Annotated in this window: 55 protein-coding genes and 1 pseudogene (1 of these 56 only partly in view); 36 read left to right on the top strand and 20 right to left on the bottom strand. The window is 65.8% G+C overall.

From position 1 onward, the window contains the following. Positions 1 to 174 precede the first annotated feature (174 nt). From ACR65J_RS06635 to ACR65J_RS06625, 3 genes are all read left to right on the top strand, one after another. Complete coding sequence (locus ACR65J_RS06635) at positions 175 to 327, top strand: hypothetical protein (RefSeq protein WP_440167186.1); 153 nt, start codon at positions 175 to 177, stop codon at positions 325 to 327. A gap of 275 nt (positions 328 to 602) precedes the next feature. After that, on the top strand, positions 603 to 1,334 hold the full coding sequence (locus ACR65J_RS06630) for a polysaccharide deacetylase family protein (protein ID WP_440167185.1): 732 nt from the start codon (positions 603 to 605) through the stop codon (positions 1,332 to 1,334). A 139-nt stretch (positions 1,335 to 1,473) separates the two neighbouring features. Further along, on the top strand, positions 1,474 to 2,442 hold the full coding sequence (locus ACR65J_RS06625; protein ID WP_440167183.1) for an SRPBCC family protein: 969 nt from the start codon (positions 1,474 to 1,476) through the stop codon (positions 2,440 to 2,442). Positions 2,443 to 2,509: 67 nt separating this feature from the next. On the opposite strand, the gene ACR65J_RS06620 is transcribed toward ACR65J_RS06625, so the two are convergent. Continuing rightward, positions 2,510 to 3,805: an MFS transporter gene (locus tag ACR65J_RS06620; RefSeq protein ID WP_440167182.1), complete on the bottom strand. Its 1,296-nt coding sequence runs from the start codon at positions 3,803 to 3,805 to the stop codon at positions 2,510 to 2,512. 16 nt (positions 3,806 to 3,821) lie between these two features. Beyond that, on the bottom strand, positions 3,822 to 5,252 hold the full coding sequence (locus ACR65J_RS06615; protein WP_440167180.1) for a M20 family metallopeptidase: 1,431 nt from the start codon (positions 5,250 to 5,252) through the stop codon (positions 3,822 to 3,824). 130 nt (positions 5,253 to 5,382) lie between these two features. On the opposite strand from ACR65J_RS06615, the gene ACR65J_RS06610 reads away from it, so the two are divergent. Further along, on the top strand, positions 5,383 to 6,279 hold the full coding sequence (locus ACR65J_RS06610; protein WP_440167419.1) for a LysR family transcriptional regulator: 897 nt from the start codon (positions 5,383 to 5,385) through the stop codon (positions 6,277 to 6,279). An 11-nt stretch (positions 6,280 to 6,290) separates the two neighbouring features. Here ACR65J_RS06610 and ACR65J_RS06605 read toward each other — a convergent pair whose 3' ends face one another. Further along, positions 6,291 to 6,770, bottom strand: coding sequence for an Lrp/AsnC family transcriptional regulator (locus tag ACR65J_RS06605; protein WP_440167178.1), 480 nt, complete (start codon positions 6,768 to 6,770; stop codon positions 6,291 to 6,293). 83 nt (positions 6,771 to 6,853) lie between these two features. Between ACR65J_RS06605 and hisC the strand changes: the two genes are divergently transcribed. The 3 genes from hisC (at position 6,854) to ACR65J_RS06590 (ending at position 9,384) form a co-directional block, all read left to right on the top strand. Then, positions 6,854 to 7,957 carry a histidinol-phosphate transaminase gene (gene hisC, locus ACR65J_RS06600; RefSeq protein WP_440167176.1) on the top strand — a complete coding sequence of 368 codons (1,104 nt, stop codon included), beginning with the start codon at positions 6,854 to 6,856 and terminating at the stop codon, positions 7,955 to 7,957. Beyond that, the gene (locus tag ACR65J_RS06595; RefSeq protein WP_440167175.1) at positions 7,954 to 8,658 is read left to right on the top strand and encodes a YitT family protein; all 705 of its coding nucleotides are present in this window, start codon (positions 7,954 to 7,956) and stop codon (positions 8,656 to 8,658) included. Before hisC ends, ACR65J_RS06595 begins: the two co-directional genes overlap by 4 nt. A gap of 84 nt (positions 8,659 to 8,742) precedes the next feature. Beyond that, a complete protein-coding gene (locus ACR65J_RS06590; protein ID WP_440167173.1) occupies positions 8,743 to 9,384 on the top strand; it encodes an NADPH-dependent F420 reductase in 642 nt (213 codons plus the stop codon). Positions 9,385 to 9,441: 57 nt separating this feature from the next. On the opposite strand, the gene ACR65J_RS06585 is transcribed toward ACR65J_RS06590, so the two are convergent. After that, entirely contained in the window at positions 9,442 to 10,356 is a 915-nt protein-coding gene (locus ACR65J_RS06585) for an NHL repeat-containing protein (RefSeq protein WP_440167171.1), read from the bottom strand. Between the two features lie 155 nt (positions 10,357 to 10,511). Here ACR65J_RS06585 and ACR65J_RS06580 point away from each other — a divergent pair, with 155 nt between their 5' ends. Next, positions 10,512 to 10,865, top strand: a complete 354-nt coding sequence (locus ACR65J_RS06580) for a hypothetical protein (protein WP_324643235.1) — start codon at positions 10,512 to 10,514, stop codon at positions 10,863 to 10,865. Positions 10,866 to 10,912: 47 nt separating this feature from the next. On the opposite strand, the gene ACR65J_RS06575 is transcribed toward ACR65J_RS06580, so the two are convergent. The 3 genes from ACR65J_RS06575 to ACR65J_RS06565 form a co-directional block, all read right to left on the bottom strand. Further along, on the bottom strand, positions 10,913 to 11,845 hold the full coding sequence (locus ACR65J_RS06575; RefSeq protein WP_440167170.1) for a threonine/serine dehydratase: 933 nt from the start codon (positions 11,843 to 11,845) through the stop codon (positions 10,913 to 10,915). A gap of 2 nt (positions 11,846 to 11,847) precedes the next feature. Next, a complete protein-coding gene (locus ACR65J_RS06570) occupies positions 11,848 to 12,111 on the bottom strand; it encodes a hypothetical protein (protein ID WP_440167168.1) in 264 nt (87 codons plus the stop codon). An 89-nt stretch (positions 12,112 to 12,200) separates the two neighbouring features. Further along, entirely contained in the window at positions 12,201 to 13,139 is a 939-nt protein-coding gene (locus tag ACR65J_RS06565) for a LysR family transcriptional regulator (RefSeq protein ID WP_440167167.1), read from the bottom strand. 238 nt (positions 13,140 to 13,377) lie between these two features. Between ACR65J_RS06565 and ACR65J_RS06560 the strand changes: the two genes are divergently transcribed. From ACR65J_RS06560 to ACR65J_RS06550, 3 genes are all read left to right on the top strand, one after another. Then, positions 13,378 to 14,496, top strand: coding sequence for a PrpF domain-containing protein (locus ACR65J_RS06560; protein WP_440167166.1), 1,119 nt, complete (start codon positions 13,378 to 13,380; stop codon positions 14,494 to 14,496). 10 nt (positions 14,497 to 14,506) lie between these two features. Next, positions 14,507 to 15,979: an SLC13 family permease gene (locus tag ACR65J_RS06555; RefSeq protein ID WP_440167165.1), complete on the top strand. Its 1,473-nt coding sequence runs from the start codon at positions 14,507 to 14,509 to the stop codon at positions 15,977 to 15,979. A gap of 169 nt (positions 15,980 to 16,148) precedes the next feature. Continuing rightward, complete coding sequence (locus tag ACR65J_RS06550) at positions 16,149 to 16,724, top strand: AAA family ATPase (RefSeq protein WP_440167164.1); 576 nt, start codon at positions 16,149 to 16,151, stop codon at positions 16,722 to 16,724. Between the two features lie 68 nt (positions 16,725 to 16,792). Here the strand turns inward: ACR65J_RS06550 and ACR65J_RS06545 are convergent, their stop codons facing one another. Together ACR65J_RS06545 and ACR65J_RS06540 are read right to left on the bottom strand one after the other, a co-directional pair. Continuing rightward, complete coding sequence (locus ACR65J_RS06545) at positions 16,793 to 17,668, bottom strand: hypothetical protein (RefSeq protein WP_440167162.1); 876 nt, start codon at positions 17,666 to 17,668, stop codon at positions 16,793 to 16,795. A gap of 110 nt (positions 17,669 to 17,778) precedes the next feature. Then, positions 17,779 to 18,630 (bottom strand): IclR family transcriptional regulator, encoded by an 852-nt coding sequence (locus ACR65J_RS06540; protein ID WP_440167160.1) that lies wholly within the window; start codon positions 18,628 to 18,630, stop codon positions 17,779 to 17,781. 159 nt (positions 18,631 to 18,789) lie between these two features. Here ACR65J_RS06540 and ACR65J_RS06535 point away from each other — a divergent pair, with 159 nt between their 5' ends. The 3 genes from ACR65J_RS06535 (at position 18,790) to ACR65J_RS06525 (ending at position 23,058) form a co-directional block, all read left to right on the top strand. Beyond that, on the top strand, positions 18,790 to 20,085 hold the full coding sequence (locus tag ACR65J_RS06535; RefSeq protein WP_440167158.1) for an MFS transporter: 1,296 nt from the start codon (positions 18,790 to 18,792) through the stop codon (positions 20,083 to 20,085). Between the two features lie 58 nt (positions 20,086 to 20,143). Beyond that, complete coding sequence (locus ACR65J_RS06530) at positions 20,144 to 21,343, top strand: N-acetylglucosamine-6-phosphate deacetylase (RefSeq protein WP_440167157.1); 1,200 nt, start codon at positions 20,144 to 20,146, stop codon at positions 21,341 to 21,343. A 74-nt stretch (positions 21,344 to 21,417) separates the two neighbouring features. Continuing rightward, a complete protein-coding gene (locus ACR65J_RS06525) occupies positions 21,418 to 23,058 on the top strand; it encodes an HNH endonuclease signature motif containing protein (protein ID WP_440167155.1) in 1,641 nt (546 codons plus the stop codon). A 13-nt stretch (positions 23,059 to 23,071) separates the two neighbouring features. Here the strand turns inward: ACR65J_RS06525 and ACR65J_RS06520 are convergent. The 4 genes and pseudogenes from ACR65J_RS06520 to ACR65J_RS06505 form a co-directional block, all read right to left on the bottom strand. Then, positions 23,072 to 23,614 (bottom strand): annotated as a pseudogene (locus ACR65J_RS06520) (MBL fold metallo-hydrolase); the annotation flags it as partial. A gap of 121 nt (positions 23,615 to 23,735) precedes the next feature. Then, positions 23,736 to 24,371, bottom strand: a complete 636-nt coding sequence (locus ACR65J_RS06515; protein WP_440167154.1) for a GyrI-like domain-containing protein — start codon at positions 24,369 to 24,371, stop codon at positions 23,736 to 23,738. Between the two features lie 95 nt (positions 24,372 to 24,466). After that, positions 24,467 to 25,345: a Rieske (2Fe-2S) protein gene (locus tag ACR65J_RS06510; RefSeq protein ID WP_440167152.1), complete on the bottom strand. Its 879-nt coding sequence runs from the start codon at positions 25,343 to 25,345 to the stop codon at positions 24,467 to 24,469. A gap of 88 nt (positions 25,346 to 25,433) precedes the next feature. Beyond that, positions 25,434 to 25,733 carry a putative quinol monooxygenase gene (locus tag ACR65J_RS06505; RefSeq protein WP_440167150.1) on the bottom strand — a complete coding sequence of 100 codons (300 nt, stop codon included), beginning with the start codon at positions 25,731 to 25,733 and terminating at the stop codon, positions 25,434 to 25,436. Positions 25,734 to 26,136: 403 nt separating this feature from the next. Between ACR65J_RS06505 and ACR65J_RS06500 the strand changes: the two genes are divergently transcribed. Next, complete coding sequence (locus ACR65J_RS06500; RefSeq protein ID WP_440167149.1) at positions 26,137 to 26,580, top strand: hypothetical protein; 444 nt, start codon at positions 26,137 to 26,139, stop codon at positions 26,578 to 26,580. Between the two features lie 132 nt (positions 26,581 to 26,712). On the opposite strand, the gene ACR65J_RS06495 is transcribed toward ACR65J_RS06500, so the two are convergent. Continuing rightward, entirely contained in the window at positions 26,713 to 27,735 is a 1,023-nt protein-coding gene (locus ACR65J_RS06495; RefSeq protein WP_440167147.1) for an Lrp/AsnC family transcriptional regulator, read from the bottom strand. Between the two features lie 136 nt (positions 27,736 to 27,871). Between ACR65J_RS06495 and ACR65J_RS06490 the strand changes: the two genes are divergently transcribed. Together ACR65J_RS06490 and ACR65J_RS06485 are read left to right on the top strand one after the other, a co-directional pair. Beyond that, positions 27,872 to 29,089: a M20 metallopeptidase family protein gene (locus ACR65J_RS06490; RefSeq protein ID WP_440167146.1), complete on the top strand. Its 1,218-nt coding sequence runs from the start codon at positions 27,872 to 27,874 to the stop codon at positions 29,087 to 29,089. A 70-nt stretch (positions 29,090 to 29,159) separates the two neighbouring features. Further along, the gene (locus ACR65J_RS06485; RefSeq protein ID WP_440167145.1) at positions 29,160 to 30,449 is read left to right on the top strand and encodes an MFS transporter; all 1,290 of its coding nucleotides are present in this window, start codon (positions 29,160 to 29,162) and stop codon (positions 30,447 to 30,449) included. Positions 30,450 to 30,520: 71 nt separating this feature from the next. On the opposite strand, the gene ACR65J_RS06480 is transcribed toward ACR65J_RS06485, so the two are convergent. Together ACR65J_RS06480 and ACR65J_RS06475 are read right to left on the bottom strand one after the other, a co-directional pair. Beyond that, entirely contained in the window at positions 30,521 to 31,264 is a 744-nt protein-coding gene (locus tag ACR65J_RS06480) for an MBL fold metallo-hydrolase (protein WP_440167143.1), read from the bottom strand. Positions 31,265 to 31,366: 102 nt separating this feature from the next. Then, positions 31,367 to 32,176, bottom strand: coding sequence for a hypothetical protein (locus ACR65J_RS06475; protein ID WP_440167142.1), 810 nt, complete (start codon positions 32,174 to 32,176; stop codon positions 31,367 to 31,369). 193 nt (positions 32,177 to 32,369) lie between these two features. Between ACR65J_RS06475 and ACR65J_RS06470 the strand changes: the two genes are divergently transcribed. The 7 genes from ACR65J_RS06470 to bcp all read left to right on the top strand — a co-directional run bounded on the left by ACR65J_RS06470 (position 32,370) and on the right by bcp (position 39,846). Next, entirely contained in the window at positions 32,370 to 33,170 is an 801-nt protein-coding gene (locus ACR65J_RS06470) for a hydroxypyruvate isomerase family protein (protein ID WP_440167140.1), read from the top strand. Between the two features lie 71 nt (positions 33,171 to 33,241). Next, a complete protein-coding gene (locus ACR65J_RS06465) occupies positions 33,242 to 34,159 on the top strand; it encodes a 2-hydroxy-3-oxopropionate reductase (protein WP_440167139.1) in 918 nt (305 codons plus the stop codon). Between the two features lie 143 nt (positions 34,160 to 34,302). Beyond that, positions 34,303 to 36,093, top strand: a complete 1,791-nt coding sequence (gene gcl, locus ACR65J_RS06460; RefSeq protein WP_440167137.1) for a glyoxylate carboligase — start codon at positions 34,303 to 34,305, stop codon at positions 36,091 to 36,093. Positions 36,094 to 36,095: 2 nt separating this feature from the next. Then, positions 36,096 to 37,289, top strand: coding sequence for a glycerate kinase (locus ACR65J_RS06455; RefSeq protein WP_440167135.1), 1,194 nt, complete (start codon positions 36,096 to 36,098; stop codon positions 37,287 to 37,289). Continuing rightward, positions 37,282 to 38,625 (top strand): allantoinase AllB, encoded by a 1,344-nt coding sequence (gene allB / locus ACR65J_RS06450; RefSeq protein ID WP_440167134.1) that lies wholly within the window; start codon positions 37,282 to 37,284, stop codon positions 38,623 to 38,625. The genes ACR65J_RS06455 and allB overlap by 8 nt, the downstream gene beginning before the upstream one ends. A 9-nt stretch (positions 38,626 to 38,634) precedes the next feature. Further along, complete coding sequence (locus ACR65J_RS06445) at positions 38,635 to 39,285, top strand: winged helix-turn-helix transcriptional regulator (protein WP_440167133.1); 651 nt, start codon at positions 38,635 to 38,637, stop codon at positions 39,283 to 39,285. A gap of 81 nt (positions 39,286 to 39,366) precedes the next feature. Continuing rightward, on the top strand, positions 39,367 to 39,846 hold the full coding sequence (gene bcp, locus ACR65J_RS06440) for a thioredoxin-dependent thiol peroxidase (RefSeq protein ID WP_440167131.1): 480 nt from the start codon (positions 39,367 to 39,369) through the stop codon (positions 39,844 to 39,846). 66 nt (positions 39,847 to 39,912) lie between these two features. On the opposite strand, the gene ACR65J_RS06435 is transcribed toward bcp, so the two are convergent. After that, on the bottom strand, positions 39,913 to 41,301 hold the full coding sequence (locus ACR65J_RS06435) for an MFS transporter (RefSeq protein ID WP_440167129.1): 1,389 nt from the start codon (positions 41,299 to 41,301) through the stop codon (positions 39,913 to 39,915). Between the two features lie 91 nt (positions 41,302 to 41,392). Between ACR65J_RS06435 and ACR65J_RS06430 the strand changes: the two genes are divergently transcribed. Together ACR65J_RS06430 and ACR65J_RS06425 are read left to right on the top strand one after the other, a co-directional pair. Next, entirely contained in the window at positions 41,393 to 41,770 is a 378-nt protein-coding gene (locus ACR65J_RS06430; RefSeq protein ID WP_440167126.1) for a hypothetical protein, read from the top strand. A 26-nt stretch (positions 41,771 to 41,796) separates the two neighbouring features. After that, positions 41,797 to 42,369 (top strand): GNAT family N-acetyltransferase, encoded by a 573-nt coding sequence (locus tag ACR65J_RS06425; RefSeq protein ID WP_440167124.1) that lies wholly within the window; start codon positions 41,797 to 41,799, stop codon positions 42,367 to 42,369. Between the two features lie 216 nt (positions 42,370 to 42,585). On the opposite strand, the gene ACR65J_RS06420 is transcribed toward ACR65J_RS06425, so the two are convergent. Further along, on the bottom strand, positions 42,586 to 42,867 hold the full coding sequence (locus ACR65J_RS06420) for a hypothetical protein (RefSeq protein WP_440167122.1): 282 nt from the start codon (positions 42,865 to 42,867) through the stop codon (positions 42,586 to 42,588). Between the two features lie 325 nt (positions 42,868 to 43,192). On the opposite strand from ACR65J_RS06420, the gene uraD reads away from it, so the two are divergent. The 4 genes from uraD to ACR65J_RS06400 all read left to right on the top strand — a co-directional run bounded on the left by uraD (position 43,193) and on the right by ACR65J_RS06400 (position 47,116). Then, entirely contained in the window at positions 43,193 to 43,690 is a 498-nt protein-coding gene (gene uraD, locus ACR65J_RS06415; RefSeq protein WP_440167118.1) for a 2-oxo-4-hydroxy-4-carboxy-5-ureidoimidazoline decarboxylase, read from the top strand. Further along, positions 43,687 to 44,025, top strand: a complete 339-nt coding sequence (uraH, locus tag ACR65J_RS06410; RefSeq protein ID WP_214943066.1) for a hydroxyisourate hydrolase — start codon at positions 43,687 to 43,689, stop codon at positions 44,023 to 44,025. Before uraD ends, uraH begins: the two co-directional genes overlap by 4 nt. Before the next feature lie 82 nt (positions 44,026 to 44,107). Beyond that, a complete protein-coding gene (locus ACR65J_RS06405; RefSeq protein WP_440167116.1) occupies positions 44,108 to 44,917 on the top strand; it encodes an IclR family transcriptional regulator in 810 nt (269 codons plus the stop codon). 264 nt (positions 44,918 to 45,181) lie between these two features. Further along, positions 45,182 to 47,116, top strand: coding sequence for a BCCT family transporter (locus ACR65J_RS06400; RefSeq protein WP_440167113.1), 1,935 nt, complete (start codon positions 45,182 to 45,184; stop codon positions 47,114 to 47,116). Positions 47,117 to 47,213: 97 nt separating this feature from the next. Here the strand turns inward: ACR65J_RS06400 and ACR65J_RS06395 are convergent, their stop codons facing one another. Both ACR65J_RS06395 and ACR65J_RS06390 read right to left on the bottom strand, forming a co-directional pair. Next, on the bottom strand, positions 47,214 to 47,495 hold the full coding sequence (locus ACR65J_RS06395; protein ID WP_440167110.1) for a hypothetical protein: 282 nt from the start codon (positions 47,493 to 47,495) through the stop codon (positions 47,214 to 47,216). 127 nt (positions 47,496 to 47,622) lie between these two features. Next, entirely contained in the window at positions 47,623 to 48,303 is a 681-nt protein-coding gene (locus ACR65J_RS06390; RefSeq protein WP_440167108.1) for a GntR family transcriptional regulator, read from the bottom strand. A 120-nt stretch (positions 48,304 to 48,423) separates the two neighbouring features. Between ACR65J_RS06390 and purU the strand changes: the two genes are divergently transcribed. The 6 genes from purU to ACR65J_RS06360 all read left to right on the top strand — a co-directional run. Next, entirely contained in the window at positions 48,424 to 49,329 is a 906-nt protein-coding gene (gene purU / locus ACR65J_RS06385) for a formyltetrahydrofolate deformylase (RefSeq protein ID WP_440167106.1), read from the top strand. A gap of 48 nt (positions 49,330 to 49,377) precedes the next feature. After that, positions 49,378 to 51,870, top strand: a complete 2,493-nt coding sequence (locus ACR65J_RS06380; RefSeq protein WP_440167105.1) for a GcvT family protein — start codon at positions 49,378 to 49,380, stop codon at positions 51,868 to 51,870. A 4-nt stretch (positions 51,871 to 51,874) separates the two neighbouring features. Continuing rightward, positions 51,875 to 52,501: a cyclodeaminase/cyclohydrolase family protein gene (locus ACR65J_RS06375; protein WP_440167103.1), complete on the top strand. Its 627-nt coding sequence runs from the start codon at positions 51,875 to 51,877 to the stop codon at positions 52,499 to 52,501. Next, the gene (locus tag ACR65J_RS06370) at positions 52,498 to 53,403 is read left to right on the top strand and encodes a bifunctional 5,10-methylenetetrahydrofolate dehydrogenase/5,10-methenyltetrahydrofolate cyclohydrolase (protein WP_440167101.1); all 906 of its coding nucleotides are present in this window, start codon (positions 52,498 to 52,500) and stop codon (positions 53,401 to 53,403) included. The genes ACR65J_RS06375 and ACR65J_RS06370 overlap by 4 nt, the downstream gene beginning before the upstream one ends. 156 nt (positions 53,404 to 53,559) lie before the next feature. Further along, the gene (locus ACR65J_RS06365) at positions 53,560 to 54,891 is read left to right on the top strand and encodes a molybdopterin molybdotransferase MoeA (protein WP_440167099.1); all 1,332 of its coding nucleotides are present in this window, start codon (positions 53,560 to 53,562) and stop codon (positions 54,889 to 54,891) included. A gap of 529 nt (positions 54,892 to 55,420) precedes the next feature. Next, positions 55,421 to 55,591 carry the 5' portion of an MFS transporter gene (locus tag ACR65J_RS06360; protein WP_440167097.1) on the top strand. 1,242 nt of this gene lie beyond the right edge of the window, so only the first 171 of its 1,413 coding nucleotides appear in the window; it begins with the start codon at positions 55,421 to 55,423; the stop codon falls past the right edge of the window.

Raw genomic sequence — 55,591 nt, 5'->3', positions numbered from 1 at the left:
CGTCGCGGTACAGGGCGGAGAACGGCGGTTGGTGCTCACTGCGTCATCAGTCCAGCACACAAGGACAGCTGCGGCCAGAGGGTGTGGATGGTGCTTGACAGGCGGGGGTGCGGGGCGCTGAATGAGTGGTGCCGCAAACAAGCCATCCCGGCTCAACAGCTGACAGGAGCAGCCATGACTAAGAATCAGGCCAAGGACGACGACGACCGGGTCCACAACCAGTCGCCCGCCGAAGGGGACCCCGACGCGGACCCGCAGGACCTGCGCATGCACTCCCAGGACCCTGCGGAAGGAGCGGACGACGACGGCGACGCCTCCGAAAAATAAGCCCTTCCGGCGGCAGTTGCAGGACCGTGACCTTGCTGCCCGCACTGGGAGGGTTATGACAGGCCCGGCCGCCAGCTGACCATGGGATTCAGTGTGGCGACAGCCGCCCCTTCTCCTTTGCAGGCAAAGGTCAGGTAACGCCGGGATAACGGTTTTTTTAGGCCGTGAGAAGTTACCCAGTCGACGCATGGCACCTGTTTACACCCCCTTTAAGGCAGCCATAGGGTGCTCACCTAAACAAGGTTGAAAGCAGCCTTGGGAAGGGAAAGAGCACCATGAAGAGCAAAATTGCGGTCATGGCCATGGCTGCCCTGAGCTTGATTCTGGCTCTGGTCGCCGGGGGACCTGCCGCGTCAGCCCAAGCCGCCGACAAACCACTGATCGGCCTGACCTTCGATGACGGGCCTTCCGCCGAGCGCACCGCCTTTGTCCTCGACGTTCTCAAGGAGAAGGGCGTCAAGGCCACGTTCTTCCTCCAGGGCTCCCATGCCCAGCAGTACCCTGACCTCGTCCGGCGGATCAAAGCCGAGGGACATGTGATCGGCAACCACTCCTGGAGCCACGCCAACTTCCCCGACCTGACACAGGCGAACCAGAAGCAGGAAGTTGACCGCACCAATACTGCGATCAGCTCGATCACCGGCACCACACCCGTGCTGATGCGCTTCCCGTTCGGCAACAGCAGCTCCTACTCGCTGAACTACCTTAGGAGAATTGGCATGAGCGGCGGAATCCAGTGGCACTGGGAGGTCGGCGAACCCGGCGACTACGAGTGCCCGGGTGCGGCTGGAGTCCAGAAGTACGTGCTGGATGAGGTTGCCCCGGGTGCAATCATTCTGCTCCACGATGGCAACGATGTCCTGTCCTGCCCCGCCTCCCAATGGAACTACCTGTCCAAGACCATCGACGCCATCCGGGCCAAGGGTTACGACTTCGGCGTGGTGGCGCCGTCTGCCACACCCAGCGCGCTCAACGAGGGCTCCTACGGCGTTGTGGTGGCGCCCTGAGTAAGCCCGCCTTTCGGCGGTTTCACCTTTTTGTCCCGGACCGCTCTGGAATCCGAAGCAGCTAATAGGTATGTTGGTAAGCATGCTGATGATTTTTTCCCTGATTGTCAGTCCCCGGTAACAAAGCGAAGGAGACGTTATGAGCACGAAGGTGGAAAAACGCATTCTGGTGAACGTACCGGTGAGCACCGCATACAACCAGTGGACCCAGTTCGAGGAGTTCCCGCACTTCATGGGCGGCGTCAAGAGCGTCACGCAGCTCAGTGACGACAGGCTGGAATGGGTGGCCGAGATCGGCGGCGTCCGCAGGCAGTGGGAAGCCAAGATCCTGGAACAGGTCCCCGACCGGCGAGTTGCCTGGGCCGCCACCGAAGGCGCAACGAACGCCGGCGCCGTGGACTTCGAGGACGTTGGAGGCGGCCAGACGTCCCTCCGGCTGACCCTCGAGTACGAGCCCGAAGGCCTCATTGAGAAGGTCGGCGACAAACTGAACGTCGTTGACCGGCAGGCGGAATCTGACCTTCAGAAGTTCAAGGAATTCATCGAAGACGAAGGCTATGCCAGCGGCGCCTGGCGCGGATCCGTCAACGCCGGCTCCGCCGTTGGCACCCCCGGGGTTGAACACGCGGGCGCCTCCCGCGGCGACTCCGGCAAAGCCGGGGTTTCCGGCAAGGTAGCCGCGGGAGTAGGCATTGCGGCGGCCGCGGGCGCAGCAGCGGCGATGGCAGCCAGTGGCAACAAGGACAGAACAGAAACACCTGACGTGACGGTCACAGAGACCACTCCCGTGGTCCCGGCCGAGCCGGTCGTTCCCGCAGAGCCCCTCACTACCGGCGCCACCACGGGCGCTGCAGACGCGGGGACGGGCATCTCCGGTACCACGGCAGCAGGCACGACGGCGGCGGCAGGTTCTTCCGGTTCCGTCGCCGACCTGGGCAATGACAGGATCGGGCACGCCTTCGACCAGACCAACGGACTGGTGGACACCACCGGTGAGTCCGATGAGACGCTTGAAGGCGAGAACCTGAGCGCCGGGGAACGGCGCGCGGACGACCGCGGCACCGAGGGCGGCCTGCCGCCCGTCGGCGGCAACCTCGGCGGCCACTGACCCGCACTGACTCACAAGCAAGCGCCGCCCGCCTTCCCCCAAGGCGGGCGGCGCTTCCGCGTGGGGGTTACCGGATTCCGCGCAGTTTCACTCCCGCAGCCAGGGCGGCGAGGCTGATGACCGCAATGACCGCCAGGTAGTATCCCGGGGCGACGGCCTGCCCTGTCTGCTGGACCAGATAGGCGGCGATCATGGGCGTGAACCCGCCGAAGGCCACCACTGCGGTGTTGTAGCTGAAGGAGAGGCCCGTGGCCCGGGTTCGCGGGCTGAAGGCGTCGGACATGACGGACGGCAGCGCGCCAAAGTATGCGGCCTTGAGCAAGCCAAGGACCGCCATGACCAGGGCCAGCACCAGGAAGGACCGGGCGCTGATCACCCACAGGAACAAGGGGACGACGGCGAGCAGCAGCACCACAACGGTGGGCACCATGATTGCCAGCCGGCCAAACTTGTCCGAGAGGTGCCCCACCACGGGCGTTCCGAAGGTCAGGATGACGCCGGTGATGATCAGCGACGTGAAGGAAATGCCCGGCTCGAGCCCGAGTTGCTTGATGGCGAAGGTGGGCATGTACTGCAGGATGAAGTTCAGGGCGGTGGAGACGGCCAGGGCGCCGCCTGCGATCAGCATCCCCACTTTCTGCGTGGCAAACACCTCCCTGACGGGCGAATGTTTGTCGTCCTCCGTCTTTTCGGGTAGGGGCAACTCCTTCATTTCCCTGCGGATCAGGAAGCCGGCGGGACCCACCAGCAGCCCAAACAGGAACGGAATGCGCCAACCCCATTCAGTCATTTGGGCGTCAGAAAGAACCGTAGTGAGGACAGCCACCAGGATTGCGGCCAGCAGGCTGCCAAGGCCCTGGCTGGCGAACTGGAAGCTGCCCAGGAATCCTTTTCGCTTGCCGTTCTGCGCGATGAGGTAGGCGGTGGCGGCGCCGAACTCGCCGCCGGCGGAAAAGCCCTGGATGAGGCGGGCCACGACGATCCCGATCGGGGCAAGGATGCCGATGGTTCCGTAGCCCGGCATAAAGGCCAGGAGCGCCGTCCCCAAGACCATGAGCCGGATGGTGACCGTAAGGCCCTTCTTCATGCCGTGCCGGTCAGCGAAGGAGCCCAACACCAACCCCCCGAGGGGCCGGATCAGGTAGGAGACCCCAAACACGGCAAAGGCCTGGATAAGTTCGACGCCGGGATCGTGGCTCGGGAAGAAATTCCGGCCAATATAGATGGCCAGGAGTGCATAGATGGCCACGTCGAACCATTCCAGCGCGTTGCCGATGGTTGCGGCGACGATTCCCCTGGTGGCGGACTGAGTGCCTTCCGTCTTCACGGAACCGGTCTGGTTCTTTTGCTGCGGGATAGTCATGGGGACTCCAAGGGGTTCAGGAAGCTGGGCTGGCCGGTACGGAAGTTTGAGGACTGCCGCTGCCGGCAGGGGTGGCGGCGGTGCCAAGGTCGAAGAAGAGGCCGGCGGCAACCTGCAGGCCCTCGCGGGCCACCGCCTTGAGGAGATGCTCGTCCGGGGCGTGCTGCTGGCAGCCGGGATGGGAATGCGGAACCCACAGCGTTGGCAGGCCAAGGACTTCGGCGAAGACAAAGCTGGGCAGCGATCCGCCAATATTGGGCAACAGCACAGGTGCCCGCCCGGTGGTCTTGGCGAGCGAGGCCAGGGCCCAGGAAACCCAGGGGCTGCCGGGATCGAGCCGGCTGGCAGGGAAGGAATGGCCCACCGTGATGTCAACCATGCCGAATCCGGCAGCATCGAGGTGGCGCCGGACGGCGGACTCCAGGTTTGCTGTGTCCGTTCCCGGGACGAACCTCAGCTGCAGGCTGGCGCTGGCTGAGCCCGGTATGGCATTGACGGGCTTGGCCGGGTTGCCGGCTCCAAGCGCCAAGACTTCCAGGGTGTTCCAGGCGTACAACCGCTCAGCCGGGCCAAGGGCAGAATCTCCCCAGGTGGGGTCGGACTCGGGGTCACCGGGGTTGGGAACCACATCGATGAGTTCCAAGGCTGCGGCAACCGAGTCCGGGATCCCCGCAGGCAGCAATTCCGGAAGCCGGATGACGCCGTGCCCGTCCACCAGGGAAGCCACCGCAGCTGCCACCGTAGTGGCAGGGTTCCTCAGGAGGCCGCCCCAGTTTCCCGAGTGGTAGGAGCTGCTGCGCAGGTCTGCCGTGAGATTGAAGGTCACACCGCCGCGGGCCCCCAGGAAGACGGTGGGGCTGTCGGCCGCCAGGCGCGGGCCGTCCGATCCAACGAACACGTCGGCCCGCAGGGCATCCCGATACTCACGCGCGAAATCAGCGAGGTCAGGCGAACCAATCTCCTCTGCTCCTTCGAGGAGGAACACCAGGTTGAAGCCCAGCCTCCCGCGCTGCTCAAGGAGCAGCCGCAACGCCACGATGTTGATCCAGTGCTGGCCTTTGTTATCCGCCGACCCCCGGGCATACCAACGGTCCCCCTCATCGCTGAGCAGCCAAGGGCTCCTGCCGTTGGTCCATGCCGCAGCCTGGCCATCCACCACATCCGCATGGCCGTAACAGAGAACTGTTGGCAGGCCGGGGCCTTCCTGCCGCGTCGCCAGCAGGAACGAGTTGTTGCCGCCGCGCCAGGAATCGAAACGCTCAACGGAGCAGCCAAGGGAGGCGAAGGCAGGCTCAATGACCTCATCAAGGTATGACTTCAGTGCAACCCGGCCTTCCGGCGTCGAACTCTCCGACGGGTACGAGACAATCCTTTCCAGGTCGGACTGGAAGCTGCCGGAGTCAACGTACCCCCCCGCTGTCACCGCTAGTTGCTCGCGCTGCTGCATGGATGGTCACCCTTTGATCGTGGAACGTGAGTTCAAAATTAAGGCCGGGGAGCGAAAACGACCAGTATCATTTTGTCGACGAGCTTTGACTTTTATGCAAACCAGTAGGAAGACGGGCCGCCCTTTGAACATGCTCACCCCGGCGCTGCTGTACTTCCATGCGGTTGCGCAGGAGGGCACCCTCACCGATGCGGCTGGAAAACTCCACGTCTCCGCCTCCGCCATCAGCCGGCAAATCAACAGGCTGGAGTCGTCGCTGGGCACACCGCTGTTCAACCGGCACGCGCGGGGAGTGGAACTGACCGAGGCCGGCCGGCTCCTGCTCGCCTATGTCCGCCGGGCGGAGGCGGAAGGGGCAGCCGTGCGCGAAGAGCTCCTGGTGTCCGTGCAGCGAAAGACCCGAACGCTGCGGGTGGCATGCGCCGAAGGATTTGCCCGTGTCTGGGTTCCATCAGCCATCGCATCCTTCAGCAGGCAGCACGACGACGTGGAATTCCACCTTGACGTGGTCTCCTCCTCTGAGGGCACCAGGCGGGTTGCAGAGGGCGAGGCGGATGTTGCGGCGGTTTTCTCCCTGGGACCCCAGTCGAGGGTAACGGTGGAGCACTCCATGCCCACCCCCGTCGCGTTTGCCTTGGTTGCCCCCGGCCACCCCCTGGCGGCCCACCCCCGCGCCACCCTCCAGGACCTGTGCCGCTACAAGCTGGCCATCACCGCCCCGGGATCCAGCCAGCGGGAACTCCTGGACCTCGCCCTGCAGATCGAAGGCCTCACACCGTCGATCACCCTGCAAAGCGACCACATCAACCCGGTGATCCAGTTCGCCCGCTCCGGGACCGGGGTTTCCCTGGTCAGTGGGCTGTCACTGGACCGCCGGGACCGGGAGGACCTGGTGGCCGTTCCCGTTGATCACCCAGTGCTTCGGCAGCGGCAGGGCCAGATCCAGACCATGACCGGCCGGACCCAGCCGGCCATCCTCACCGCCTTCGTGGACGCCCTCATCGACGCCTTGGAGTTGTTCGCCTGAACCAATCCCGGCTACTTGTGGGCTGCTGCCTGCAGCAGCGGCACGGTGCGGGTGGGCATCACTTCCACCAGGGACATGGCGGTGCTGGTACGGACGACGCCGTCGATCGCGAGCATCGCATTGGTGATGCGGTGCAGGTCGGCCGGGTCCCTCGCGGCCACCTTGGCCATAAGGTCGGCATCGCCGGTGGTGGCATGCATCTCGATGATCTCCGGAATAGTCTGCAGGGCCGCCACGGCCAGGTCGCTGGAGGACTGGCTGATGGAAATCGAGATGAAGGCGATGAGCGGCAGGCCCAGCGCCTCAGTCCGCACCCGCTGGCTGAAGGGTGCCAGGCTGCCGTCGTTGGCCAGCCGGCGGAGCCGGGCATGCACGGTATTGCGGGCCACGCCCAGCGTCCGCGAGAGGGACAGGACAGTAGCCTGCGGGTCCCGGTCCAGTGTGAGGAGGATCTCTGCGTCAAGGGCATCAATGAGGTGCACAGTGAGCATTTTGCCACTTCCAAAGACATGAACCGCTGGATCTGTCCTGTGCAATCCGGCCGTGTTGCGCAAACGTCCTGAAGTCCCGCACCATGCTGTCCATGACCAGCACCCTTCCCGAAGCCGCGGCACCCGAGGTCCGCGCCGCCGTCGCCCAGCTTCCCGCTTACGTGGCCGGCAAGAGCGCCCAGTCGGGCCTGACCGCTGCCCTTGCCTCGAATGAAAGCCACTTTCCTCCCCTGCCGTCCGTCGTCGAGGCGATTGCCGCAGAGGCGGGAAGAATCCACCGGTACCCGAGCATGGGCGCGATGGAGGCGCGCGAAGCGATTGCCGCGCACTTTGGCGTCAGCGCTGATGAGGTCGCGGCCGGACCAGGAAGCTCCGGGGTGCTGCAGCAGATCATTTCGGCCGTCTGCGGGCACGGCGACGAAGTGGTGTATGCCTGGCGGTCCTTCGAGGCCTACCCCATCCTGGTGGCGGTGGCCGGCGCCGTTTCGGTCCCCGTGCCGCTGCTGGACGACGAGCACCACGATCTCACCGCCATGGCCGCCGCCGTCACCGACCGGACCCGGCTGGTGATCCTGTGCTCGCCAAACAACCCCACCGGCGTATCCATCAGCCCCGAGGCGCTGGAGGAGTTCCTCCAGTCCGTTCCCCCGCGGGTGCTGGTGGTGCTGGACGAGGCGTACGTCGAGTTCCAGCGCGGCCCCGGCATCGACTCGCTGGACTTCTACCGCCGCTACCCCAACCTCTGCATCCTGCGGACCTTCTCCAAGGCCTACGGACTGGCGGGGCTGCGGATCGGCTATGCCATCGCCCGGCCTGAAATCGCCGAAGGCCTTCGGCGCACGGCCGTTCCTTTTGGCGTCAACAGGATGGCGCAGGCGGCCGCGGTGGCCTCGCTTGCTGCGGAGGAGGAGATCCTTGAGCGCACCGAGGAGGTGGCGCAGGAGCGGACCCGCGTGACCGCGGCCCTTCGCAGCTATGGCTGGGACGTCCCGGACAGCCAGGCCAACTTCTACTGGCTGCGGGCTTCCGACGGGCTGCGCGTGCAACTCCTTGAGGCGTTGACCCAAGCTGACATCCTGGCCCGCGGCTACGCTGCCGACGGCGTCCGGATCACCCTGGCCGATGCCGCCACCAATGACCGCGTACTTGCGGTCCTGGCGGACCGCGGAAAGTTCGCGGCCCAGTGAGCACCCCCACAGAAGCTACCGCCGCAGCCACGGCTGCTGCCGCGTCCACTGCTGCCCCGGGCACGCACCCGGAAGAGCCGACGGCGGGACGTTCCCTGCCGCCGTCGGCCGTCCGCCATTCCGTGGTGGAGGATGTCCTGGGCATTTTGACCGGCACCTTTGCGGCGTCGCTGGGGCTGTTCCTGCTCAAGTCGAGCGGGGCCGTTACCGGCGGCACGGCGGGCCTGGCGCTCCTGCTCAGCTACTCGGTGGCGCTTCCGTTCGGTGTCATCTTCTTCGCCGTGAACCTGCCGTTCTTCGCGCTGGCGGTTTGGAAGAAAGGCTGGAACTTCGCCCTCAGGACAGGCGCCGCGATCACCCTGGTGTCCGTGATGGCCAGCCTGCACCCTGCCGCCCTGGGGTCCCTCCACCTTGACCCGGTGTACGGGGTGATGGGCGGAAACCTGCTCGCCGGCGTCGGACTCCTGATCCTCTTCCGGCACCAGTCAAGCCTGGGCGGCTTCAACATCCTGGCCCTGCTCCTGCAGGAGAAGCTGAACTGGCGCGCCGGGTATGTGCAGATGGTGCTGGACGTGGCCATCGTCCTGGCATCGCTGGTCCTGGTTTCGCCGTTGTTGGTGCTGCTGTCCGCTGCCGGAGCCACCTTGCTTAACCTTATCCTCGCGCTGAACCACCGGCCCGGGCGGTACCTGGGAAGATAGGCACCGGAAAGTAGGCGCGGACCAGCGCTTTTATTCCCCGGAACCGGCTGAAATATCTGTGCAGGGGCGGGTGTTGCCGCCACTATGACAACAATCGGAATCATCGGTGCAGGACATATTGGCAGCCAGGTTGCGCGGAAGGCCGTGGACCTGGGCTACGACGTGGTCATCAGCAACTCCCGCGGGCCGGCGACCCTCCAGGACCTGGTGGCTGAGCTTGGCCCGAAGGCCCGGGCGGCCACTTCAGCTGAAGCGGCAGCCGCGGGGGAGTTCGCCGTGGTGACCGTGCCCCTGAAAAGCTACAAAGACGTCCCGGTTGAGCCGTTGGCCGGCAAGGTTGTGATTGACACGAACAACTACTACTGGGAGCGGGACGGCAGAATCCCCGCCCTGGACAACGGCGAGGCCACCACCTCCGGACTGCTGCAGGAGCACCTGCCGCAGTCAAAGGTGGCCAAGGGCTTCAACCACATCATGGCCAAGGACATCACCACTGACGGGTCGCCCGCCGGCAGTGAAGACAGGCGGGCCCTGGCCACCGCCAGCGACTACCCTGAAGCTGCCGAACTGGTGACCCGCCTCTACGACGAGTTCGGATTCGACACCGTCAACGTGGGCCCGCTCTCCGAGAGCTGGCGCGTGGAGCGGGACCGCCCGGCGTACGTGAAGCGGCAGACCGCGGCCCAGCTGAAGGACAACCTGGCCAAGGCGCCGCGCACCATCTGAACCGCCGTGCCCCAACTGGCTGGCAGTTTCCACTGCCGGCCAGTTGCGCCTTTGGCTCTACTTCCAAGCGGGAAGAAGCACCACTTCGAACGGGCTGGGCGGCTGGTTGAACTGGGCGTTGACGGCGGCGAGCGTGTCTTCGAACAAGGCCACGGTGGTGGGAACGTTGAACGCGTCGCTCTTAAGGGTGTGCCTTATCCCGCCGGACCGCAGGTCGTCGGACAGGTCGATGCGTGCTATCTGGTTCAGTTGGTTCTGGACCGCCCAGACGTTGTCGCCTTGCACCAGGATTCCGTCAACGAACGGGACGCTGATGCCCTCGATGGCTGCGCTTTCGCCTGTTCCAGGGTCAACGGTGTACAGCGCGCTGTCGGCCGTGTGCGCCACGATCAGCACGTCGCCATCCCGGGCTGAGGCGATGCCGTTGAGATTGAAGCCGGGCGTGAGGTCCGCTGCCGGGCCACTCAGTTTCAGGGTCTTCACCGTGCCCAGTTCGCCGTCCCCTCCCACCGGCAGGAAATAAAGTTCCGCCGCGGCTGAGTTGGTAAACCACGCGCCCTCGCTGGTCAGGGTGACGTCGTTGATGAATCCCTTGGCCAGGTCAACATCGGCAACCTGTGCCCCGGTGTCGGTGTTGTAGACGAATGCCTTCCCTGTGTCGGCGCCCGCGACGAACAGCAGGTCATGACAGGTGTCGACCTTCATCCCCGCTGCCGCGCGTCCTGCCGGTGCGTCAATGAAGCGGGTGGCGGTCCTGCTACGGATATCGCCGCGGAAAATATCGCCGGTGGTGAGTTCCCCTGCATAGAAAGTGTTGCCCTCCCCGGCCGCAATGCCCTCGGCGGAGGTGGCGCCGTCGAGCACTATCTCCCCTGAAGGGGGCGCGGCCGACGCCGGAAGGGCTGTGGGGAGGAGCAGTGAAAGCAGGGCGACAAGTCCCGCGGCGGCAGGGCGGCGTACTGTTCGGCGCATGCTGGTTCCTTAGTCTGGTTGATGCGCGCGGGGCCCATCTGCGGAGGCTCCGCACGATTGGTGCTGCCATTTTAAGCGAAGCCGGAGGTCGCGCGAAGGCATCGGGCTACCCAATCTGCTTACAATCGAAGCCTCTGACCACTACCGAGGGACCCATGAAGAAATTCGCCACAGCCCTGTTTGCCGCCGGCCTCGTTGCTTCCGCTACGGCCTGCACCGCCACACACCAACTGACCACCGCTGAGACCTGCGAGCGGATCCAGGCCGTTGTGTCGAACCCCGCCAACAACGCCGGCAAGACGGGCATGAACAACCTCGCAAACCAGATCCGCCCCATCCACGCCGTCGCCTCGGACGACCTCAAGCCCGCCCTCGCGTCGATCCTGGCGTACACGGACGAACAGGCCAAGGAGAACCCGGACAAGGACAAGCTGGCTGATCTGCAGTCGGGCTACCAGGAAGCCGGCAGCACGTACAGCAAGTTCTGTGGCCAGGCCGGCGGCCAATAGCCGGTTGATCCAGCCCGGGCGTCCTGTTCGGCGCCCGGGCTTCGTCGTCACAGCGTGGCCGGGTCGGTGTTGGCACCGCACAGGATGACGGCCACGCGTTCATCCTCCGCCGGCACATATGCACCGGACATCAGCGCCGCGTAGGCGGCTGCGGCGCCGTGCTCCACCACGATCCGGTAGTCGTTCCACAGCGCGGAACGTGCTTGGATGATGTCCGCGTCCGCTACCAGGACGCTGACGACGCCGCGGCGGACCGCGACAGAGAAGCCGATGTCGCCTGCGCGGCGGGCACCCAGGGAATCAGCTGCCACCCCGGATACCGCCACATCCACCGGCTCACCCGCTGCCAGGGCAGCGTGCAGGGTTGGCGCGGTCCCGGGTTCCACGGCCACCACTTTCGCTGATCCTTCGACGGCGGCAGCTACTCCCGCCATCAGCCCGCCGCCACCCACCGCCACCAGGATGGTGTCGACGTCCGGCACCTGTTCCAGCAGCTCCGAGCCAACCGTTCCGGCGCCGGCGGCGATCTCGGGCTGGTCATACGCGTGGCAGTAGACAGCGCCGGTTTCCTCTGCGCAAGCCACGGCAGCCTGGTAGGCGGCCGCGTACTCCGCACCGCCTTGGACCACCGTGGCGCCGATCGCCTTCAGCTTGGCCACCTTGACGGCCGGCGCGGTTTCAGGAACGAAGACAGTGGCCGGCACTCCCAGCTGCTTCGCGGCATAGGCATTGGCCAGGCCCGCATTTCCGCCGGAGGCCACCACGATGCCCACGTCGGCGCGCAGCTCCCCGCGCTCCTTGCTGGCCAGGATCCGGTTGAGGGCGCCGCGGGCCTTGAACGTGCCAGTGTGCTGCATGAACTCGCACTTGAACCAAACCTGGGCGTTGGATGCCCCGGAGTCCGCCTGCATTACAGGCGTCCTGCGGAGAAGGCCAGCCGTCCGGCGTGCCGCCTGGTCGATGTCGGTGTGGCTGATCATCCTTAGACTTCGTCGTCCCAGCTGCCCGGCTCCGTCAGCGCTTCTTCCGGTTTGTGCTCCCGGGCTGCTTCTTCGCCTCCGACGTACGACGCCGGGACGGTGCCGGCAGCGTGGGCCTGCTGTTCTTCCCGGATATTCGCCGCGCCGGGCTGCTCCGGGTGCTGGCCGGACTGGGGCGCCTTTGTGACTTCCTGCCTGGCCTCGTCCGGGTCGCCCGGACCGCGGAGGTCTGCGGTGTTCTGGGGATCGTCGCTGGAAACGGTCATGGTCCTGCCTTTCACCTGGGAATTGCCTGTTCCTGTTACGGAACCGACGTGTTCGGCCGGGGAAACCCTGCCCGCCTCCAGCCTACGGTCTAGAGGTAGTCGGAGGCCCGTTCCCTGGCGATTTCCAGCAGCGTGGAGTGGAAGGCCACTTCCGCCGGGGCGTAGACCTTGTCCTGGCGCTGCGCCAGCAAGACGCGGCGAAGCGGGGCGGCCTCACCCAGGCTCAGTACCCGCACATCGGGATGCTGGAGCGCCACAGCAGTCTTGGGGACCATTGCCACCCCCATGCCCACACTGACCATGGCCTGCGCCTCCTGGTAGTCGTTGGCCTGGAAGGCGATGGCGGGTTCGAAGCCAGCGTCGTGGGCGGACCGCTGCAGCACCTCCACGACAGGATGCGCCTCCGCACGTACGATCCACGATTCATTGCGCAGGTCCTCCATGCTGACCTGTTCCCTGTCGGCCAGCCGGTGGCCCCGGGCCACCAGGACCACAGTGCTTTCCCGGAACACCTCAGTCACCCGAATGGCATCGTCATGGAAGGGATTCCAAGGGTAGTCCCAGAGGAGGCACAGGCCGGTAACCCCCGATTCAAGGTCCCCCACGAGTTCGTCGAAGCGGGCACTGCGCAGCGACAGCCCGATGGCCGGATAGCGCTTCTTGAAGGCCCGGATGACGATGGGCAGGAAAGACCCTGCCAGCGTGGGAAACGTCCCCACCGTCAGCGATCCCCTGTTGAGCCCTGCGAGTTGGTTCAGGTCGGATTGGGCCGCCTGCATCTGCCTGACAATTTTCCTGGCGTGGCCCGCCAGCATTTGGCCTGCTTCTGTAGGGACCACGCCGCGGGAACGGCGGTTCAGCAGCGGCTGCCCTACTTCCTGCTCCAACTTTCGGAGCTGTTGGGACACAGCCGACGGACTGTACATCTTGAGCTCGGCCGCGGCCGTGATGGATCCCTGCTCCACCACCTCCAACAGCAAGGAGAGCCGACGGACGTCGAATAAAAAGTCGTCTTCACCGTGAAGCATCTCTTAATCCTTCTCTGTTTTCGGTTCAAGGCCTGAAGGGGCGTCCTCCGGTCCCGCTTTCCGGGGGACTTTTCCGCTATCCGATGAACGACGCACGGCTTCTCCATCCCACTGACACCAGTGATTGAAGCAATGCTACATACCTCTACGACTATTGAACATTGTCTTCATCTGTGATCCGGCTCATTCTCGATTCAGGCGCCGAAACGGAAAACAGGCACAAGGAGATGTGGGAACAATGAGGTTTGAAGCGGAATGGATGCGCGGCGGCACCAGCAAGTGCTGGGTGTTTGAAGCCGAGCACCTCCAGGAAGGCGGCGCCGGCTTGGATGTACTGCTGCCGCGGTTGTTCGGAAGCCCGGATTCACGGCAGATCGACGGCGTGGGCGGTGCAACCTCCACCACCAGCAAGGCAGTAATCCTGCACCGCCCCGCTGGGGACGGGGTGGACATCGAGTTCACCTTCGCCCAGGTAGGCATTGAAGAAGCCATCGTGGACTGGGGCAGCAACTGCGGAAACTGCTCGGCTGTGGTGGGCCTGTATGCCATCGAGAAAGGTTGGGTCCTTCCCCAGGGCGACGTGACCCGCGTGGTTACCCGAAACACCAACACCGGACAGGTCATCGTCCAGCGGGTAGCCACTCCGTCCGGGGAGCTCCCGGAGGTCCCTGCGGCGCACATGCCGGGCGTACCGTTCCCGGGCTACCAAGTGGGGCTGGGCTTCCTGGACCCGGCCGGGAAAACCACCGGGGCACTGCTGCCCACCGGCGCGGCAACGGACGTAGTCACGGCCGGCGGAACCCGCTGGACCGTCTCGATGGTGGATGCCGGAGCGCCCGTGGTGATGGTGCAGGCCGCTGAACTGGGCCTGGACCTGGCCCGCTACGAGAGCTGGCAGACCGGCGTTGAGCAACAGCTCGGCGTCCTGGAGCAGATCCGCCGGCAGGCGGCGGTGCGGATGGGACTGGCGGCCACCACTGCCGGTGCGGCCCGCGCCATTCCCAAGCTCGCCGTCGTCGGACGTTCCACTGCCACGGAGCCCGGGTGCGACCTGAACGTCATGATGCTTTCGATGGGCCAGCCGCACCCCGCGCTGGCCATCACCGGAAGCATCGCCCTCACCCTGGCCGCCCGGACGCCGGGAACTGTCCTTCACGCCATCACCGGCGGCTCCGCGGGCGCCACCCTGCGCCTGCGCACCCCTGCCGGCGTCATCGAGACGTGGAGCGAGGAACACGACGGAAGCCTGCTGGTCGGCGTCGACCGCACGGCCCGCACCCTCGCTACCACCATCATCCATCTCCCCGAGGTTTCCGGCAGCGCCGCCGCTGCCTCCCTCGCGGGCGCTACCCTCTGAGGAGACCACCATGGCCAAGACTGTCCTGACCCAAGATTCACTGACCAAAGATGCGCAGCGCAGCGAAGCACCCGCACAGGAAACGCCGAAGGAGCGCCGCGCGCGCACTTCGTCCCGGCGTCGTATCCTGCTGTGGACGGTGGCCGGCGTGGCCATCCTGGGAGTGCTCGCCCTCGTGTTCGGGGGCATGTTCAACCAGGCGGCCGCCACGAACCCGGAGCCTGCCATGACCGCTGTCCAGATCATCCCGCTGGTGATCCTCGTGGTGATGTTCGTCGTGGCCACCAAATGGCCGCTGAACATCGGTGTGATGGGGCTGGTGGCCTCATTCGGCGTTGGCTATTTCATGCTGGGGATGTCGGACAAGCAGATCCTGGCGGACTTCCCGGCCAGCATCGTCCTCACCATCATCGGCGTCACCTACTTCTTCAGCATGGCGCAGCGGAACGGCACCATCGACATCATCGTCAAGGGCTGCGTACGGATGGTCCGCGGAAAGACCCTGCTGCTGCCGTGGGTGTTCTTCCTGATCGCCGCCGCACTGACCTCACTGGGCACGTTCTCGCCTGCTGCCATCGCACTGCTCGCTCCCGCAGCCATCGGATTCGCCTACGAATCCCGGATCCACCCCGTGGTCATGGGCGCATTCATCATCAACGGGGCCCATGCCGGTGGATTCTCCCCGCTGTCCGTTGCCGGCGTGCTGGTGCATGACATCGCCCTGAAGAACGAATTCCCCATTTCCCAGGGCGGCCTGTTCGTTGCCAGCTTCGCCCTGAACCTCATCCTCTCGGTGCTCACCATCGTCCTGTTCGGCCTGATCGGCAAGCTGCGCGACGGCGCTGCGGGCCAGCACGTGGACATCGATACCTCCGCCACCGGACGCCCGCACGGCCAGCAGATCCTGACCCTGGTCCTGATCGCCGTGATGCTGGTGGCCACCCTCGGCTTCCACCTGCCCATCGGCTTCGTGGCCCTCTCGGCCGGACTGCTGCTTGCGTTCATCAACATTAAGGAGCACAAGACCTTCATCGGCGGGATTTCCTGGTCCACCGTCCTCCTGGTGGCGGGCATGATCACCTACGTCTCCCTGCTGGAGCACGTGGGCGTCATCGACACCCTCGCCGAGCAGGCCCTGGCCCTGGGCGCCCCGCTGCTGATCGCCCTGGTCCTCTGCTACGTGATCGGCGTCGGTTCGGCCTTCGCTTCCTCCACGGCCCTGCTCACAGCGTTCATCCCGCTGGCCGGCCCCCTCCTGGCCACGAGCTCGCTCAGCGCCTCCGGAACTGTTGCCGCCCTGGCCATCGCAGCCACCGTCGTCGACGTCTCCCCCTTCTCCACCGACGGCGCCCTGGTGGTGGCCAACGCCCGCGAGGACGACCGGCAGCGGGTCTACAAGCAGCTGATGTTCTACGCAGGCGGCGTGGTCCTGGTGGCCCCGGCCCTGGCCTGGGCACTGCTGGTTCCCACCGGCATCATGTAATCCTGGGCAGTACTTCAAGCGGCCGGCCCGTCAGCATGTGCTGGCGGGCCGCTTTGCTGTTGGCCTTCCTTCCCGCACGCCCGCATCCTGTTTGCGGGCTGTGAGTCCCGTCCCATCCGGGACATTGCGCCCGCCCCCGGCGTTAAACGGAGCGGCGGGAGGAGGCCGGATGATTATTGTGCTGACGGGCATTGATGGATCGGGAAAGTCGACGGCGGCCCGCGCCTTGGTTGCGTCGGTACGTGCCCGGGGCGGACGGGCCGTGGTGGTGAGCAACCACGCGGGCCGGCGGGTCATGTCCCTGGCGGCTGCCAGCTTGGGAGTGCGGCTGCCCGACAGGGTGGCAGACGCCGTTGAAACCCTCCTCCGGGTGGTCAACGTGCTGGTCTCGCACCTGCGTGCCAGCCGGTTCGACGGTCTGGTGGTCATGGACCGTCACCTGCACTGCCAGCTGGCACTGCGGCATGCAAAAGGACTGCCCCGCGGCCGCTTCCTCCCCTGGCTGATGGACCGGTTGCCGCAACCGGACGCCATCATCCACCTGGACCTGGACCCCGCGGAAGCGCACCGTCGCATCATTGCCAGGGGAACGGATTCAGAGAACCTCGAGGATCTGGCCGCTTTCCACAAGGGGTACCGGGAACTGCCGGAGTACGCGGGTTTTTTACGGATAGACGCGTGCGCCCCGGCTGCTGAGGTTGCGGCTGAGATGAACTCCCGGCTGGCCTCAGCACGGACGGATTGACGGCTGGCCACAGAGAAAGCGGGCCGGGACTGTGCAGTCCCGGCCCGCCCTCTTTCAGTGGCTGCAGGCTACCGAGAGGCGGTCGGCGAGGCCGACGACGAGGCGCCGCTGCCCGATGACATGGTCGCCGAAGAGGTAGACGAGGGAGTAGGCGAAGCCGAGCTGCTCGGCGAGGACATGCCTCCCGAGCCGGACGAGCTGGTGGAGGTGGCGCTGGACGTTGCTCCCCCGCCCTCGGCCTTCTTCAACACGTCGTTGATCAGGCCCTCAAGTTCCTTCTGGTCCTGGTCGCCCAGGTCGGTGCCGCTCTTGGTGGCAACCACCAGCAGGCGGCCCTGTGCAGCGGACACCTGCATCAGCTTCTGCTGGTTGTCACCGCTGCGGGTGCTGATGGTGGCGAACGTCTTATCCGCGTCGGTATCGGCGTTCAGTTCCTCGCTGGACACGTCGTACTTCTGCCCCAGGGCGGAGACCGAGAACTTGGCGCACTGGTCCATCTTGCCGCTGATGTCGGTCAGGGTCTTTACGGCGTCAGGGCCGTCACTGCCGGACTGGGCAGACAGGCTGCGCGGCTGGTTGCCCTCGGAAAGCGCCACGGCTACGTCACCGTTTTCCACCTTGTCCAGCAGGCCGGCGGTGGCAATGTCCTTGCAGTCCTTGGGGTCGACAGTTGCCGTGCTCATGAGCAGGTTGGCGATATTTCCGCCCTGGTCAACCTGCTCCTTGGAGTACAGCTTGAGCTCGTTGCCGTCGGCGTCCTTCATGCCAGAGATGAGGTCGCGGAGTTGGTCCTCCGAATACACCTTGGCCTCCGCCGTCTGGCTGGCGGAAGCGGAGGCCGTCGCGGAACCGGACGGGCTGGCAGTACCGCCGCCCCCTCCCGAGCAGCCGGCCAAGGCCAGCATCGCCGCAGCGACAACTCCAAGCGCAGAAACTTTTCGCATCAGGTTCACCCTCCAAAATAGGCAGCATGCTTAGTACTTTCACTCTAGAGGTTCCCATGAGACGAGTGAAATAACGGCGCGAGGGAAGTTTGCCTGGCGCCTGGGGGCAATCACCCGAACTGGCGCCGAGGCTCCTGCTGCTGCGCTGGCCGCCACGCACCGCTGGCCTTGGCTTGGTGCCCGAGGTTCCGCGAGATGGCGCGCGCCGCGGCCCTGACCAATGGCACCAGCTCATGCGCCGGTGTAGCTTCGTCCGGAACCACGATGGACAGCGCAGCCACCACGCCGCCGTCGGCTCCGTGGATGGGGGCGGCGACGGAGACGGTGCGGGAAGGGTTGTTCCTGCGCACCACCGCGACCCCCGAGTGCTTGACGTTTGCCAGGACAGCACGTAGCCCAGCGCCCGCAATACAGCCTGACCCTGACCCTGGATCGTCGAGCTCGGCCAGCAACTCATGCTGCAGTTCAGTGGCCGAGTATGCCAGAAGCACCTGCCCGACGGCGGTGGTCCGCAACGGCATGCGGCCACCTACGCGGTAGGCCACCTCAGTTGCGGTACGGGACGAAAGCCTATCGATCAGGACCGCTTCTTTCCCTTCCCGCACAGAGAGCAGTACGTGGTGCCGGGTAACTTCATACAGGTCCTCAAGGTAAGGCAGGGCAATCTGCCGCACCCCATGGCCGCGGGGCGAAAGCGAGGCGATCTCCCACAGGCGTACTCCTACAACGTACCGGCCGTCCTCCATACGTTCCAGTGCACCCCACTCCGTCAAATGCCTCACTAGCCGGAGTGCCGTTGCGGGGGCCAGCCCTGACAGGCGGGCCAGTTCCGACAGATTCAAGGCGCGGCGCTGTTCGCTGAACTGGCCCAGCAGTCTGAGAGCGCGTACCACCACCGGTTGGCCCGGGAGGTCCGAATGTCCCCCGGCAGCACCTCCTGCTCCCGCCAAGTCGCCTCCCAACGTCTGGTTCCTTCTTCCTCCAGCCTGGCTTTTGTGGGCTGTAACACAAAGCATGGTTTCACTCAGTGAAAAGCACGATTCCTGATGCCTGTGCCTACCGGCAGTCTGAAGGTCGACCCGCCAGAAATTGCCTGGCGTCCTTACCGATTGGAATCAACGATGAACTCCAATGCCCCCCGAAAATCCCTGTCCGTCATCTTCGTACTGTGCTGGCTTGGCCTGCTCGCTGATGGTTATGACCTCTACGTCTACGGAGCCACCCTGCCTGGACTGATCGGACACCCCCCGTTCAACGTGACACCAGCGGCGGCAGGCGCCGTGGGTTCCATTGCACTGGTTGGGATGTTGCTCGGTTCCCTCATTGTCGGCACCCTGACGGACCGGTTCGGTCGTCGCCGCATCTTCGTGGGTGCACTGGGCCTCTTTTCGGTGGCCATGCTGGCGTGCTCGGCGGCACCGAGCTGGGAGATGTTTGCGGCATTCCGCTTCGTTGCCTGCTTCGGCGTGGGCGGTTTGCTTCCGACGGCGGTGGCCCTCACCAACGAGTTCGCCCCGCCCGGAAGGAAGTCCCTGGTGCTGGGCGCGGTGCTGACGGGCCCAGCCGTAGGAACTGTGGCGGCATCGCTAAGTTCGCTCTCGCTGCTGGAATCCGCCGGCTTCCGGCCGGTCTACGCCATCGGCGCGGCAGGCCTCCTGCTGGTTCCACTGGCGTGGTTCATGCTGCCCGAGTCACCCTCGTTCCTCCGCATACGTCTCCGCGCTGCTGAGGCGGATGCCCTCGAAGCAGCGTATGGCCTTGCTAGAACGGCAGAGGCGCCGTCGTCGACCGCGCGCGTATCCCCGACGCGGGCCCTCTTCGCCGCAGGAACGGCCCGGACCACTCTCCTGCTGTGGGCCATCACCGTGCTGAGCCTGCTGACCATCTTCGGCGTGAGCACCTGGCTGCCGCAGATCATGCGCACGGCTGGTTTTGGGGTGGGATCCTCGGTGTCCTTCCTGCTCGCCTACTCCATGGGGGCCGTCGTGGGGACGGTCCTGGCGTCCTTCGCCAGCCAGAAGTTCGGGCCGCGTCCCCTGGTCATCGTGGGCTTCGTCAGCGCGGCAGCCGCCCTGCTGCTGATGTCCGGCAACCCGCCGGCAGTGCTCATGACGCTGCTAGCCGCCGTAGCGGGCTTCGGCGGTCTAGGGACGCAGAACATGATCAACGACTACATCGCGCAGTTCTACCCTTCGGCTACCCGCGCCACGGGTCTGGGCTGGGCTCTGGCCGTGGGACGGCTAGGGGCCATCGCCGGACCTGCTTACGGCGCAATGCTGGTGGGCTTTGGCGGCGGGGTTCCGGTGGCTGCCATGGCGTTTGCGGCGCCCGCGCTGCTGGGTGCCGCGCTGATGCTTGCCCTGCGCGCCAAGGCCGCTCGCCAGGCCGTGCCCGCCGGCTCCGAACTGGTGGGCTGACATCCGGGCTTTGCGTTCATCCCCTGTGGAATAATCCGTGGCGGGAGGCGAGTGGACCGTGAACAGTGAGCTCATCCTCCGCGGGCACATTTTGTCGGCGACCCTGGATGTGCCGGGCGGTGTTGTAGCGGTCGACGGCGGTGTAGTCACCTTCGCTGGGCCGGCGTCGGAATTTTCCGGGGTTCTTCCGGATCAGGCTGAGGCCCCGGGGTTTCTCCTGCCCGGCCTGGTCGACCTGCACTGCCATGGCGCACACGGTGCTGACTTCTCGGAAGGCAGCCCTGACGGTGCCCGCCATGCCGCCCGCTACCTTCACAGCCGCGGCACCACTACGCTTCTGGCCAGCGTCGTCACGGGGCAGCCCGGCCACCTCGTCCGCAACCTTGAAGTTCTTCGGAGGCTGGCGGGTGAGGAGCTTATTGCCGGTTCGCATCTCGAAGGTCCGTTCCTCTCGACGGAGCAGTGCGGTGCCCATAACATTGCACTGCTGTTGGATCCCGATCCGGGTCTGCTGTCCGGATTTCTTGGTGCTGCCGGGGAGTCGCTCGTCTCCATGACCCTGGCAGCCGAGCTCCCCGGAGCGTTCGAACTTGTGGATCTTCTCGCGGCGCGCGGCATCATCCCGTCCTTGGGACACACGGCTGCGGATCATCCGACGGCGGCGGCTTTCCTTAAGCGCGCAGCGGGCGGTTTGGCCGCTGCCGGGAATCCCCCGGGACCGCGCCGGCCGACGGTCACCCACCTGTTCAACGCCATGCCTCCACTGCACCATCGCTCTCCGGGACCAGTCGCGGCCAGCCTCAGCGCGGCACGGGCGGGAGAGGCGGTGGTGGAGCTGATAGCCGACGGCGTGCACGTGGCGCCTGAAACTGTGAAGCTGGTCTTTGATCTCGTTGGTGCGGACAATATCGCCCTCGTCACCGACTCGATAGCTGCAACGGGCTTGGACGACGGCCAATATCGGCTGGGCTCCCTTTCCGTCACGGTGGACGAAGGCGTGGCGCGGATGGACGCCACTGGTGCCATTGCGGGTGGAACCTGCACGCTGCTGGAGGTTGTCCGGGCTACTGTCGCAGCGGGTGTTTCCCTGCGCGACGCCGTAACCTCGGCGTCGGCTGTTCCCGCGTCCGTGCTGGGGCTCTCGGCGCAGGCCGGGGACCTGCGTCCCGGGATGCCGGCGGACGTCGTGGTGCTTGACCAGGATCTGAAGCTGTCCCGTGTGCTGCGGAAAGGCATGTGGGTAACCCCTTCGGGCTAACCGCTCCCGCTTGCTGTGGCAGCCTGGCTTCGGGTGCGCCTTTGAATGTCGGACCCCCGTTGGATGATGTTCTTATGGGAATCGGCGGTGGTGCTGGGGTGGCTTTGGAGGGTGTCCTTGCCTCTGCTGCTGCCCTGGACGCCCTGGAGAAAGAGGACGCTTTCCTGGCTTCCGGGGCTCATGTTGGTGCCGGCGTGGATGTGTTGCAGCGCCGGTACGAGATCCGGCTGGAACGCCTGGAAGCCGCGTCCCGCCTGGAAGCGCAACTGGCAGCGGTGAAGGCACGGGACGCCGCTGAAGCCATCGAATTCCAGCGGGCGATGACTCCGCCGGGCGCCTCCGTCCAGGACCGCACGTACGCGGAGATGTCGGTGGTGGAGGAGACCGCCGGGGTCATGACCATCAGTTCCGCGGCCGCGGGCGCGTTGGTGGACCAGTCCCGCCGGATCTGTTCGCTGCCGCTGGTGTTCGAGGCGCTGTCCGCGGGCGCGATGTCCTGGCAACACGCCCGGATCGTGGCCGATGAGACCGAAGGCCTCACCCCTGAGGGTGCAGCGTCTTTGGTAGCGCATTTCTTCGACCCTGACGCACCCAACGCCGCCCGGGGTGCCGCACCGGGGGAACTCGTCCCGTCCCGGTTCCGGGCCAAGGTCCGCGCCTGGCGGGAACGCCACCACCCCGAATCGATCGAGAAACGACACGCCAAAGGGGTCGCCGACCGGCGGATGGAGTACGCCCCGGACCGGGATGGCATGGCTTGGGTTTCGCTCTACCTTCCCGGGGACACCGCGTGCGCCATCTGGAACCGCACCACCGCTGCCGCCCGCGGCCTCCAAGGCCCCAACGAAGAGCGCACCCTTACCCAACTCCGCCCCGACATCGCCGCATCCCTGCTCCTCGGAGCCGGCATGAAGCCCGGAACCGGGGACACCGCCGCCCACGCCGAGGAAGACGGTCCCGGCGTTCATGGCCCGCAGGGAGTCACCGAGATCGGGAAGGTCCCTGCCCCGCGGGCCGATGTCCTGGTCACCGTGCCGGTGTTCGCGCTCCTCGACCTCACCGACGAACCCGCAGTCCTGGATGGTTTCGGGCCGATCCCGGCATCGATGGCGCGGAAACTCGTCGCGGACGGGGCGGAGTCGTTCTACCGGGTCCTGGTCGACCCGCGCGACGGGGCACCACTGGAAATCGGCCGCAAAAACTACCGGCTCACCGAGGCCATCAAACGCTGGATCAGGATGCGCGATGGCAAATGCACCTTCCCCGGCTGCAACAACAAGACCAGCGACAACGAAACCGACCACCTCACCCCCTGGGAACACGGCGGCACCACCAACGTCACCAACCTGGCCCAGCTCTGCCCCAAACACCATCTACTCAAACACCACAGCAGATGGACACCCGATCCAGCAACCGAGAACAATCCACCCGGCTGGACCTCACCCACCGGACGCCACTACAAACCCGAACACCCCGACCCCGAACCAACCCACTGGCCCGCGGAAAGCTGGCCTGGTGCTTCCCTTGGCACGTCCCGGACTGCCAACGGGCCGGCTACGCAGCCTCGGGGGATCCCGCAGCGCGGCCACGCAACTTCATCCGTTGCGTGCGCTCCTTCATTGTCAGAGCCCGCAGCCGCGGAACGGCCCCAAGAGCAAGCGGCTGCCCATGGCCCGGTGCCAGCAACCGGGGACCCAGTCCTGCGAGGCGTGTGATGGAGTCCAAGGATTGCTCCCAGTTCCAGGTGGTGTACCTGGGCGGCCCGGACAGGTCCGGTACGCCTGAGACGATGCCGCGGATGGAATTCAAACCCACCGTCACCACCGCATCCCCGGTGAGCAGGACGCCATCGCCGGCGCGCCAATAGGCAACATGTCCGGGAGTGTGGCCGGGCGTGGGGATGGCCGCCCACCCGGGCAGCCCTGGTATTCCTCCATCGCCGGGCAGGCTTTGGGCCACGTCCGTAATGTCACCGGACGCCTCGATCCTGCGGCGGGCGCGGGCGGGCAACGACCACAGGAGCGGTGCGATGATCCAGCGGTCCAGCGGCATGGAAAACTCGGGGATGTATTTCCCGGCGGCCATGGGTAGCTCTGCTTGGTGGACGTACACCGGCACCTCCCACCTCCGGGCCAGGGCACCGGCAGCGCCGGAGTGGTCCGGATGGATGTGCGTCAAAAGGATGGCATCAGGCGTGATGCCATTCCCCAACTCCTGCTCCACAGCGCGCCGGACCGGCTCCGCGCTGCCGGCCCAGCCACAGTCCACCATCGCCCAGGTGGTACCCGAGCGCACAAGGTAGAGGTTTGCGGCCATCGGACCTGCACCGGAGGTCATCATGAGCACGCCGGAAGCAATCTCCCGCGGTTCGGTAACGCGCGTCATCGGTCTTTCACACCACAGGGTGGCGAATGAGCGTGCGCAGCTTGTCAGGTGAGCTGCGGCGGGGGTCGCCGAGGTAAATTTCGTGGTGCCTGCCGTGGACCTTCAGCCCGGCCTCCACGACCGCGGCGTCGAGACTGGCGATTGTGGCACCTTCGTCAGCGTAAGGACCAACATGGAGCGTTTGGGCGCAGCGGCCCTCTTCCCAGCGCTCGAACTGGAGCAGGTCCAGTGCGGGAAGTTCCTTGGCCCGGGACTCCTCTCGGGCCCCCTCCAGCAGGGCTTCGTCGATTGGTTCGGGTTGAACCATCATGGCCTGCCACCGCCATGATTCCCGGTCGACTCCTAAGAGCCCGACGAAGCCTGCTGTTATGGCCTCCCCGGGATCAGCTTGCCCAGGCCCGGCGAACCACCACAGTGCTTCCAGCGGCATTACCTTCGTGATCAAACCAGCATGCTTCTTGAGCCCGAAGTGCGCGGCGTAGCTGACGGTAAAGAGCGCCTGAACTGCATCCGCGAATGCGGGCCCGTCGGGGTCCCCCTGGCCCCGGACCATGGCGAAGAGCAGCGGAGGAACGTCAACGAAATCGACGGATCCCTTCCGCCCCTTGTAGAGGACTGCGATGTCCTCGCGAAGATCGCTCACCGCGCCTGCACTCACCTCGCCTGGATTCCCCTGGACCTCGCCATGCACCCAGTTTTCCGCCGCGCTTCCCTACCCAGTAGGGCCGAACGGCCTTTCTAACCGTCCGCTCCAGGCAGGCAAACCTCCACGAGTTCACCGCTCACGCGCGTCTCGAAAAGCGGCTGCCGGGAAGTTGCGGGGCCGGCCTTCACTTCTCCGGTACGCAATGAGAATGTGCTGCGGTGCCATGGACAGACGACGCACGGGTCACCGCCGTCGTCCTTGATCTTGCCTTCGTGAAGCGGTCCGGAAAGGTGGCTGCAGACGTCGGACAGGACGTTAACAGCCCCGCCTTCGCGGTGTACCAGCAGCGGGATACCGGCGACTTCGCGCTTGTGCAGCCCGCCTTCGGGCAGCTCCGCGAGCGGTGCCAGCGGGTGCCAGCCGGACGGGAAGCGGTGGGGGATTTCCTCGCTGTGGTTTACGCCTGCGGCCTGGCGGTAGGACAGGTGGCCGCCAAGGAAGCCGCCGGCGCTTACGGTGGCAAGTCCAAGATAGGCAAGCACCTTGCCGCTTCCGTGGCTGCCAGTTGCCCGCTGCACAAGCGACGCAAAGTAAAGGCCAGTGGCGGTGACGTTGGCCGCGGCGTGCACCAAGCCCACCCTCTGCTGCTGCGGATGCAGTTGGGACCAATCAGTGAACCCGGCCAGGGCGGACGGAATCACGCTGGCGGTGCCCACGCCGATCAGCAGCCGGGCAGCTTTTTCTCCGCCGGGGACTGCATCGAGCACGCCTGCGGAGAGCCAGGCGCCGATGGGCACCTGGACTGCAAGGGGATGAACCGGATGGCCAATGGGGACACCATGGAGGACATCACGGGCCCACCGGGGCTTGATGACCTTCAGGACGACTTTCCGGACGCTCTTGGCCAGTGGGTCAAGCCACTCGGCATCCTCGAGGCGGGTGACAAGCTCAAGTGCGGGCAACGGTTTCATGTGTCCTCCCTTACCCCGATTACCGCAATCCACTCAGCGCCAAATACCTGTCTTGGGAAGAGGTACGTCCGTCCCCTCTGCCCGCAGCTCACCGCAGCGGCGACCCCAGCACCGTGAACCGGTGGCCTCCCATTTCACCGGACAGCAGCGGCATCGCCTCGGCGATCGCGGCCCGCGTGCTGTCCAACTGCAGGGACGCCTGGTGGGCTTCAGCGGATTCCCATAGTTCCGAGACGAAAACGGTATCCGGCATGTCGGCGTTGACTCCCACCTCATACAGCAGGCACCCGGTTTCCTTCATCCCTGGTTTCGGCCGGAGCAGGATAGCCACCAGGGCGTCGCGCTGGCCGGGCTTGGTTCCGAGCATTCCCACATTCGCAAAGGTCATAGGGACAGTTTGCAGTGTGCGGCGGAGGCCGGAAAGGAGTAAAGCCGACCAGCGCCGGCGCAACGCTCGCCCAACTGCGCAGCTCACCCAACTGCACAGCTCAGGCCAAGTCCTGAATAAAGCTGGTAACTAGGGTGCTGTTCCCCCTAGCGCGCCCGCACGCAGCGGAGGATATTTTTAATACCGGATTCCAGTGAACGGAAGGATCCGGAGTCCACGCCACCCGCACTGCGGGGCGTGCTGTTTGAAATGGGACGGGCAGGCTGCTGCCACCACAATGGTTACTAAAACATGCTCAATTTTGGCGGCTTAGGGCTGCCCGCAAAGGTAAATCGCATCCTTTGAGGAGCAACAGGAAATGTCCAACACTCGAATTAAGAGGCCAACCGGGGCAAGGTTGGTCATGGTTCCGGTCCTTTCGCTGGGTCTGTTCGGGGGTTTACTGGCGATGGCTGCACCGGCCAACGCGGAAACAAGCCGCAACGGCTGTACCGTCGATCCCAAGGACCCGAAGGATCTCCGCGGCAACAAGGTCGATTTCAGGATCAAGGTGGATTGCGACGGCGGGAAGACCGTCCAGATCCGCCAACTGCGCTATGAAGACGACCGCGGTCCACGCCGCAGCGACGACTTCCTCGGCAGAACTGTGTTCACTGAGCAGTTTGATCGCCACGACGGCGCAAGGACCATTTCCAGCATTGACCATGTGCCCAACCTTGACCGCAGGGGTGCAGAAGAGGTCTACCACCTCGTCTCATTCCGAGTTGAGAACCACAACGGACACTGGTCCGACTGGACCGCATGGGAGAAGAGCGCCGTAGTGGAAGTGCACAGCGGCGGGAAGTGAGCCTCTTCCTCCCTTTAGCGGGGAGCCAAGGGCGCAGGCCTCTGGCTCCCCACTCTGGCCCTTCCCGAGCCGACAACGTACGACCCCAAACAATCACCACACCCCGTGGCGGCCCACCATCGTCCACCACGCTCAGTCTGCGGCGCCCAAGGTTCCTGCATGCACGACGGCGCCACTCGCCGTCGTATCTTCCTTCAACATCCAGCCCACCCGCTTGACCGTCCGCAGCATCACCGCGCTCTCGACAATTTCGATGCCGGGCACCTTTTGCTGCAGCGCCAGCTCGGCGGACATGACGTCCGCCAGCGTGTGCAGCCACATGATGATCACGAAGTTGGTAGGTCCGGTGGTGGAGGCGCTCAGCCGCACGTTGCTGATAGCGCGGATCTCTGCGGCAGCTGCCTCGTGCTGGCCCGCCGGGACGTTCACGAACCATTGGCAGGTCACCGGAAACGAGGAATAGCGCTGGGCGATTTCGCAGCGGAAGGACAGGATGCCGCTGGCCAGCACACGGTTCAGCTGGCGCTGCACGGTGGCGGGATGGCGGCCAAGGGCGCGGGCAATCCCGGCTGCTGTGGCACGGCCATCCCTCGCCAGGAACGGCAGCAGGTCAAGATGGCTCTGCGGAAGCTGTCCGGCCACCTGCGCTGCCTCCGGGCCTGTCGACGGTACCAGCGTCCGCAGCGTGGCCAGCTGCGAACGGCTGAGGACATTCAGCCGCCAGTCGTCGCCACTGCTGTGCAGCCGGGTGCACAGGGCCACCTGGTATTTGGTCAGCCCGTCAATGGTTTTCAGGCGTGAAACCACCCGCTCGCTGAATTCCTCGAGCGAGCGGGTAATGACCGTCAGCATCAGGTCCCGGTTGCTCGCCGCTTCCTCCACGGTAACGATCTCCGGCACAGCGGCCAATTGCGCCGTGACGCTGTCCCGCCGGTTCATCTCGCAGTCGACGGCCACGTAGGCGAGGAGCATCTGCCTGGGGTCGCCCGCCAGGTGCGCGGTCACCCACGCGGCGCCGTGCGAGGCCAGCCGGTCCCAGCGGGCCGCGAGGCTGGTCGCGTGCACGTCCAATACTTTGGCGGCATCAGCCCAGCCAAGCCTCGGCGAGGCCTGCAGGACCTGAATCAGGGCAAGATCATCCTCGCTGAGCTCCATCAACGCCTCCCTTCGTAATGCATGAATCGTGCCGTCTTCGGGCAGTTACAGGATAATTCCAGCCCTTTTCACGAATGTGAACCGCGCCACTTCAGAATAGTCCCCAAGCCCTGATGCCCATGACAAGGAGTGACACGTGCCCATTACCGAGGACGCCAAGGACCTGCAGGATGATTTGGTCCGCCTGCGCCATGACCTCCACCGGCAGCCTGAGATCGGCCTCCACCTCCCGCGGACCCAGGATAAGGTCCTTGAGGCGCTGGACGGACTCCCCTTCGAGATCACCCTGGGCAAAGAGACGACGTCGGTCACCGCGGTCCTGCGTGGCGGCCACCGGAATGCCGGCCAGCGCCCCGCCGTCCTGCTCCGCGCCGACATGGATGGGTTGCCCGTCCAGGAGAAGACGGGTGTCCATTTCACGTCGCAGGCTGACGGCGCCATGCACGCCTGCGGCCACGACCTGCACACGTCCATGCTCGCCGGAGCTGCCACCCTCCTGGCTGAGAAGAGGCACCAACTCCAGGGCGACGTCGTCCTTATGTTCCAGCCTGGCGAGGAGGGCTGTGATGGTGCCAGTTACATGCTCCGGGAAGGCGTCCTGGACGCCGCCGGCCCGCGTGTCCAGGCAGCCTATGGCATGCACGTGTTCTCCTCACTGGAGCCGCACGGCACCTTCTGCACCAAGCCCGGCGTCATGCTCAGCGCCTCGGACGGGCTGGAAGTCACCGTGCTCGGCGCCGGCGGCCATGGTTCGGCACCGCACTCCGCGAAGGATCCCGTCACTGTGGCCGCAGAGATGGTGACGGCCCTGCAGGTGATGGTCACCCGGCAGTTCAACATGTTCGATCCCGTGGTCCTGTCGGTGGGCGTGCTGCACGCCGGGACCAAGCGGAACATCATCCCGGAGTCGGCCCGCATCGAGGCAACCATCCGGACGTTTTCCGAAGCGTCACGCCTGAAGATGATGGAGGCCGTGCCCCGCCTGCTCAAGGGGATCGCTGCCGCGCACGGCGTGGAGGTCGACGTGGACTACCTGCAGGAGTACCCCCTCACCATCACCAGCGAGGATGAAACACATACCGCGGAGAAAGTGATCACCGAGCTTTTCGGCGAGCGCCGCCTCTCGCGCTGGGCCACCCCGCTCAGCGGCTCCGAGGACTTCTCCCGTGTACTGGCCGAGGTGCCCGGCACTTTCGTGGGGCTCAGCGCCGTCGCACCCGGCGCCGACCACGCCGACTCGCCGTTCAACCACTCGCCGTACGCAACATTCGACGACGCCGTGTTGGCGGACGGGGCCGCACTCTACGCGGAACTGGCCATCTCGCGGCTGGCCGCGCTGTCACGGGCCGTCTAAGGGCCCCTCTCCCCTAACCGGCAGCAGCGCCGCTGCCCTTCCCACAGACCAACCGACCAGGAAGAAATCCATGTCCGTTGCAGTAAGCAAGCCCCACACTGGACGCATGTCCACGGCCAAGACCATCATCGGCACCGGCATCGGCAACGCCGTTGAGTGGTACGACTGGGCCATCTACGCCACGTTCACCCCCTTCATCGCCAGCCAGCTGTTCAGCAAGGCGGACCCGGCGTCGGCGGTGCTGTCCACCTTGGCGATCTTCGCCGTCGGCTTCGTGGCGCGGCCCTTCGGCGGCTTCCTCTTCGGCTGGATCGGCGACAGGGTGGGCCGGAAGACGTCGATGACCTTCGCCGTCGGCCTTGCCTCGCTGGGCAGCCTGATGATCGGCATCGCCCCCACGTTCGCCAGCGTCGGCGCGTTCGCGTCCCTGATGCTGTTGGTGGCCCGGCTGGTGCAGGGGCTGGCGCATGGCGGCGAGCTGCCGTCGTCGCAAACGTACCTCTCCGAGATGGCACCCAAGGAGCACCGCGGCTTCTGGGCCACCTTGATCTACACCTCTGGCACCGTGGGCATCCTGTTCGGCACGCTGCTGGGCGCCGTCCTGAACATGGCGCTGAGCACGGAGGCGATGAACGCGTGGGGCTGGCGCATCCCGTTCCTGATCGGGGCAGCCATGGGCCTGTACGCGCTGATCATGCGCTCGCGCCTGCATGAAACCGAGGCGTTCCAGGACGAGGCCGTCACCGCCAAGCGGGCCCCGATCTGGCCACAGATCGTCCAGTACCGCAAGCAGGCCATGCAGGTGATCGGGCTGACCGTGGGCCTGACCGTGATCTACTACATCTGGGGTGTGGTGGCACCAAGCTACGCCACCACCGCCCTGAAGATCGACCGCGGCGAGGCGCTGTGGGCAGGCGTGATCGCGAACATCGTCTTCATCGCTGCACTGCCGGTCTGGGGCAAGCTGTCCGACCGGATCGGCCGCAAGAAGGTGCTCTGGGCCGGTGCCATCGGTTCGGCAGTGCTGCACTTCCCCATGACCTGGCTGCTGAAGGACTCCGCCTGGCAACTGGCCGTCAGCATGTCCGTGATGCTGGTCTTCGTGGCCGCGAGCGCCGCCATCGTGCCGGCTGTGTATGCCGAACTGTTCCCCACCTCGATCCGCACCGTCGGCGTGGGCGTCCCCTACTCCATCTGCGTGGCCGTGTTCGGCGGCACCGCCCCCTACCTGCAGCAGTGGCTGGGCTCTTCCCTCGGGGCGCCGCAGGTCTTCAACGTGTACGCAGTGCTGCTGCTGGTGGTCAGCGCGGCGTTCGTGTTCACGATTCCCGAGACGAAGGGCAAGGACCTGACCCACTAGTCTTTCCCGCTGACAAGAGGTCCCCGGCGCACTGCTGAACTGCTGCGCCGGGGACCTCTGTTGTACGAAACTTAGTGCGCGCCGATCCGCCGGGCTTCGCGGACCGCTGCTTCCGATCCCTTCTTCCAGGGTTTGCCATGGCCTGGCAACAGGATGGTGGCCCCCGTCGCGGCGATAGCGTCCAACGATGCGAGCGCCTGTCCTGTGTCCTTGGTGGCGGCGGACGCCACGATCTGCGGGCCCGCCTTCCCGGTGTAGGGGTCCAGCGTCACCAGGGCGTCGCCGGTCAGGAGGACACCGCGGCCCGGCAGGTGCAGGATGCAGTGCCCGTCCGTGTGGCCGGGAGTATGGACGACGTCGGGACGGCCGGTCAGTGCGTCCGCCACTCCGGTGCCCAGCGGCTGCGTGTCGGCGATGCCTTTCACGGCCAGCGCACCTGCCGCTGCCATGCTGCCGAGCCGCGGCAGGGACCTGGGGTGGGTCACGGGGTAGAGGAAGCGGTTGCGCTGGGGCTTGTAGCGGTAGGGGTGTGCCGCCAGCCGGGCGTCCCCGGCGTGGACCAGCACGGGGATTCCCCATTGCCGGCGGGCGCGCAGTGCGAAGCCGACATGGTCGAAATGGCCGTGGGTGAGGACCAGCGCTTTGACGTCCTGGGGGCGCCGGTTCCGTTCCTCCAGGAGCTGCGTCAGCATCAGCCACATGCTGGGCAGACCTGCGTCCACCAGGGTCACCCCATGGTCGTCCTCGATCACGTAGCAGTTGACGTTCGCGTGGGTTATGAGGTGGACGCCATCTGCGACGTTGGGAACGATCATGCCGGAACTCCAATCGGATGGGCAAAGGACTTTCGTTGCTGCACGAAAGGAAGGTACCCAGCAACGGCAGGCCTGAAGCTCCGGCCGGTTACCTAACCATCCCTAGGCAGCAGTGGGAAGCACCAGCAGGTAGCCGGCGGCCAGTCCGCTGCTCCACCGCCGCGGTTCGCGGACCACGAACTGTGTGGCCAACTGCTCCGGCGCGAGCAGCGCATTCGGTGCCGGCGACGGGCCCCACTGGCCACTGCCGTAGGGGTAGAGCGGGTCGAGGACATGGATGCCGGTGACTGAAAAATCCGGGAACTGGTGCGGATCGCCCACCGACTCGAATCCGCTCATCACCCAGGCGTGGCGGCCACTCCACATCACCAGGCCCACCGGCCTGCCCGTCTCCGCAATGGCACGGGCCGCCGTCCGCAGTGCTTCTTCATAACCCGGGACGCTGACCACCTGGTACGGCCCCATTCCCGCCTCCGTCAGCGCCTGCGCCCACCCGAAGGGATTTGCGCCGTTGAAGGAGTCGGACGATCGCGCCCTCGCCATCTCCCACAGTTCGTTCTGCTGCGCGCGGTCAGCCCAGGTGCCACCGCCGGTGTCGTCAATCAGGTTGTGTGCCATCTGGATGCTCGCCGCCACGCACCAGTCGAAGGTGTACTGCGGAACAAAGTCCCCCTCCCGGTACAGATTGAGGGCGAAAGGCTGGGGTACCGGAGCAGGAGCTGCAGCGGTTGTGGGGGCCGGCGCCTGGACAGGAACAGGTGCCGGCGAGGCCGTTGCCGTTGCGGTGGCGGCGGGTGAAGCGGCCGGAGGCTCAATAACAGCCTGCCCGGGGCCTGCCGCGGGCGTACAACCGGCAACGAATCCGGCCAAGGCAACGAGCCAGGCCAGAAGCCGGAGGCGGGCAGCGGTCATGATCGCTCCAGTCCATTCATGTTGAGCGGGCGTACCTGCTACCAGTCTCCTGCCCGGGCCTCCCCTTGACTACCCCACCCCACCTTCCCTACACTTTTCATAAAGCAGAATCTAAATTCCACAAAGCGGAAAAAGACGCAAGCCGCCCGCCAAGGGAAGATAGATCAAAGCCCCTCCCCCGGAAGGACCTACGATGACGTACACAGTGAACTGCTCCATCCTCCTCACGGAGCTGCCCCTGCTCGAGCGCCCCGCCGCCGCCAAGGCAGCAGGCTTCGACGCCGTCGAGTTCTGGTGGCCCTTCGAAACCTCAGTCCCGGCGGACAGCGAAATCACCACGTTCGAGAACGCCATCACGGAAGCAGGCGTCCAGCTCACGGGCCTGAACTTCAACGCCGGCAACATGCCCGGCGGCGACCGCGGCCTGGTCTCCTGGAAGGGACGCTGCTCCGAGTTCAAGGACAACATCGACGTCGTGGCCGGCATCGGCGGGCGCCTGGGTTGCAAGGCCTTCAACGCCCTCTATGGCAACCGGCAGGACGACTTCACCCCGGAAGAGCAGGACGAGCTGGCCATCAAGAACCTGGCGGCAGCGGCCGAAGGCGTGGCGCGCATCGGCGGCACCGTTCTCCTGGAGCCGGTGAGCGGCGCACCCAAGTACCCACTCCTGACCGCCAATGACGCCCTCCAGGCCATCGCCCGCGTCAAGGAGGAAGCCGGCGTCGGCAACATCAAACTCCTCGCCGACTTCTACCACCTGGCAGTCAACGGCGACGACGTCCAGGCTGTCATCGAAAACCATGCCAAGGACTTCGGCCACATCCAGATCGCCGACAACCCCGGCCGCGGCGCCCCCGGTACCGGCACCCTCCCGCTGGGCGAATGGATCGCCCGCAGCCGCGAACTCGGCTACGAAGGCTATATCGGCCTCGAGTACAAGGAACCGGGGGAAACGGCCTTCAGCTGGGCCATCCGCGAGCACGCCGCCAAATAATCCCCACCCGCCCAACTGGCTCGCAGTTGTTGTCGTTTTGAGCCCTCAAAACGACAACAAATGCGAGTGAGTTGGGGAACCACGCACAGACTTTCAGGAAGAGAACCATCATGAGCAACGTTGCAGTCATCGGACTCGGAATCATGGGCCTGCCCATGGCCATCAACCTGGTCAAGGCCGGCCACAACGTCACCGGCTTCAACCGCAGCCAGGACAAGATCGACAAGCTGGTCTCCGAAGGCGGCAAGGGCGCCTCCAGCATCGCGGACGCCGTCAAGGATGCCGACGTCGTCATCACCATGGTGCCGGACTCCCCCGACGTCGAGGGCGTTGTCAGCGGCAAGGACGGCGTCTTCGCCAACGCCAAAAAGGGCGCCCTGTGGATCGATGCCTCGAGCATCCGCCCCGACGTCGCGGTCCGCCTCTCGGAAGAAGCCCGTGAAGCCGGCATCCGCCCCCTCGACGCCCCGGTCTCCGGCGGCGAACAGGGCGCCATCGACGCCGTCCTGTCCATCATGGTGGGCGGCGACAAGCAGGACTTCGACGACGCCCAGGACGTCCTGAACGCCGTCGGCAAGACCATCGTCCACGTCGGCCCGTCCGGCTCCGGCCAGACCGTCAAGGCTGCCAACCAGCTGATCGTGGCCGTCAACATCGAGGTCCTCGGCGAAGCCATCGCGTTCCTTGAGGCCTACGGCGTGGACACCGACGCCGCCCTCAAGGTCCTCGGTGGCGGCCTGGCCGGCTCCAAGGTCCTGGACCAGAAGGGCCAGAAGATGCTGGACCGCAACTTCGACCCCGGCTTCCGGCTCGCCCTCCACCACAAGGACCTGGGCATTGTCACCGCCGCCGCCCGCGAAGCCAACGTCGCCATCCCCCTCGGCGCCGTCGCCGCCCAGCTCGTCGCCGCCACCGTCAACCAGGGCGACGGCGCACTGGACCACTCCGGACTCTTCAAGCAGGTCCTGCAGCTCAGCGGCAGGAAGTAGCCACTCCCGGCGCAGCCGGGACAAAAGCGCGGACACAAGCACCTAAGCAGGGAGTCCGCCGTCGTGAATTACGACGGCGGTTCCCTCACTACACCCAAAAACACCCAGACTTCGCCCCGCAGGGGCAAAACAAGGAGCACCCCATGAGCAAGATGCGTACCGTTGATGCAGCGGTGGCCATCCTGGAAAAGGAAGGCGCCATCGAGGCGTTCGGCCTGCCAGGCGCGGCCATCAACCCCTTCTACTCCGCAATGCGCGCCCACGGCGGCATCCGCCACACTCTGGCCCGCCACGTTGAAGGCGCCAGCCATATGGCCGATGGCTTCAGCCGCGCCAAGGACGGCAACATCGGGATCTGCATCGGTACCTCCGGGCCCGCCGGCACGGACATGATCACCGGCCTGTACGCCGCCTGGGCCGATTCCATCCCCATGCTCTGCATCACCGGCCAAGCACCGGTAGCCAAGCTCCACAAGGAAGATTTCCAGGCCGTGGACATCGAGTCCATCGCCAAACCCGTCACCAAGATGGCCATGACCATCCTGGAGCCCGGCCAGGTTCCCGGCGCCTTCCAGAAGGCCTTCCAGCTGATGCGGTCCGGCCGCCCGGGCCCGGTGCTGCTGGACCTGCCCATCGACGTGCAGATGGCCGAGATCGAATTCGACATCGACACCTACGAGCCGCTGCCCGTTGAGAAGCCCAAGGCCTCCCGCAAGCAGCTGGAGAAGGCCCTCGACATGCTCCTCGCCGCCAAGCACCCGCTGATCGTGGCCGGCGGCGGCATCATCAACGCCGGCGCCTCCGCCCAGCTGGTGGAACTGGCCGAGACCCTCAACGTGCCGGTCATCCCCACCCTGATGGGCTGGGGCACCATCCCGGACGACCACCAGCTCATGGCCGGCATGGTGGGCCTGCAGACGTCCCACCGCTACGGCAACGAGAACTACCTGCAGTCCGACTTCGTGATCGGCATCGGCAACCGCTGGGCCAACCGCCACACCGGCGGCCTGGAAACCTACACGGCAGGCCGCAAGTTCGTGCACATCGACATCGAGCCCACGCAGATCGGCCGCGTGTTCTCGCCGGACCTGGGCATCGCGTCCGACGCCGGCGCGGCGCTGGCAGGGCTGGTTGAACTCGCCAAAGAGCGCAAGGCGGCCGGGTCCCTGCCGGACTACAGCGCCTGGGTTGCCGGATGCCAGGACCGCAAGGCATCCCTGCACCGCAAGACGCACTTCGAGAACATCCCCATCAAGCCGCAGCGCGTGTACGAGGAGATGAACAAGTCCTTCGGCCGCGACACCACCTACGTGTCCACCATCGGCCTGTCGCAGATCGCCGGCGCCCAGATGCTGCACGTGTTCGGCCCGCGAAAGTGGATCAACGCCGGCCAGGCAGGGCCGCTGGGCTGGACCGCCCCGGCCGCGCTCGGCGTCGCCCGTTCCAACCCGGACCAGACCGTGGTGGCCCTCTCCGGTGACTACGACTTCCAGTTCATGATCGAGGAACTGGCCGTGGGCGCGCAGTTCAACCTGCCGTACATCCACGTGGTGGTGAACAACTCCTACCTGGGCCTGATCCGCCAGTCCCAGCGCGGGTTCAACATGGAACAGAACGTGTCCCTGGCATTCGAAAACATCAACAGCTCTCACCTGTCCGAGGACACCCGCGGCTACGGCGTGGACCACCTGAAGGTGGCCGAAGGCCTGGGCTGCAAGGCCGTCCGCGTGGAGGACCCCAATGACCTCGCCGCCGCGTTCGACAAGGCCAAGGCCCTGATGGGCGAGTTCCAGGTTCCCGTGGTGGTGGAAGTGATCCTGGAAAAGGTCACCAACATCTCCATGGGTGTGGAAATCAACGCCGTGAACGAGTTCGAGGAACTGGCGGAATCCGCCGCCGACGCTCCCACTGCCATCCTGGCCCTGCAGGCCTAACCATGCGCGTGGTTATTGCCCCGGACAAGTTCAAGGGTTCGCTGTCGGCCCCGGAGGTGTGCAGGCACCTGGAAAAGGGCCTGCAGCGGGGTGCCGGCGGAAACCTGGATATTATCCGGATTCCGGTGGCCGACGGCGGCGAGGGCACCCTCGATGCTGCCGTCGGCTCCGGCTTCACCCGCCGCACGGCAACGGTCGCCGGGCCAACCGGACAGCCGGTGGAAGCGGACTTCGCCGTCCGGGGCCACGAAGCCGTGATCGAGATGGCGACGGCGTCCGGGCTCGCCCTGGTGCCAAGCGTCCAGACTGGCGGCCGTCCGGATTCGGCGGATGCCACCACGGCCACCAGCCTTGGCACGGGCCAGCTCATCCGGGCAGCGCTCGACGCCGGCTGCCGGAGGATCGTGCTCGGGGTGGGCGGCAGTGCCAATACCGACGGCGGCGCGGGGCTCCTTCAGGGCCTTGGCGCCAGGTTCCTGGACAGCAGGAACAACGAAATCGCACCGGGCGGGGCCGCCCTGGCAAACCTGCACAGCATCGACTTCACGGATTTCGAGCCCCGCCTGGTGGACACCCGCTTTGTGCTGGCATCCGACGTGGACAACCCGCTGCTGGGCGCCCAGGGCGCCCCGGCGGTGTTCGGGCCACAGAAGGGTGCCACACACCAAGACGTCGGCATGCTCGACGCCGCCCTGGCCAGGTTTGTCGAAGTCCTGGCCAGGGAAATCGGATTCCGCGCCGTCAAGGCCGCCGAAGCTCCCGGAGCCGGAGCAGCCGGCGGCGTGGGCTACGCCGCCATCGCCGTCCTGGCCGCAACGCGGCGGCCGGGCATCGACGTCGTTCTTGGATTCACGGGGCTGGCGGACCGGCTGGAGGGCGCCGACCTGGTGATCACGGGCGAAGGCAGCCTGGACGAACAAAGCCTGCTGGGCAAGACGCCGATGGGTGTTGCCCGCGCCGCGGCGGCGCAGGGCGTTCCCGTCGTCGCTGTCTGCGGCCGGACCACCCTGGACCCTGACCAGGCCGTGGCTGCCGGGTTCGAGGATATTTATCCTTTGACGTCGCTCGAAACCGATGTAAACAGGTGCATAGCAGAGGCAGGGCCGCTGCTGGAGCAGCTGGGCACCCAGATCAGTGCGGGGCTGGCGGCCAACAGGCCTGCCGCCGCAAGTACCAAGGAGGACCTCCGTGTCTGAAGAACGTTTTGACCTCGTCATCCGGGGCCGGCGCATCCTGACCACCGCCGGCATTGCACCCCGCGAGGTGGGCGTCCGCAACGGCAAGATCGTGGCTATCGAACCCCTCGGCAACGGTCTCGCCGGCGCCGAAGTCATCGACCTCGCGGACGATGAAACCCTGCTCCCGGGCCTGGTGGACACCCACGTCCATGTCAATGAGCCGGGCCGCACCGAGTGGGAGGGCTTCGCCTCCGCCACCCGCGCTGCCGCGGCCGGCGGCGTCACCACCATCATCGACATGCCGCTGAACTCCGTCCCGCCCACCACCACCGTTGAAAACCTCAAGCTCAAGCGCGAAGTGGCCGAGGACCAGGCGTTCATCGACGTCGGGTTCTGGGGCGGCGCCATCCCGGGCAACAAGGCAGACCTGCGTCCCCTGCACGACGAAGGCGTGTTCGGCTTCAAGTGCTTCCTCCTGCACTCCGGCGTGGACGAGTTCCCGCACCTGGACGCGGACGAGATGGAAGAGGACATGGCCGAACTGAAGTCCTTCGACTCGCTCATGATCGTCCACGCCGAGGACTCGCACGCCATCGACCGGGCACCCCACCCCGGCGGCGACCACTACCAAACCTTCCTGGCCTCCCGCCCCCGCGGCGCGGAGAACAAAGCCATCGCCGAGGTCATCGAACGGGCCCGCTGGACCGGCGCGCGTGCGCACATCCTGCACCTGTCGTCGTCGGACGCCCTGCCCATGATCGCCTCGGCAAAGCGCGACGGCGTGAAGCTCACCGTGGAAACGTGCCCGCACTACCTCACACTGATGGCGGAGGAAATCCCGGACGGCGCCACCGCCTACAAGTGCTGCCCGCCCATCCGCGAAGCCTCCAACCGGGAACTGCTGTGGCAGGGCCTGCAGGACGGCACCATCGACTGCATCGTCTCGGACCACTCCCCCTCCACGCTGGATCTGAAGGACCTCGAGAACGGCGACTTCGCCGTGGCCTGGGGCGGGGTCTCCTCGCTCCAGCTGGGCCTGTCCCTGATCTGGACCGAAGCCCGCCACCGCGGCATCCCGCTGGAACAGGTGGTGTCCTGGATGGCGGAACGGCCAGCCAACCTGGCCCGGCTCACCAACAAGGGCCAGCTGGCCCTGGGCTACGACGCCGACTTCGCCGTCTTCGCCCCGGACGAGGCGTTCGTGGTGGACGTATCCAAGCTCAAGCACAAGAACCCCATCACCCCGTACGACGGCAAGGCCCTGTCCGGCGTTGTCCGCAAGACCTTCCTCCGCGGCGCCGTAGTGGACGGCCAGACCCCCACGGGCAGGCTGATCCGCCGCGGCGGCGTATAAGGGCCCGCCATGGCAGTGGAAGCCCACTATCCGGGGGCGCGGCCAGGATTTGTTTCACACAAGGCCGCCGCCCGAGGCCTGGCCGTTTGGGTTGTTCCAGCCGAAGGAACCAGCCCCGAACTCCTGCGCCACGCCGCCCACATGGTCCTCCAACGGGCCCTCGAAACTGCTCCGGAGGCGGAAGTCCATTGGCCTGCCGCCGGAGCCCCCACGTCCGGGGTCTCCGCCAGCGCGGAAGGAGCCGCAGCCGACTCCTCTCGCGTTCCTTCCGCGGCGAAGAACCCCGGCGCAACCGCGGCCGACGGCGGCACACGCCTGCCGCCGTCGGCCGGCCCCGTCAGCCGGGTCGCCGTGGACCTCGCCGCCGACTCCGTCCTGCTGGACGGCAGGCCGGTGGCGCTGACCGGCGTCGAATACAAAGTGCTGCGCTACCTGGTGACGCACCTGTCCCGCACGGTAGGCCGCGAGGAACTGCAGGAGTTCCTGGAATCGCTGGCTTTCCCCGGCGCCACCGCCCGCTCCATCGACGTGTATGTGGGCAGGATCCGCAAGAAACTGGGCAATGCCCGCCATGCCGTGGCCACCGTCCGCGGCGGCGGCTACCAGTTTGTGCCGGGCCCGCACGCCGCCGTTCGGGGTCCTGCGGAATACTGCATATGACGCGCTGGTTTGTATGAGTAAGCGGCCACCCGCTTCACTGGATGTTTGGCCATCACTGACCGAGTCTTACAAAGGAACGCCATGAGCCCCACCCTGACCACCAAGCTTCAGCCCGGCACCCCGGCTCCTGAGTTCACCCTCCGGGACGCCCAGGGCCGCGAGACCTCTTTGGCCGATTACCGCGGCAAGAACGTCATTGTCTACTTCTACCCGAAGGCCGCAACCCCCGGCTGCACCACCGAAGCCTGCGACTTCCGCGACAGCCTGGCCTCCCTGCAGGGCAAGGGCTACGAGGTAGTGGGCGTCTCCCCCGACGCCCAGGAAGCCCTGGCCGGCTTCAGCGGCGACTTCTCGCTCACCTTCCCGCTGCTCTCCGACCCCGACCACGCGGTTGCCCTGGCCTACGGCGCCTGGGGCGAAAAGCTGGTCCACGGCGAAATCCACGAGGGCATTGTCCGCTCCACGGTTGTGGTGGACCCCGAAGGAAACGTCACCCTGGCCCAGTACCAGGTGCAGGCCGACGGCCACGTCGCACGCCTCAAGGAAGCCCTGGGACTCTAGACCCGCCATCACTTCCTGCAGCTTTTCCACGGACGCCCCGGCACATAATGCTGGGGCGTCCGGTGTTTAATTCGCAGGTTCTGCCGCCACCTGCGCATACGACGCAGAAACCCGGCGGTAGACCGGGGCCAGGAAGGCCAGCAGTGCCGCCGCGATCATGATGATCCCGGCCACCAGGAACACCAGGGCGATGCCGCGCGAGGTGCCCTCACCCAGCAGCGGTGCCAGGGCGGCGGCACCGTCCGCGGACCGCGTGTACGGAATGATCCAGAACTGGGCGATGGGGGCGATGACGAACGCCGTGACCGGTGCCGCCGCGGATTCGAAGGCCATGGCGAAGCCGAAGACGCGTCCCTGCCGCTCCAGCGGCACCACCCGCTGGATGACGGTCTGCTCTGCCGCTTCCACGAACGGGACCAGCACCAGGTAGAGCCAGATCCCCAGGATGTAGAGCCACGCCCACTCCCGCAGCGTGAAGACCGCGCCGAGCACCCCCATGGCTGCCACCGCGATCAGCAGGGTCCGCAAAGGGTTGGCGCCGAGCCCGAACTTGCCGATCAGGGCACCGCCGATGATGAACCCTGTGGATCCAACCGCAAAGACAGCACCCCACATCTCCACGGAGAACATCTCCAGCCCGTACGGATCCATCAGTGCCATGTAGACGCCGCCGATGAAGTTGTTGAACGTGGAAAACACGATCAGCGCGAACAACCCCGAGATGGCCAGCACGGCCGTAAATGAGCCCCGAAGGTCAAATCCCCCGTGCGCGTCCGATGCCGCCACGTGCAGCTCCTCCGGCATTCGAAGGGCGAGCAGGTGCGCCGCGGCCAACGCTGTGAGCACCAGCGCGACGGCGATGGTCCACCCCATGCCCAACAACCCGACTGACAGCCCGGACAGCAAAGAGGTGACGATGAACATCAGCCCCTGCACCATCCCCACCAGCCCGTTGGCATTGGCCCGCCGCTCCGGTTCGATGAGGATGGTCACCGTGGTGGACAGGGCGATGTTCCGCAGGTTCTCCACCACGGCGCCGACCAGGATGATCAGGGTGAAGATCCAGAACCACGGCTGCCCCAGGTCGAGAAGGGACGGGGCAGGGGTCAGCAGGAACATCACCCCGGACAGCACGAACATGACCAGGGTGAAGGCGGCGGCGAACCGCATCACGGCCAGCTTCCGGTAACGGTCAACGAAGGTGCCGAAGCTGATGCTGGACAGGGCAATCAGCAGCATGTAGGCGCCGCCCACCACCCCGGTGGCGATCACGTTGCGCGTCTCCAGGTACAGCCAGAACGTGAGCGCGAACCACAGGTAGCTGGTGGTGATGTTGGCCAGCGCGGTGTTGACCAGGATTCCGGCGAAAGTGCGGGAGCGTTCGGCCGGCGTTCGCACGGAGGCCGTGACGCTGTCCGGATCCGCGGCAGCACTGCCCGGTTCCTGCTGGGTCATGCGTCCCAGTGTAGTGAGGTGCTCCGGGGGCCGACAGGGTGGAAACTAGGCTGGTCAGGCAGGAAGGCTTAGCATCGGGAAAGGGACGACCATGGCCGACGGGATGGATGAGGAGATTCTGCACGCCGGGGCGGACCCCCGCCTCCTGTTGTTGTTGGCCTCGATCTTCAGGACTGGTCCGGACGCAACCGTGGAGCTCACCGTCGTGGTTGAGGGCGCAGTCATTTCCGGATCAGTCGTGTCCGAGCACGCGTGGATACGGCGGCAAAATGACCAGGTCCGGATCGGCAGCCCGGCCATCGCCGCCGCCTTGGACGCCTGGGAGCCGGCAGCGGAATGGCACCAGCCTTATCTCCATTTCCTGGGTCCCGAACTGGTTTCAGCGGGAGGCAGGGTGCCGTTGCAGGCCACCAGGGTTGACGTCCGCAAAGTTGCCGCGTGGAGCATCGGCCGGGTCCCGGGCGACTGACACAGACCGGCTACTAGGATCGGAGCATGGCCATTGAGGTGCGTCCGGCCACGGACTTCGAGGACGTCAAAACACTGGTGGGGCCCAAGCGGCCGGACGCCACCGTCTGCTGGTGCCTGAGCTATCGCATACCCTCGAAACAGAACGTGGCGCTGCGGGGCGAAGAGCGCGGGGAACTCGTCAGGCAGCTGGTCACCCAGGATCCGCCTCCAGGCGTTATGGCGTACGACGGCGGCGCACCAGTCGGGTGGGCCGCCGTCCACCCGCGTGCGGACACCAGTTTTGCCCGGAACCGGCGGATCCCCCACGTGGATGAGCAGGACGCCTGGTCGGTGTGGTGCCTTCGCGTCCGGCCCGGTCACCGGGGCAAGGGGATCTCGCACCACCTCCTGGCCGGCGCCGTCGCCATGGCCCGCTCCTATGGGGCGCCCGTGGTCGAGGGCTATCCCGTGGACAACGGCGGCCACAAGGTAGACCTCACCATGGCTTATGTGGGAACCCGCAAGCTTTTCGAGGATGCAGGCTTCACCAAGGCGGCGGACACAACCTCAGTGCTCAACGGCTTCCCCCGGGTGCTGATGCGGCTGCAGCTGGCATGACCGGGCAGCCCGGAACTACAGCCCACCGGTGACACCGCAGCTTTGGCGCTACTTCCGGCGCCAGTACTTGCCCCAATCGACTTCCATGGCCCACAACGCAAGCAGCATCGCGTCCATGGTCATGAGTCCCGCCATCAGGTACGACCAGCCCAGCAACAAACTCACAGCAATCTCCTGACTATCCCCCAGCCAATCGATTGCTGCTAAGTGTGGCACCTACAGGGCCGCTACGGAATGCCCTCCGCCCGCAGTCTTTAAAAGGGCCTCAAGCCTGTGGTGCGCCTCGGTCTCCAGCTTGAGCCGGTGGGTGAGCCTTTCCACCTGCCTGGACATGTCCTCCCCCACCTGCAGCCGGTCCCCGGGCCAACTCGAGACCTCCCTCGATTCGGACAGCGCATGCTCGAGTTCCCTGGCAGCGGACCGCACTTTCCGGGAGTGGAAGAGGACGCGAAGCAGCGCCCTGGCTTTGTCCATCCCGTTCCTCTTAACGTGTTCCATTGGCTTCCCCGCCTTCCGCAAGCCGTACAGCTTCCGTGCGGATCGTCGTCGTACCCTGTTACCTGGAAAGCTGCTGTGTTTCTTCGAGTGTGACCGGCCTTCCTCAACGTCACGGCAAGCAGATGCCAAGATTTACGCAAGATCTGCTGAGCCAAGTCGTTTGGCCGCTTGACAGTGCCGTCCCGCCTGCTCTTGAATATTACGTATGCTGAAATAACAGTTCCATGATGCGGAAGCCAGCGGTAGGTGCGCAGGCGCCGGGCACTCCGGCATCCGCATAGCCGTCACCATGGATGCCAGCATGACCTCAAGGATTACGACCAGCATGAAGCTTGCCGAATTCAACATCGTGGACCAGGCCGCAGCCCATGCCGCCCTCCGGCCGTGCATCGACATCAGCCGCTGGGTGGAGGCGGTGGCCGGGGCACGCCCGTTCTCCAGCCGGGACGAGCTCCTGGATTTCGCTGCGCAGGCAGCCAACCCCTTCACTCCCGGCGAGGTGGAAGCCGCCATGGCCCACCACCCCCGGATCGGGGAACGCCCGACGGCGGCCAGCACCGAGGCGTCCATGTCCCGTTCGGAGCAGGCCGGGGTGGACCCCGCGGACGCGGATGCCGCGGAGGCGCTGGCGCGCGGGAACCGGGATTACGAGGAGAAGTTCGGCCGCGTGTTCCTGATCCGGGCAGCCGGACGCAGCGCGCAGGACATCCTGGCGGCCCTGAACCAGCGGCTCTCCAACTCCCCTGAGCAAGAAGACAGGATCGTGGCCCAGCAGCTGCGCGAAATCGCCGTACTGCGGCTCGAAGGACTGATCAGCGAATGAGCGTCTCCCACGTGACAACCCACATCCTCGACACCGGTGCCGGACGCCCGGCGGCAGGGGTCGCCGTCGTCCTGTCACGGAACGACGCCGGCACCTGGCGTGAGCTGGCAACTTCCAGCACCGACGCCGACGGCCGGGCCAAGGACCTGGGGCCGGAACAGCTGGAACCCGGGCATTACAAACTGAACTTTGCCACCGGCGCCTACTATGCGGGCCTGCAGACGCAGACGTTTTTCCCGGAAGTGGACCTGGTTTTCGAGGTTACCGGGCCCGAGCACTACCACGTTCCGCTGCTCCTGAGCCCGTTCGCCTACTCCACCTACCGCGGCAGCTAGCAGGTCATCCCGGGCTTCCGCAGCTCCACCCCCGTGCCCTAATGTCACGGCCATCACAGTAACCGGCATAGGATCAGGAAGTATGGCTCCTAAAAATGAACCGGAAATCGATACCGAGGCCGAGGGCGGCCAGTCCGGCGGGGTCCAGTCCGTTGAGCGCGCGCTGACCGTCCTGGAGATCCTGGCACGGGAGGGACATGCGGGCGTGAGCGAAATAGCCGAGGAAATGGGGATCCACAAGTCCACCGTGTCCCGGCTGATGGGTTCGCTGGTCACCCGCGAGATGGTCCATCAGAACAGTGAACGGGGCAAGTACCAGCTCGGTTTTGGAATCCTGCGCCTGGCCAGCTCCATACCCGGCCGCCTGAGCCTGGTCCGCGAGGCAAGGCCCGTCCTGGAGAGCCTGGCGGAAGAGTTCAAGGAAACCGTTAACCTGGCTGTCCTGCGCTCCAACTACGCCGTGAATGTGGACCAGGCCATGGGCCCCTCCACCCTGGCCACCTACGACTGGGTAGGAAGCCTGACCCCGCTGCACGCTACCTCCAGCGGCAAGGTCCTCCTGGCGGCGCTGGAGGCGGACGACCGTGAGCGGATCCTGAAGGAGACGGGCCTGGCTGCCCGCACCGCCCGCACGATAACCTCCCGCAAGGAGCTGGACGCCCAGCTGCTCGAGGTAGCGGCCAAGGGGTACGCGGTGGTGCGGGAGGAGTTCGAGATCGGCCTTAATGCCGTGGCCGTGCCCGTCTTTAACCACCAGGGCGTCGTGATCGGTGCCCTCAGCATTTCCGGGCCGGCATTCCGGTTCGACCCCGAGAAGATCCCGGGCCTGCTGGAAACCCTCAAGGACGCCGGACTCAAGGTCAGCGCCAACATGGGTTACACACGGCGCTGATAGCCCCCCAGAGTCACTTGGGTTTGGACGACACATTGCGCGTCAAGAGGGTTCGCCGTGCATGCCGTCCTTGACTTTGAAAGTGACGTACAGCACTCTTGTTGCTTAGCGCGAACTCTGTTGATCTTTGCGGAACACCTCCCCCATAGGGCTTAAGGCCCTGACACCGCTGGCGCACGCCCAGGCGGCAATTCCTCCCCGGATTGCGCTGCCCGCAGCCAGCACTAAACGCAAGCCCATGGACTAGCCAAAGGATCCGCTTTCATGGCCATAAACAGTGATCTAAGTTCCGCCAAGCCAAAAGTGCCGCCTTCAGAGGACGTTCCCCCCGAGCCATTGGACACCTATCAAGAGGAAGGGACGACGACCCTTCCCACAGTCAACGAACACGAGCAGATCCTGGAGGAACTGCGGCAGAGCAACAGGGAGCAGGCCGTCTCCCAGCGCCGCAACCGGAAGCTGACGCTGGACAAGGCGACGTTCGGCATAACAGGTGCCATCGCGCTGGCGTTCGTGGCGTGGGGGTTCCTCGACAAGGACGGCCTGGCCACCACTTCAAAGGATGCCCTGGACTGGGTCATGGAGTACACAGGCTGGCTCTTCATGGTCCTCGCGTCCCTGTTCGTCGTCTTCGTCCTGTGGTTGGCCCTGGGCAAGTTCGGCAACATTCCGCTCGGCAAGGACGGCGAGAAACCCGAATTCCGCACGGTGTCATGGATCGCCATGATGTTCGCCGCCGGAATGGGCATCGGCCTGATGTTCTATGGAGTGGCCGAGCCGCTGTACCACTTCGTCTCTCCCCCGCCCGGAACCGTTGACGGCCGCACCCCCGCAGCCATCCAGACGGCCATGGCCACCTCGATCTTCCACTGGACCCTGCACCCCTGGGCCATGTACGCGGTGGTCGGCATAGCCATGGCCTACGGCACCTACCGGCTGGGCCGCAGGCAACTGATCTCCGCTGCCTTCACCTCGCTGTTCGGCATCAGGACCGTAGAGGGGCCGGTGGGCAAGGTCATCAACATCCTGGCCATCTTCGCCACACTCTTCGGCACCGCCGCGTCACTGGGCCTCGGCGCCCTTCAGATTGGCAGCGGCTTCACCTCCAATGGGTGGACAGGCGAGATCGGAACTCCCGTGCTCGTGGGCATCGTGGCGATCCTGACAGCGTGCTTCATCGCGTCCGCCGTGTCCGGCATCAGCCGCGGGATACAGTGGCTGTCCAACGTCAACATGGTACTTGCGGTGGTCCTCGCCGTCATCGTGTTCGTGGCCGGCCCCACCCTCTTCATCCTCAACCTCATCCCCTCGGCGGTCGGCGACTACCTGAGGGACCTCGCGGAAATGTCGTCCCGGACCGAAGCGGTGGGCGATGAAGCCCTGCGCACCTGGATGTCCGGCTGGACCATCTTCTACTGGGCCTGGTGGATTTCATGGACGCCCTTCGTGGGCATGTTCATCGCCCGGATCAGCCGCGGCCGGACCATCCGGCAGTTCGTCACGGGCGTCCTGCTGGTCCCCAGCATTGTCAGCGTGATCTGGTTCGGCATCTTTGGCGGTACAGCCTTCCACATCCAGCAGGAAGCGGACAAGGCCGGTACGCCCGGCCTGATGACCGTTACCGACGGCAAGGCGACCATCGATTTTGACGGCGCCCTGTTCAACCTGGTGAAGAACCTCCCCTTGCCCGGATGGATGATTGCCGCCGTGATCGTCCTGGCCATGGTCCTGGTGGCGATCTTCTTCATCACCGGCGCCGACTCCGCCTCCCTGATCATGGCGTCGCTGAGCTCCAACGGCAGCTCCGACCCCAGGCGTGCGCTGGTCATTTTCTGGGGTGCCCTTACCGGCGCCGTGGCCGCCGTCATGCTTTTGGCCGGCGGTGACAAGCCTTCTGAGGCGTTGTCGGGCCTGCAGCGGATCACCATCGTCGCGGCACTGCCCTTCGTCATCGTCATGCTGCTGCTCTGCTTCGCCCTCACCAAGGACCTGCGCAGGGACCCCCTTTCCCTGCGCCGCCGGTTGGCGGACTCCGTGGTGGAACGGGCTATCCGCACCGGGGTGGAGCAACACCGGGGTGTCCAGTTTGAGCTTGTAACAAAGCATGAATGTGCCGAAGGGTGCACCCAAGGCGCAAACTGCACCGGCGCAGGTACGGACGTGGAAGAGCCGGAGCCGGAAAGGGCCGCCATGCGGTAGCAAGGTGGAACGCCTGGAGCCCCGGCGCGCACAGCGCCGGGGCTCCATCGTTTATTGCGTGCATTGGGAGCTGCGGCTCCGCGGGCGCCAGGGAGGGCTAAACCCAGATTTGGTAGCCCGATGACTTGTCGAAGATGCGCCGGGTGCTGATGCCCTCGGCGGCTATCCAGAGCACCGAGCCGTCTTCCGCAGCCTGGTCCACCACCCCGCTGGCCACGCGTTCCCCCTGCAACCACACTTCGACGCTGCGGCCGGGCAGTCGCGCCCAGTCGGCCCGGAGGCCGAGAGTCTTTTTCGACGTGCCGCCGCCCTTCCCATCGTGTTCGGGGTCAAGGTGGATGGCATCACGTGGGGCTTCAAGGGTTGCCTGGGAATTCACTGGTCACTCCGATCGGCGGCGCCGTCACCGCTGGAATCCATCACTGATATTTGATTGATATATCAATCTGGATCCGAGTATGGCCCAGGTCACACTGCATGTCAACGGCGCCCCGGCCCCCGTGGCACTAGGCCTTGAAAAGTGCCTCCCGGACCGCGCTTTCGAACCCGCTCACGTGGACGCGGGCAAGCTCCGCTGCCCGCTCCTCATCCCCGTCGATGACGGCGCGGAGCAGATCGAGGTGTTCACGGACATGGTGCGACAGGTCCGGCAGGCGGTCGATGACCATGCACCAAATCCGCGTTGCCAGGTTGTCGTAGCGGATCAGGATGTCTTCCAGGTGCGGGTTGGCAGCAGCGGCGTATATGCCCTGGTGCACCTGGGCATCTAGCTGGAGCGTTTCGGTCACGGTTGCCGCGGACACGTCGAACGCCTCAACCTTTTCGAGCGTGGCACGCAGCCCGTCGCGGACCGCAGGGGAAGCCACCCGTGCGGCACGCGCCGCTGCTAGGGGCTCAAGCTGGGCGCGGATCTCCGAAATAAAGGAAAGGTCGGTCACGTCCACCCGGGTAGCGAAGGTGCCACGGCGCGGGTAGGTCTTCACCAGCCGGTCCAGCTCCAGCCGCTTCAGGGCTTCGCGCACCGGAGTCCGCCCCACCCCTAGGTTCTTGGCCAGGAGCTCGTCATTCAGCAGCTCGCCGGGTTTGATTTCAAGGGTCAGCAACCAGTCGCGGATGCTCTCATAGGCGACGTCGGCCAGGGACTTCCGCCCCATATCCTCCGCCACCGCCAAAGCTTCGAATGCCATGCTGAGCCCCTTCTTCCCAACCAGAAAAAACTATTGACCTCGCCTATGGACCAGTATACGCTGGCATCCAATCTAATATATCAGTCCGTCGCTTTTGAATATATCTAGAAGGAGAAGGGTATGACCCTCATCGAAGCAGCCTCAGCAACCGTCACCCTGCCGGCGCTCAAGGAAGAGCAGGCGCAGAAGTTCGTGCTGACCCTTTCCTGCAAGGAGCAAGCAGGAATTGTGCAAGCCGTAACCACATTCCTGTTCGAGCGTGGCTTCAACATCGACGAGCACCAGCAGTTCGACGACAGCCTGCGGGAGACACTTCACCTGCGCACCGCATTCTCCGGCTCGCCCAACTACACGCCCGCCATGCTCGAGGAAGAGTTCGCAGGTATCGCCGGCCGGTTCGACATGAAGTTCAGCTTCCACGACCAGACCCCCAAGCGCGTCCTGGTCATGGTGTCCAAGTTCGGCCACTGCCTCAACGACCTCATCTTCCGCTGGCGGGGCGGCAGCCTTGGCGGTGAACTGGTGGCAGTCGTTTCCAACCACGAGACCCACCGTGCGATGGCGGAAGCCGCCGGGCTGCCCTTCATCTACGTCCCCGTCACCCCGGATACGAAGGCCGCCGCTGAGCGCCGGCTGCTGGAACTGGTGGATGAGTACGAGGCCGACCTCGTGGTCCTGGCCCGTTACATGCAGGTGCTCTCGGACGACCTCTGCCGGGCGCTGGAGGGGCGGGCCATCAACATCCACCACTCCTTCCTCCCCGGATTCAAGGGAGCACGCCCCTACCACCAGGCCTACGACCGCGGAGTCAAGCTGGTGGGCGCCACCGCCCACTACGTCACCGCCGACCTGGACGAGGGGCCGATCATCGAGCAGGAAGTCATCCGGGTGGACCACACCTATGGCCCGGCGCAACTGTCCACCGTGGGCCAGGACGCCGAGGCACTGGCCCTCTCCCGCGCCGTCCGCTGGCACTGCCAGCACCGCGTGCTGAAGGACCAGACCAGCACCGTGGTGTTCCGGTAAGCACCCCCGTCCGCAGACATAACTCGTAAAGCAGCAGGAGAGACCCCCTTGGAATCGTCACCACGCATTGTCATCATCGGAGCCGGCATCGTCGGCACCAACCTGGCGGATGAACTTGTCACCCGGGGCTGGAACAACATCACCGTCCTGGACCAGGGACCCCTCAACATGCCGGGTGGCTCCACGTCCCACGCCCCCGGCCTGGTCTTCCAGACCAACCCCTCAAAGTCCATGGCCCTGTTCGCCAAGTACACGGTGGAGAAGCTGCTGTCCCTCACCGAAGGCGGCGTCAGCTGCTTCAACCAGGTGGGCGGCCTGGAAGTTGCCACCACCGAAACCCGCCTCGCGGACCTGAAGCGCAAGCTCGGCTACGCGCAGGCATGGGGCATCGAAGGCTCCATCCTGTCCCCGGCCGAATGCAAGGAGCTCTACCCGCTCATCAACGACGAGGACATCCTCGGCGGCCTCCACGTTCCCAGCGACGGCCTCGCTTTGGCCGCCCGCGCCGTCCAGCTGCTGATCAAGCGCACCGAGGCGGCCGGCGTGAAGTACATCGGCAACACCGAAGTCACCGGCATTGAACAGTCCGGCCGCCGGGTCACCGGGGTCCAGACGCCCGACGGCGTGATCCCAGCAGACATCGTGGTCTCCTGCGCCGGCTTCTGGGGCGCAAAGGTCGGCGAGCTGATCGGCATGTCCGTGCCGCTGCTGCCCCTGGCGCACCAGTACGTCAAGACCACCCCAGTGCCCGCGCAACAAGGCAAGAACGAACTGCCCAACGGCGCTTCGCTGCCCATCCTGCGCCACCAGGACCAGGACCTCTACTACCGCGAACACGGCGACCGCTACGGCATCGGCTCCTACGCCCACAAGCCCATGCCCGTGGACCTGGACGAACTCGGCAGCTTCAAGCCGAACGAGATCAGCGAGCACAACATGCCCTCCCGCCTCGACTTCACCCTCGAGGACTTCCTCCCCGCATGGGAGGCCACCAAGCAGATCCTGCCGGCCCTGCGCGAAAGCGAAATCGAGGACGGCTTCAACGGCATCTTCTCCTTCACCCCCGACGGCGGCTCCCTCGTTGGCGAATCCAAGGAACTCGACGGCTTCTTCGTCGCCGAAGCCGTCTGGGTCACCCACTCTGCCGGCATCGCCCGCGCCGTCGCCGAACTCCTCGTGGACGGCAAGTCCTCCATCGACCTGGGCGACTGCGACATCCACCGCTTCGAGGACGTGCAGCTGACCGCCGAATACGTCAGCGAAACCTCGCAGCAGAACTTCGTGGAGATCTACGACGTCCTGCATCCGCTGCAGCCCAAGCTCTCCCCGCGCAACCTGCGCGTGTCCCCCTTCCACGCCCGGCACAAGGAACTCGGCGGCTTCTTCCTCGAAGGCGCCGGCTGGGAACGGCCCTACTGGTTCGAGGCCAACGCCGAACTGCTCAAAGAAATGCCCGCGGAATGGCAGCCGCCGGCCCGCGATGCCTGGTCCGGCATGTTCAGCTCCCCGATTGCCGCGGCCGAGGCATGGAAGACGCGCACCGCCGTCGCCATGTACGACATGACACCGCTCAAGCGCCTCGAAATCTCCGGACCCGGCGCCCTGAAGCTGCTGCAGGAACTCACCACCGCGGAAATGAACAAGAAGCCCGGAGCCGTCACCTACACGCTCCTGCTGGACGAACAGGGCGGGGTCCGAAGCGACATCACCGTGGCGCGCCTGGACGAGCAGACCTTCCAGCTCGGCGCCAACGGCAACATCGACACCGCCTACTTCGACCGGGCAGCCCGGCACCAGACAGCAAGCGGCAGCGCCGAAGACTGGGTCCAGGTCCGGGACACCACCGGCGGCACCTGCTGCATCGGCCTCTGGGGCCCGCTGGCCCGTGAGGTTGTCGGCGCGGTCAGCAGCGACGACTTCACCAACGACGGCCTGAAGTACTTCCGGTCAAAGAACGTCGTCATCGGTGGAGTCCCGGTCACCGCCATGCGCCTGTCCTACGTCGGCGAACTGGGCTGGGAGCTGTACACCAGCGCCGACAACGGCCAGCGCCTCTGGGACGCCCTGTGGAAGGCCGGCCAGCCGTTCGGCATCATCGCCGCCGGCCGGGCAGCCTTCAGCTCGCTCCGCCTGGAAAAGGGCTACCGCTCCTGGGGCACGGACATGACCACCGAGCACGACCCCTTCGAGGCCGGCCTCGGCTTCGCGGTGAAGATGGCCAAGGAGAACTTCGTCGGAAAGGCAGCCCTGGAGGGACGCACCGAAGAAAACTCCGGACGCCGCCTGCGGTGCCTCACGGTCGACGACGGCCGCAGCCTGGCGCTGGGCAAGGAACCGGTGTTCTACAAGGACCAGGCAGTCGGCTACGTCACCAGCGCGGCCTACGGCTACACGGTTAAAAAGCCGATCGCCTACTCCTACCTGCCCGCCGAGGTCTCCATCGGTGACTCCGTGGAGATCGAGTACTTCGGCCGCCGCATCGTGGCCACGGTGACCCAGGACCCGCTCTACGACCCCACCATGTCCCGGCTGCGCGGCTAGCACCATGATCAGTTCAGAGACAGTCAGCAGCTACCTCACCCGGTTGGCCGCAAAGCAGCCGACGCCGGGCGGTGGTGCCGCCGCGGCCCTGCACGCGGCCCAGGGCGCAGCCCTGGTCGCCATGGTGGCGCGGTACACCACTGGCGCCAAATACGAACAGCACGCACCGCTGGTGCAGCGCATCACCCAGGCTGCGGACGACCTTGTCGCCGAGGCACTGAGCCTGGCTGAAGCGGATGAACAGGCCTTCCAGGCAGTCATCGACTCCTACAAGCTCCCGTCCGGCACCGATGACCTCAAGGCCGCCCGGGGGGCCGGGATCCAGTCCGCCCTCATCCAGGCGGCACAGACCCCTGCCCGGCTCGTCAAGCTGTCGGGCGGCATCGTGGACCTTGCCACCGAACTGTTCGACGTCGCCAACGCCAACGTCATCAGCGACGTTGCGGCGGCCGCTGACGCCGCCCGCGCAGCTGCCACCACGGCGCGCGTCAACATCGACATCAACGTCGTGGCGGTCAAGGATCCGGAGGCACGCGCGCTGCTTGCCCAGCAGACGGATGGCATTGAGGAAAAGGTGGTCCTGGCGGCAGATGCCCTCTCGGCCCGCGTTCGCGAAAGGATCCTGGGTTGAGTACATCAATACTTTCCGGAAAGCCTTTGGCCGCTTTGTTCCAGCAGGAGGTCCAGGAGCAGGTCCGGTCGCTTGGACTGGACGGCGTCCGCCCGGTCGTGGCGGTGGTCATGGCGACCGCCGATGAATCAACGCGCTGGTACGTCCGCTCGATCGAGCGGGCAGCGGAGCGCGCCGGTGTCGGCTGCCGGATCATCGACCTGGGCCATGAGGCAACGGAACCGGCGCTGGCCAGCGTACTGCGGGACCTGAGCGCCGACCCGTCCGTGAACGGCATCATCCTGCAAACCCCGCTGCCCGCGGGGGTCCGGACCGACAACCTGGTGGGCCTCATCACCCCGGAAAAGGACATTGACGGCGCCAATCCGCTGAGCCTGGGACGCCTGGCCGTCGGCCAGCCGGCCTTTGCTCCCGCCACCGCCCGCTCGGTCGTGGAAATCCTTGACCACTACCAGGTTCCCGTCGCAGGCAAGGACGTGGTGGTGGTGGGCCGGTCCGCAGTTGTGGGCAAGCCGCTGTCCCTCCTCCTGCTGGCACGCGATGCCGCCGTGACGGTCTGCCATTCCAGGTCGGGCCCGCTGGAGCGCTACACGAAGGATGCCGACGTCGTGGTGGTCGCAGCCGGCCGCGCCGGGCTGCTGACCGGCAGCCACGTCTCCTCCCGGACGGTAGTGGTCGACGTCGGCACGAACGTCCTTGCCGACGGCTCGCTGGTGGGTGATGTGGACGAAGCCAGCGTCACCGGAACCGCAGCGGGACTCACCCCCGTTCCCGGCGGCGTCGGCTCCGTCACCACCGCACTGCTGCTCCTGCACACCGTGGAGGCCTCACGCCGGCAATCATCCTCCCAGCCACTGCCGGCCGAAGCCGCGGAGGCCCAGATCCTGGAAGCCGCGGGCTAGAAAAGGAACAGCGTCAAGCAACGGGTGTCCCGTTTTTCGTAAAAGGTGCTTCGGTGGGCCTAAGACCTGGGGAGGTATTCCTCATCGAAGCACCGTTTTCGGAAAACGGGGCCCCGTAGCCGGCATGTGCCCGTCAATCAACAAGGAGAGGCCCGGATGCCTGCCAATGGACCGACAGCCACCGTTTCCAGGAGTGCAGCCGTGCCCGGCCCCGTCCCGGAACGGGGATGCATACCGTGGTCCGAAGCGCGCCATGTCGCCTTCGGCTCGGCCAATACGCTCCCGCCTGTGGCCGTCCCGCTCGCTGAATCCATTGGGCGGACCTTGAGCCGGGACGTCACCGCACTCCAGGACCTGCCGCACTATGCCTCGTCCGCGATGGACGGGTGGGCGGTGAACGGACCCGGCCCCTGGCTGCTGGCCGGATCCGGCCAACACAACTCCCTGCCCCGTGAAGGCAACAGATTTTTACCTGCAAACAGTGCCGCCGTGATTGCCACCGGCGGCCTGGTACCGCACGGCGCCGATGCCGTCCTGCGGAAGGAAAGCGGCCTGGCTGCACGGGACACCAACGGCAACCACGTCCTGAGACTCCGCCCGGAGGCGAAGGCCGGCGAGCCGCGCAGCGGCCAACACATCCGTCCCGCCGGGCAGGAAGCCCGGTCAGGGGACGTACTCATACCCGCCGGCACTGTCCTTAATCCCGCTCAGGTGGCCCTGGCTGCGGCGGCAGGGCACGACACTGTGCAGGTCCGCGCCCGGCCCGCTGTCGCCGTCGTACTCACCGGGGCTGAAGTGGTGACGCAGGGCGTCCCGGCCCCCGGGCAGGTCCGTGACACCTTTGGCCCGCAGCTCGGAAACGTCGTTTCCCTCCTGGGTGGCAGTGCCGGCAGTCCGCAGAGAATCGGTGACTCGTTCGGCAGCTGGCTGGATGCCCTGGACAGCCCCGTCCTGCCCGCCGGCAGGGCAGACGTCATCATCACCACCGGGGGTACCGGCAAATCCGGGACGGACCATTTCCGTGCCGCCATCGACGCCCTGGGCGGACAGCTGCTGGTAGACGGCATCGCGATGCGCCCCGGGCATCCAGCCGTGCTCTCCGGGCTTCCCGACGGGCGGTTCGTGATCGGTCTTCCGGGCAATCCCCTGGCGGCCGTAATGGCCCTGCTCACTATCGGCGCACCCCTGATCGCCTCGCTCGGGGGCACCCAGCTGCCTCCGTTGCAGCTCGTAATGTCCGGCTGCGACCTTGAAGGCGATCCGGGAAGGACACGCCTGGTCCCCTGCCGGTTCCTGTCCGGCCTGGCGTTCCCGGTCCAGCACACCGGCCCCGGGATGATGCGCGGGCTTGCCTGGGCTGAAGCGGTCATGGCTGTTCCTCCCCAGGGCGTTGACTCCGGGGGACCCGTTACCGTGCTCCCGCTTCCGTGGGCAGCACAACCAGGTACCGCAAGGACACCCGGGGCGGAGGCCACCATCCCACCCTGACGCAGATGTTTGCCCGGGGCTACCCCCTCACCAGGCACTCGGTACGGCGGAGGTCTCCCTGTCCCAGCGGCCAGGGCTTTTGGCGTGCCCCGGAGTACCCAGCAGGAACGCCTACATACTTTGCGTTTAGCGGGTCACACTCTTGACATTGAATGTGAGCTGGCGCACGATTTTGTTGCATACAGCGAAGGTTGTTGATCATCACGGAACGAAGCTCACCCGGATATGCTCCTCCCGTCCCCCGGCTCACCCGTGATGACTTTGGGGAACAGACGAACGAATTCATGATGGCCGATCCGAAAGGGGCCCTGGCCCGTGCATCGGCCGCACAACGCTGCCAGCATCCATGCGGCAGCGCCAGATCACCAAAGGAAACTGTCTATGACTATCAGGGATGGCAGCACCATCGATCAAAGCAGCGCGGGGCGCCGGAACCGGGGAACGACGCCGAAGTCTGTCCGTGGGTCCAGGAAACAGCGCTCTGGCGCCTTCAGCGGTTTGCGCTGAAGCCGGAAGGGAACAAATCTCAATGATCAATCCAACCAAGACGACGGGCCCCGTCGACACCTCCTCATCAAAAGAGACCAGCTCCAAGTTCAAACGCCGCTTCATGGTGCGGCTTGTCGCTGTCTTCATCGGCGGGATGTTCCTCGACGGCTACATCCTCGGCATCATCGGCCCCGTCACCGGACCCATGCGG

The organism is Arthrobacter sp. SAFR-044 (genome assembly GCF_059414985.1).
This window is presented reverse-complemented; position numbering and strand designations above follow the sequence as displayed.

Coding starts and splice junctions, on each gene's coding strand:
- ACR65J_RS06585 (WP_440167171.1), bottom strand. CDS start 10,356: ATGCGCCGAACAGTACGCCGCCCTGCCGCCGCGGGACTTGTCGCCCTG.
- hisC (WP_440167176.1), top strand. CDS start 6,854: ATGCTGTCCATGACCAGCACCCTTCCCGAAGCCGCGGCACCCGAGGTC.
- ACR65J_RS06485 (WP_440167145.1), top strand. CDS start 29,160: ATGTCCGTTGCAGTAAGCAAGCCCCACACTGGACGCATGTCCACGGCC.
- purU (WP_440167106.1), top strand. CDS start 48,424: ATGACCCTCATCGAAGCAGCCTCAGCAACCGTCACCCTGCCGGCGCTC.
- ACR65J_RS06590 (WP_440167173.1), top strand. CDS start 8,743: ATGACAACAATCGGAATCATCGGTGCAGGACATATTGGCAGCCAGGTT.
- ACR65J_RS06425 (WP_440167124.1), top strand. CDS start 41,797: ATGGCCATTGAGGTGCGTCCGGCCACGGACTTCGAGGACGTCAAAACA.
- ACR65J_RS06525 (WP_440167155.1), top strand. CDS start 21,418: ATGGGAATCGGCGGTGGTGCTGGGGTGGCTTTGGAGGGTGTCCTTGCC.
- ACR65J_RS06545 (WP_440167162.1), bottom strand. CDS start 17,668: ATGCGAAAAGTTTCTGCGCTTGGAGTTGTCGCTGCGGCGATGCTGGCC.
- ACR65J_RS06475 (WP_440167142.1), bottom strand. CDS start 32,176: ATGACCGCTGCCCGCCTCCGGCTTCTGGCCTGGCTCGTTGCCTTGGCC.
- ACR65J_RS06510 (WP_440167152.1), bottom strand. CDS start 25,345: ATGAAACCGTTGCCCGCACTTGAGCTTGTCACCCGCCTCGAGGATGCC.
- ACR65J_RS06405 (WP_440167116.1), top strand. CDS start 44,108: ATGGCTCCTAAAAATGAACCGGAAATCGATACCGAGGCCGAGGGCGGC.
- ACR65J_RS06575 (WP_440167170.1), bottom strand. CDS start 11,845: ATGATCAGCCACACCGACATCGACCAGGCGGCACGCCGGACGGCTGGC.
- bcp (WP_440167131.1), top strand. CDS start 39,367: ATGAGCCCCACCCTGACCACCAAGCTTCAGCCCGGCACCCCGGCTCCT.
- gcl (WP_440167137.1), top strand. CDS start 34,303: ATGAGCAAGATGCGTACCGTTGATGCAGCGGTGGCCATCCTGGAAAAG.
- ACR65J_RS06420 (WP_440167122.1), bottom strand. CDS start 42,867: ATGGAACACGTTAAGAGGAACGGGATGGACAAAGCCAGGGCGCTGCTT.
- ACR65J_RS06605 (WP_440167178.1), bottom strand. CDS start 6,770: ATGCTCACTGTGCACCTCATTGATGCCCTTGACGCAGAGATCCTCCTC.
- ACR65J_RS06435 (WP_440167129.1), bottom strand. CDS start 41,301: ATGACCCAGCAGGAACCGGGCAGTGCTGCCGCGGATCCGGACAGCGTC.
- ACR65J_RS06635 (WP_440167186.1), top strand. CDS start 175: ATGACTAAGAATCAGGCCAAGGACGACGACGACCGGGTCCACAACCAG.
- ACR65J_RS06630 (WP_440167185.1), top strand. CDS start 603: ATGAAGAGCAAAATTGCGGTCATGGCCATGGCTGCCCTGAGCTTGATT.
- ACR65J_RS06445 (WP_440167133.1), top strand. CDS start 38,635: ATGGCAGTGGAAGCCCACTATCCGGGGGCGCGGCCAGGATTTGTTTCA.
- ACR65J_RS06570 (WP_440167168.1), bottom strand. CDS start 12,111: ATGACCGTTTCCAGCGACGATCCCCAGAACACCGCAGACCTCCGCGGT.
- ACR65J_RS06500 (WP_440167149.1), top strand. CDS start 26,137: ATGGTTCCGGTCCTTTCGCTGGGTCTGTTCGGGGGTTTACTGGCGATG.
- uraD (WP_440167118.1), top strand. CDS start 43,193: ATGAAGCTTGCCGAATTCAACATCGTGGACCAGGCCGCAGCCCATGCC.
- ACR65J_RS06455 (WP_440167135.1), top strand. CDS start 36,096: ATGCGCGTGGTTATTGCCCCGGACAAGTTCAAGGGTTCGCTGTCGGCC.
- ACR65J_RS06620 (WP_440167182.1), bottom strand. CDS start 3,805: ATGACTATCCCGCAGCAAAAGAACCAGACCGGTTCCGTGAAGACGGAA.
- ACR65J_RS06430 (WP_440167126.1), top strand. CDS start 41,393: ATGGCCGACGGGATGGATGAGGAGATTCTGCACGCCGGGGCGGACCCC.
- ACR65J_RS06365 (WP_440167099.1), top strand. CDS start 53,560: ATGCCTGCCAATGGACCGACAGCCACCGTTTCCAGGAGTGCAGCCGTG.
- ACR65J_RS06375 (WP_440167103.1), top strand. CDS start 51,875: ATGATCAGTTCAGAGACAGTCAGCAGCTACCTCACCCGGTTGGCCGCA.
- ACR65J_RS06560 (WP_440167166.1), top strand. CDS start 13,378: ATGAGGTTTGAAGCGGAATGGATGCGCGGCGGCACCAGCAAGTGCTGG.
- ACR65J_RS06615 (WP_440167180.1), bottom strand. CDS start 5,252: ATGCAGCAGCGCGAGCAACTAGCGGTGACAGCGGGGGGGTACGTTGAC.
- ACR65J_RS06535 (WP_440167158.1), top strand. CDS start 18,790: ATGAACTCCAATGCCCCCCGAAAATCCCTGTCCGTCATCTTCGTACTG.
- ACR65J_RS06495 (WP_440167147.1), bottom strand. CDS start 27,735: ATGGAGCTCAGCGAGGATGATCTTGCCCTGATTCAGGTCCTGCAGGCC.
- ACR65J_RS06555 (WP_440167165.1), top strand. CDS start 14,507: ATGGCCAAGACTGTCCTGACCCAAGATTCACTGACCAAAGATGCGCAG.
- ACR65J_RS06400 (WP_440167113.1), top strand. CDS start 45,182: ATGGCCATAAACAGTGATCTAAGTTCCGCCAAGCCAAAAGTGCCGCCT.
- ACR65J_RS06550 (WP_440167164.1), top strand. CDS start 16,149: ATGATTATTGTGCTGACGGGCATTGATGGATCGGGAAAGTCGACGGCG.
- ACR65J_RS06470 (WP_440167140.1), top strand. CDS start 32,370: ATGACGTACACAGTGAACTGCTCCATCCTCCTCACGGAGCTGCCCCTG.
- ACR65J_RS06505 (WP_440167150.1), bottom strand. CDS start 25,733: ATGACCTTTGCGAATGTGGGAATGCTCGGAACCAAGCCCGGCCAGCGC.
- ACR65J_RS06610 (WP_440167419.1), top strand. CDS start 5,383: ATGCTCACCCCGGCGCTGCTGTACTTCCATGCGGTTGCGCAGGAGGGC.
- ACR65J_RS06565 (WP_440167167.1), bottom strand. CDS start 13,139: ATGCTTCACGGTGAAGACGACTTTTTATTCGACGTCCGTCGGCTCTCC.
- uraH (WP_214943066.1), top strand. CDS start 43,687: ATGAGCGTCTCCCACGTGACAACCCACATCCTCGACACCGGTGCCGGA.
- ACR65J_RS06480 (WP_440167143.1), bottom strand. CDS start 31,264: ATGATCGTTCCCAACGTCGCAGATGGCGTCCACCTCATAACCCACGCG.
- ACR65J_RS06625 (WP_440167183.1), top strand. CDS start 1,474: ATGAGCACGAAGGTGGAAAAACGCATTCTGGTGAACGTACCGGTGAGC.
- ACR65J_RS06580 (WP_324643235.1), top strand. CDS start 10,512: ATGAAGAAATTCGCCACAGCCCTGTTTGCCGCCGGCCTCGTTGCTTCC.
- ACR65J_RS06390 (WP_440167108.1), bottom strand. CDS start 48,303: ATGGCATTCGAAGCTTTGGCGGTGGCGGAGGATATGGGGCGGAAGTCC.